Source organism: Streptomyces yaizuensis (genome assembly GCF_034961445.1).
In the GTDB taxonomy this organism is placed as follows: Bacteria; Actinomycetota; Actinomycetes; order Streptomycetales; family Streptomycetaceae; genus Streptomyces; species Streptomyces yaizuensis.
Genome location: NZ_LC735414.1, coordinates 1 through 52,845, shown reverse-complemented (window position 1 = coordinate 52,845; position 52,845 = coordinate 1). Strand labels below are relative to the sequence as shown.

Annotated in this window: 67 protein-coding genes and 1 tRNA gene (1 of these 68 only partly in view); 13 read left to right on the top strand and 55 right to left on the bottom strand. The window is 70.5% G+C overall.

All coding sequences use genetic code 11. The features are described from left to right. The 5 genes from SYYSPA8_RS37410 to SYYSPA8_RS37390 all read right to left on the bottom strand — a co-directional run. Window positions 1-400: the 5' portion of a hypothetical protein gene (locus SYYSPA8_RS37410; protein ID WP_323451885.1), read on the bottom strand. 431 nt of this gene lie to the left of the window's left edge; only the first 400 of its 831 coding nucleotides appear in the window; the start codon lies at window positions 398-400; its stop codon lies beyond the left edge, outside the window. Further along, window positions 397-555, bottom strand: coding sequence for a hypothetical protein (locus SYYSPA8_RS37405; RefSeq protein WP_323451884.1), 159 nt, complete (start codon window positions 553-555; stop codon window positions 397-399). Before SYYSPA8_RS37405 ends, SYYSPA8_RS37410 begins: the two co-directional genes overlap by 4 nt. Window positions 556-594: 39 nt before the next feature. Next, window positions 595-1,848, bottom strand: a complete 1,254-nt coding sequence (locus tag SYYSPA8_RS37400) for a hypothetical protein (RefSeq protein ID WP_323452007.1) — start codon at window positions 1,846-1,848, stop codon at window positions 595-597. A gap of 14 nt (window positions 1,849-1,862) precedes the next feature. Next, complete coding sequence (locus SYYSPA8_RS37395) at window positions 1,863-2,723, bottom strand: hypothetical protein (protein WP_323452006.1); 861 nt, start codon at window positions 2,721-2,723, stop codon at window positions 1,863-1,865. A 63-nt stretch (window positions 2,724-2,786) separates the two neighbouring features. Then, window positions 2,787-5,000 carry a major capsid protein gene (locus tag SYYSPA8_RS37390; protein ID WP_323452005.1) on the bottom strand — a complete coding sequence of 738 codons (2,214 nt, stop codon included), beginning with the start codon at window positions 4,998-5,000 and terminating at the stop codon, window positions 2,787-2,789. A 130-nt stretch (window positions 5,001-5,130) separates the two neighbouring features. On the opposite strand from SYYSPA8_RS37390, the gene SYYSPA8_RS37385 reads away from it, so the two are divergent. Continuing rightward, window positions 5,131-5,589: a hypothetical protein gene (locus tag SYYSPA8_RS37385; RefSeq protein ID WP_323452004.1), complete on the top strand. Its 459-nt coding sequence runs from the start codon at window positions 5,131-5,133 to the stop codon at window positions 5,587-5,589. A 71-nt stretch (window positions 5,590-5,660) separates the two neighbouring features. On the opposite strand, the gene SYYSPA8_RS37380 is transcribed toward SYYSPA8_RS37385, so the two are convergent. From SYYSPA8_RS37380 to SYYSPA8_RS37365, 4 genes are read right to left on the bottom strand one after another with little or no spacing between them, the layout of a single operon-like run. After that, window positions 5,661-5,843, bottom strand: a complete 183-nt coding sequence (locus SYYSPA8_RS37380; RefSeq protein ID WP_323452003.1) for a hypothetical protein — start codon at window positions 5,841-5,843, stop codon at window positions 5,661-5,663. Window positions 5,844-5,880: 37 nt separating this feature from the next. Then, entirely contained in the window at window positions 5,881-8,721 is a 2,841-nt protein-coding gene (locus SYYSPA8_RS37375; RefSeq protein WP_323452002.1) for a phage minor head protein, read from the bottom strand. Continuing rightward, a complete protein-coding gene (locus SYYSPA8_RS37370) occupies window positions 8,711-10,828 on the bottom strand; it encodes a hypothetical protein (RefSeq protein ID WP_323452001.1) in 2,118 nt (705 codons plus the stop codon). The genes SYYSPA8_RS37375 and SYYSPA8_RS37370 overlap by 11 nt, the downstream gene beginning before the upstream one ends. Window positions 10,829-10,843: 15 nt before the next feature. Next, a complete protein-coding gene (locus SYYSPA8_RS37365; RefSeq protein WP_323452000.1) occupies window positions 10,844-11,260 on the bottom strand; it encodes a DUF1360 domain-containing protein in 417 nt (138 codons plus the stop codon). An 81-nt stretch (window positions 11,261-11,341) separates the two neighbouring features. Here SYYSPA8_RS37365 and SYYSPA8_RS37360 point away from each other — a divergent pair, with 81 nt between their 5' ends. Further along, window positions 11,342-11,677, top strand: a complete 336-nt coding sequence (locus tag SYYSPA8_RS37360; protein ID WP_323451999.1) for a hypothetical protein — start codon at window positions 11,342-11,344, stop codon at window positions 11,675-11,677. Between the two features lie 61 nt (window positions 11,678-11,738). Here the strand turns inward: SYYSPA8_RS37360 and SYYSPA8_RS37355 are convergent, their stop codons facing one another. From SYYSPA8_RS37355 to SYYSPA8_RS37230, 26 genes are all read right to left on the bottom strand, one after another. Then, entirely contained in the window at window positions 11,739-12,227 is a 489-nt protein-coding gene (locus tag SYYSPA8_RS37355) for a MarR family transcriptional regulator (protein WP_323451998.1), read from the bottom strand. Next, window positions 12,224-12,796, bottom strand: coding sequence for a hypothetical protein (locus SYYSPA8_RS37350; protein WP_323451997.1), 573 nt, complete (start codon window positions 12,794-12,796; stop codon window positions 12,224-12,226). The genes SYYSPA8_RS37355 and SYYSPA8_RS37350 overlap by 4 nt, the downstream gene beginning before the upstream one ends. A gap of 902 nt (window positions 12,797-13,698) precedes the next feature. Next, complete coding sequence (locus SYYSPA8_RS37345; RefSeq protein ID WP_323451996.1) at window positions 13,699-15,297, bottom strand: terminase large subunit domain-containing protein; 1,599 nt, start codon at window positions 15,295-15,297, stop codon at window positions 13,699-13,701. Window positions 15,298-15,558: 261 nt separating this feature from the next. Then, window positions 15,559-16,149: a hypothetical protein gene (locus tag SYYSPA8_RS37340; protein WP_323451995.1), complete on the bottom strand. Its 591-nt coding sequence runs from the start codon at window positions 16,147-16,149 to the stop codon at window positions 15,559-15,561. Between the two features lie 97 nt (window positions 16,150-16,246). Next, complete coding sequence (locus SYYSPA8_RS37335; protein WP_323451994.1) at window positions 16,247-16,663, bottom strand: hypothetical protein; 417 nt, start codon at window positions 16,661-16,663, stop codon at window positions 16,247-16,249. 170 nt (window positions 16,664-16,833) lie between these two features. After that, window positions 16,834-17,262, bottom strand: coding sequence for a hypothetical protein (locus SYYSPA8_RS37330; RefSeq protein WP_323451993.1), 429 nt, complete (start codon window positions 17,260-17,262; stop codon window positions 16,834-16,836). A 357-nt stretch (window positions 17,263-17,619) separates the two neighbouring features. Next, complete coding sequence (locus SYYSPA8_RS37325) at window positions 17,620-18,186, bottom strand: hypothetical protein (protein ID WP_323451992.1); 567 nt, start codon at window positions 18,184-18,186, stop codon at window positions 17,620-17,622. After that, window positions 18,183-18,350 carry a hypothetical protein gene (locus SYYSPA8_RS37320; protein WP_323451991.1) on the bottom strand — a complete coding sequence of 56 codons (168 nt, stop codon included), beginning with the start codon at window positions 18,348-18,350 and terminating at the stop codon, window positions 18,183-18,185. Before SYYSPA8_RS37320 ends, SYYSPA8_RS37325 begins: the two co-directional genes overlap by 4 nt. Then, window positions 18,347-19,291: a ParB/RepB/Spo0J family partition protein gene (locus tag SYYSPA8_RS37315; RefSeq protein ID WP_323451990.1), complete on the bottom strand. Its 945-nt coding sequence runs from the start codon at window positions 19,289-19,291 to the stop codon at window positions 18,347-18,349. The genes SYYSPA8_RS37320 and SYYSPA8_RS37315 overlap by 4 nt, the downstream gene beginning before the upstream one ends. Window positions 19,292-19,317: 26 nt before the next feature. Further along, entirely contained in the window at window positions 19,318-19,602 is a 285-nt protein-coding gene (locus tag SYYSPA8_RS37310) for a hypothetical protein (RefSeq protein ID WP_323451989.1), read from the bottom strand. Between the two features lie 188 nt (window positions 19,603-19,790). Next, window positions 19,791-20,357 carry a hypothetical protein gene (locus SYYSPA8_RS37305; RefSeq protein WP_323451988.1) on the bottom strand — a complete coding sequence of 189 codons (567 nt, stop codon included), beginning with the start codon at window positions 20,355-20,357 and terminating at the stop codon, window positions 19,791-19,793. A 23-nt stretch (window positions 20,358-20,380) separates the two neighbouring features. Then, a complete protein-coding gene (locus SYYSPA8_RS37300) occupies window positions 20,381-21,343 on the bottom strand; it encodes a hypothetical protein (RefSeq protein WP_323451987.1) in 963 nt (320 codons plus the stop codon). Then, window positions 21,333-22,676 (bottom strand): putative antirestriction adenine methyltransferase, encoded by a 1,344-nt coding sequence (locus SYYSPA8_RS37295; protein WP_323451986.1) that lies wholly within the window; start codon window positions 22,674-22,676, stop codon window positions 21,333-21,335. The genes SYYSPA8_RS37300 and SYYSPA8_RS37295 overlap by 11 nt, the downstream gene beginning before the upstream one ends. Before the next feature lie 141 nt (window positions 22,677-22,817). Beyond that, a tRNA-Gly gene (locus SYYSPA8_RS37290) sits at window positions 22,818-22,887 on the bottom strand. A 194-nt stretch (window positions 22,888-23,081) separates the two neighbouring features. Next, a complete protein-coding gene (locus SYYSPA8_RS37285; protein ID WP_323451985.1) occupies window positions 23,082-23,516 on the bottom strand; it encodes a hypothetical protein in 435 nt (144 codons plus the stop codon). Continuing rightward, window positions 23,516-24,535, bottom strand: coding sequence for a DUF3560 domain-containing protein (locus tag SYYSPA8_RS37280; RefSeq protein ID WP_323451984.1), 1,020 nt, complete (start codon window positions 24,533-24,535; stop codon window positions 23,516-23,518). The genes SYYSPA8_RS37285 and SYYSPA8_RS37280 overlap by 1 nt, the downstream gene beginning before the upstream one ends. Then, a complete protein-coding gene (locus SYYSPA8_RS37275; RefSeq protein ID WP_323451983.1) occupies window positions 24,532-24,819 on the bottom strand; it encodes a hypothetical protein in 288 nt (95 codons plus the stop codon). Before SYYSPA8_RS37275 ends, SYYSPA8_RS37280 begins: the two co-directional genes overlap by 4 nt. Further along, window positions 24,810-25,340, bottom strand: coding sequence for a hypothetical protein (locus SYYSPA8_RS37270; RefSeq protein ID WP_323451982.1), 531 nt, complete (start codon window positions 25,338-25,340; stop codon window positions 24,810-24,812). The genes SYYSPA8_RS37275 and SYYSPA8_RS37270 overlap by 10 nt, the downstream gene beginning before the upstream one ends. After that, entirely contained in the window at window positions 25,337-26,026 is a 690-nt protein-coding gene (locus SYYSPA8_RS37265) for a hypothetical protein (protein ID WP_323451981.1), read from the bottom strand. The genes SYYSPA8_RS37270 and SYYSPA8_RS37265 overlap by 4 nt, the downstream gene beginning before the upstream one ends. A gap of 148 nt (window positions 26,027-26,174) precedes the next feature. Continuing rightward, the gene (locus SYYSPA8_RS37260) at window positions 26,175-26,432 is read right to left on the bottom strand and encodes a hypothetical protein (protein ID WP_323451980.1); all 258 of its coding nucleotides are present in this window, start codon (window positions 26,430-26,432) and stop codon (window positions 26,175-26,177) included. Further along, a complete protein-coding gene (locus SYYSPA8_RS37255) occupies window positions 26,429-26,716 on the bottom strand; it encodes a hypothetical protein (protein ID WP_323451979.1) in 288 nt (95 codons plus the stop codon). The genes SYYSPA8_RS37260 and SYYSPA8_RS37255 overlap by 4 nt, the downstream gene beginning before the upstream one ends. Further along, window positions 26,670-27,035, bottom strand: a complete 366-nt coding sequence (locus SYYSPA8_RS37250) for a hypothetical protein (protein WP_323451978.1) — start codon at window positions 27,033-27,035, stop codon at window positions 26,670-26,672. Before SYYSPA8_RS37250 ends, SYYSPA8_RS37255 begins: the two co-directional genes overlap by 47 nt. A 66-nt stretch (window positions 27,036-27,101) precedes the next feature. Further along, complete coding sequence (locus SYYSPA8_RS37245) at window positions 27,102-27,644, bottom strand: hypothetical protein (RefSeq protein ID WP_323451977.1); 543 nt, start codon at window positions 27,642-27,644, stop codon at window positions 27,102-27,104. Continuing rightward, the gene (locus SYYSPA8_RS37240) at window positions 27,644-28,222 is read right to left on the bottom strand and encodes a hypothetical protein (RefSeq protein WP_323451976.1); all 579 of its coding nucleotides are present in this window, start codon (window positions 28,220-28,222) and stop codon (window positions 27,644-27,646) included. The genes SYYSPA8_RS37245 and SYYSPA8_RS37240 overlap by 1 nt, the downstream gene beginning before the upstream one ends. A 187-nt stretch (window positions 28,223-28,409) precedes the next feature. Then, window positions 28,410-28,859: a DUF488 family protein gene (locus tag SYYSPA8_RS37235; protein ID WP_323451975.1), complete on the bottom strand. Its 450-nt coding sequence runs from the start codon at window positions 28,857-28,859 to the stop codon at window positions 28,410-28,412. A 459-nt stretch (window positions 28,860-29,318) separates the two neighbouring features. Further along, entirely contained in the window at window positions 29,319-29,870 is a 552-nt protein-coding gene (locus SYYSPA8_RS37230) for a hypothetical protein (protein ID WP_323451974.1), read from the bottom strand. 667 nt (window positions 29,871-30,537) lie between these two features. Between SYYSPA8_RS37230 and SYYSPA8_RS37225 the strand changes: the two genes are divergently transcribed. Continuing rightward, window positions 30,538-30,921 (top strand): SH3 domain-containing protein, encoded by a 384-nt coding sequence (locus tag SYYSPA8_RS37225; RefSeq protein WP_323451973.1) that lies wholly within the window; start codon window positions 30,538-30,540, stop codon window positions 30,919-30,921. Window positions 30,922-31,033: 112 nt separating this feature from the next. On the opposite strand, the gene SYYSPA8_RS37220 is transcribed toward SYYSPA8_RS37225, so the two are convergent. From SYYSPA8_RS37220 to SYYSPA8_RS37200, 5 genes are all read right to left on the bottom strand, one after another. After that, window positions 31,034-32,113, bottom strand: coding sequence for a tyrosine-type recombinase/integrase (locus SYYSPA8_RS37220; protein ID WP_323451972.1), 1,080 nt, complete (start codon window positions 32,111-32,113; stop codon window positions 31,034-31,036). Further along, window positions 32,110-32,382 (bottom strand): hypothetical protein, encoded by a 273-nt coding sequence (locus SYYSPA8_RS37215; protein ID WP_323451971.1) that lies wholly within the window; start codon window positions 32,380-32,382, stop codon window positions 32,110-32,112. Before SYYSPA8_RS37215 ends, SYYSPA8_RS37220 begins: the two co-directional genes overlap by 4 nt. Further along, complete coding sequence (locus SYYSPA8_RS37210; RefSeq protein ID WP_323451970.1) at window positions 32,361-32,582, bottom strand: hypothetical protein; 222 nt, start codon at window positions 32,580-32,582, stop codon at window positions 32,361-32,363. Before SYYSPA8_RS37210 ends, SYYSPA8_RS37215 begins: the two co-directional genes overlap by 22 nt. 5 nt (window positions 32,583-32,587) lie before the next feature. Beyond that, window positions 32,588-32,926 carry a hypothetical protein gene (locus tag SYYSPA8_RS37205; RefSeq protein ID WP_323451969.1) on the bottom strand — a complete coding sequence of 113 codons (339 nt, stop codon included), beginning with the start codon at window positions 32,924-32,926 and terminating at the stop codon, window positions 32,588-32,590. 135 nt (window positions 32,927-33,061) lie between these two features. After that, entirely contained in the window at window positions 33,062-33,508 is a 447-nt protein-coding gene (locus SYYSPA8_RS37200) for a hypothetical protein (RefSeq protein WP_323451968.1), read from the bottom strand. Window positions 33,509-33,800: 292 nt separating this feature from the next. On the opposite strand from SYYSPA8_RS37200, the gene SYYSPA8_RS37195 reads away from it, so the two are divergent. The 3 genes from SYYSPA8_RS37195 (at window position 33,801) to SYYSPA8_RS37185 (ending at window position 35,274) form a co-directional block, all read left to right on the top strand. After that, entirely contained in the window at window positions 33,801-34,175 is a 375-nt protein-coding gene (locus SYYSPA8_RS37195; protein WP_323451967.1) for a hypothetical protein, read from the top strand. Between the two features lie 371 nt (window positions 34,176-34,546). Next, window positions 34,547-34,897: a hypothetical protein gene (locus SYYSPA8_RS37190; RefSeq protein WP_323451966.1), complete on the top strand. Its 351-nt coding sequence runs from the start codon at window positions 34,547-34,549 to the stop codon at window positions 34,895-34,897. A 2-nt stretch (window positions 34,898-34,899) separates the two neighbouring features. Beyond that, window positions 34,900-35,274: a DUF6233 domain-containing protein gene (locus SYYSPA8_RS37185; RefSeq protein WP_323451965.1), complete on the top strand. Its 375-nt coding sequence runs from the start codon at window positions 34,900-34,902 to the stop codon at window positions 35,272-35,274. A gap of 335 nt (window positions 35,275-35,609) precedes the next feature. On the opposite strand, the gene SYYSPA8_RS37180 is transcribed toward SYYSPA8_RS37185, so the two are convergent. The 5 genes from SYYSPA8_RS37180 to SYYSPA8_RS37160 all read right to left on the bottom strand — a co-directional run bounded on the left by SYYSPA8_RS37180 (window position 35,610) and on the right by SYYSPA8_RS37160 (window position 41,697). Continuing rightward, window positions 35,610-36,284 (bottom strand): helix-turn-helix transcriptional regulator, encoded by a 675-nt coding sequence (locus tag SYYSPA8_RS37180; protein WP_323451964.1) that lies wholly within the window; start codon window positions 36,282-36,284, stop codon window positions 35,610-35,612. 316 nt (window positions 36,285-36,600) lie between these two features. Further along, window positions 36,601-37,302 (bottom strand): zinc finger domain-containing protein, encoded by a 702-nt coding sequence (locus SYYSPA8_RS37175; RefSeq protein WP_323451963.1) that lies wholly within the window; start codon window positions 37,300-37,302, stop codon window positions 36,601-36,603. Further along, the gene (locus SYYSPA8_RS37170; protein WP_323451962.1) at window positions 37,299-38,090 is read right to left on the bottom strand and encodes a helix-turn-helix transcriptional regulator; all 792 of its coding nucleotides are present in this window, start codon (window positions 38,088-38,090) and stop codon (window positions 37,299-37,301) included. The genes SYYSPA8_RS37175 and SYYSPA8_RS37170 overlap by 4 nt, the downstream gene beginning before the upstream one ends. 104 nt (window positions 38,091-38,194) lie before the next feature. Next, a complete protein-coding gene (locus SYYSPA8_RS37165; protein WP_323451961.1) occupies window positions 38,195-39,607 on the bottom strand; it encodes a hypothetical protein in 1,413 nt (470 codons plus the stop codon). An 875-nt stretch (window positions 39,608-40,482) separates the two neighbouring features. Next, a complete protein-coding gene (locus SYYSPA8_RS37160; protein ID WP_323451960.1) occupies window positions 40,483-41,697 on the bottom strand; it encodes an IS110 family RNA-guided transposase in 1,215 nt (404 codons plus the stop codon). Window positions 41,698-41,859: 162 nt separating this feature from the next. Between SYYSPA8_RS37160 and SYYSPA8_RS37155 the strand changes: the two genes are divergently transcribed. Then, window positions 41,860-42,480: a helix-turn-helix transcriptional regulator gene (locus SYYSPA8_RS37155; RefSeq protein WP_323451959.1), complete on the top strand. Its 621-nt coding sequence runs from the start codon at window positions 41,860-41,862 to the stop codon at window positions 42,478-42,480. A 47-nt stretch (window positions 42,481-42,527) separates the two neighbouring features. Here the strand turns inward: SYYSPA8_RS37155 and SYYSPA8_RS37150 are convergent, their stop codons facing one another. Beyond that, window positions 42,528-43,070, bottom strand: a complete 543-nt coding sequence (locus tag SYYSPA8_RS37150; RefSeq protein ID WP_323451958.1) for a hypothetical protein — start codon at window positions 43,068-43,070, stop codon at window positions 42,528-42,530. Between the two features lie 59 nt (window positions 43,071-43,129). Here SYYSPA8_RS37150 and SYYSPA8_RS37145 point away from each other — a divergent pair, with 59 nt between their 5' ends. Further along, window positions 43,130-43,477: a WhiB family transcriptional regulator gene (locus tag SYYSPA8_RS37145; protein WP_323451957.1), complete on the top strand. Its 348-nt coding sequence runs from the start codon at window positions 43,130-43,132 to the stop codon at window positions 43,475-43,477. Between the two features lie 171 nt (window positions 43,478-43,648). Further along, window positions 43,649-44,086, top strand: a complete 438-nt coding sequence (locus SYYSPA8_RS37140; RefSeq protein ID WP_323451956.1) for a hypothetical protein — start codon at window positions 43,649-43,651, stop codon at window positions 44,084-44,086. A 235-nt stretch (window positions 44,087-44,321) separates the two neighbouring features. On the opposite strand, the gene SYYSPA8_RS37135 is transcribed toward SYYSPA8_RS37140, so the two are convergent. Together SYYSPA8_RS37135 and SYYSPA8_RS37130 are read right to left on the bottom strand one after the other, a co-directional pair. Next, entirely contained in the window at window positions 44,322-44,489 is a 168-nt protein-coding gene (locus tag SYYSPA8_RS37135; RefSeq protein WP_323451955.1) for a hypothetical protein, read from the bottom strand. Between the two features lie 104 nt (window positions 44,490-44,593). Next, window positions 44,594-45,496 (bottom strand): plasmid pRiA4b ORF-3 family protein, encoded by a 903-nt coding sequence (locus SYYSPA8_RS37130; protein ID WP_323451954.1) that lies wholly within the window; start codon window positions 45,494-45,496, stop codon window positions 44,594-44,596. 110 nt (window positions 45,497-45,606) lie between these two features. Here SYYSPA8_RS37130 and SYYSPA8_RS37125 point away from each other — a divergent pair, with 110 nt between their 5' ends. After that, window positions 45,607-46,161: a hypothetical protein gene (locus tag SYYSPA8_RS37125; protein WP_323451953.1), complete on the top strand. Its 555-nt coding sequence runs from the start codon at window positions 45,607-45,609 to the stop codon at window positions 46,159-46,161. On the opposite strand, the gene SYYSPA8_RS37120 is transcribed toward SYYSPA8_RS37125, so the two are convergent. After that, the gene (locus SYYSPA8_RS37120; RefSeq protein WP_323451952.1) at window positions 46,047-47,213 is read right to left on the bottom strand and encodes a hypothetical protein; all 1,167 of its coding nucleotides are present in this window, start codon (window positions 47,211-47,213) and stop codon (window positions 46,047-46,049) included. The two genes, SYYSPA8_RS37125 and SYYSPA8_RS37120, sit on opposite strands and share 115 nt — an antisense overlap. A gap of 306 nt (window positions 47,214-47,519) precedes the next feature. Here SYYSPA8_RS37120 and SYYSPA8_RS37115 point away from each other — a divergent pair, with 306 nt between their 5' ends. From SYYSPA8_RS37115 to SYYSPA8_RS37105, 3 genes are all read left to right on the top strand, one after another. Then, entirely contained in the window at window positions 47,520-48,179 is a 660-nt protein-coding gene (locus tag SYYSPA8_RS37115; RefSeq protein WP_323451951.1) for a hypothetical protein, read from the top strand. A gap of 86 nt (window positions 48,180-48,265) precedes the next feature. Then, complete coding sequence (locus SYYSPA8_RS37110) at window positions 48,266-49,102, top strand: hypothetical protein (RefSeq protein WP_323451950.1); 837 nt, start codon at window positions 48,266-48,268, stop codon at window positions 49,100-49,102. 89 nt (window positions 49,103-49,191) lie between these two features. After that, window positions 49,192-49,392, top strand: a complete 201-nt coding sequence (locus SYYSPA8_RS37105; protein WP_323451949.1) for a P-loop NTPase family protein — start codon at window positions 49,192-49,194, stop codon at window positions 49,390-49,392. Window positions 49,393-49,515: 123 nt separating this feature from the next. Here SYYSPA8_RS37105 and SYYSPA8_RS37100 read toward each other — a convergent pair whose 3' ends face one another. From SYYSPA8_RS37100 to SYYSPA8_RS37075, 6 genes are all read right to left on the bottom strand, one after another. Further along, a complete protein-coding gene (locus SYYSPA8_RS37100; RefSeq protein WP_323451948.1) occupies window positions 49,516-49,710 on the bottom strand; it encodes a hypothetical protein in 195 nt (64 codons plus the stop codon). Continuing rightward, entirely contained in the window at window positions 49,703-49,867 is a 165-nt protein-coding gene (locus SYYSPA8_RS37095) for a hypothetical protein (RefSeq protein ID WP_323451947.1), read from the bottom strand. The genes SYYSPA8_RS37100 and SYYSPA8_RS37095 overlap by 8 nt, the downstream gene beginning before the upstream one ends. Further along, entirely contained in the window at window positions 49,860-50,129 is a 270-nt protein-coding gene (locus SYYSPA8_RS37090; RefSeq protein WP_323451946.1) for a hypothetical protein, read from the bottom strand. The genes SYYSPA8_RS37095 and SYYSPA8_RS37090 overlap by 8 nt, the downstream gene beginning before the upstream one ends. 58 nt (window positions 50,130-50,187) lie before the next feature. Next, window positions 50,188-50,511: a hypothetical protein gene (locus tag SYYSPA8_RS37085; RefSeq protein WP_323451945.1), complete on the bottom strand. Its 324-nt coding sequence runs from the start codon at window positions 50,509-50,511 to the stop codon at window positions 50,188-50,190. A 304-nt stretch (window positions 50,512-50,815) separates the two neighbouring features. Then, window positions 50,816-51,901, bottom strand: a complete 1,086-nt coding sequence (locus SYYSPA8_RS37080; RefSeq protein ID WP_323451944.1) for a hypothetical protein — start codon at window positions 51,899-51,901, stop codon at window positions 50,816-50,818. Between the two features lie 5 nt (window positions 51,902-51,906). Beyond that, the gene (locus SYYSPA8_RS37075) at window positions 51,907-52,824 is read right to left on the bottom strand and encodes a ParA family protein (protein WP_323451943.1); all 918 of its coding nucleotides are present in this window, start codon (window positions 52,822-52,824) and stop codon (window positions 51,907-51,909) included. Window positions 52,825-52,845 lie beyond the last annotated feature (21 nt).

The following is a 52,845-nucleotide window of genomic DNA, read 5'->3' as shown; positions in this document are numbered from 1 at the left end:
TGATCCCGTCGACCTTCACCGCCAGCACCTCGGCGACCGGACCCGGAAGCGTCGTGCGGCACACCGGGCCGCACGAGCATTCCTCCGCGCAGCCGCACATCCGGTTCCGCACCTGGCCCTGCCACACGAACGGATCCAGCGGCCCCGAGCTGTTGCCGTACAACCCCCGGGCCTCCCAGGGCACGTACGGCTCGTACGGGGAGCACGGCGTCCGGCACGGCCGCACCACCACCTCGCACAGCCCCCAGGCGCTGGCGGTGAGCTTCCGCAGCCGCTCCGACGCGATCACCAGCGCCTTCTCCGCCTTCTTCCGCTGCTCCTCGGGGGCGTCCGGGCCGGGCCAGTCCGTACAGCACTCGGTGTCCACGGGCCACGGCCGGCAGCAGTTCGGCCTGCTCACTGCTTCACCTGCGCCCGGTCGGAGATGGTGCCGTCTGCGGCGTGCTTCCGGACGCGGACCGGCCCGGCGGGCCGGTCGGTCCGGCACGAGAGCGTGCTCTTCACGAACGGGACGGCCTGGGCGTCCTTACTGCCGTCGTCGTACTGGATGGCCACGGCTTCAGTCCTCCTGCGGTAGGCGGATCGCGGTGGCCTTCAGGCTTTTGGGGCTGCGGGCTTGTTCTCCGTCGTCATGGGGACAGTGATGACCTCCCGGTCCCGGTAGGCGGACTTGTCGGCGCGCTTGACGGTGACGGTGTACCGGCCCGGGTTGCGGTAGTCGTGCACGGTGGACACGGTGCCGTCCTCGCCGACGGTGACTTCCTGCTCCGGTGTGCCGTCGCCCCAGTTGACCAGGGCCTTGCCGGTCGACTGGCCAGGCAGGGTGACCTTCGCGGAGACCCGGTTCGGGAACTCGGTCGTCCCGGCGCCGGTCACTTCCACCTTCGGGTTGTCGCTGGGGAGCGGGATGGTGACCTTCTTCTCCGTGCACACGGCGGTGTCCTGCTTGTCGCACACCTTGATGGTCTTCTCGCCCGGGGTCGTGTACTTGTGCTCGACGGTGCGCAGGTCGGCGACTTCCTGCACGGGGGTTTCGTCGCCCCAGTCGACGGTGACCGGCCCGAGGCCGTGGTTGTCGGGGCGCAGGCGGACGGTGTTGCGGGGTTCCTCCGTGGTCAGGCCCTCCACGACCAGGTCGGCGGGGTCGGGAACCGGGCGGGGGACGTCCTGGCACTGGCAGTCCATCTCCGGCGGGGCGAGCGTGGTGACGATGTAGCCGAAGGGCTCCTCGGGGTCCAGGGCCTCGCCGAGCGGGGAGGGGCGGCCGTCGATCAGCTCGACGTCGTACGGTCCCCTGCCCCACTTGGCGCCGTTGCGGGTCCGGCCGGTGGTGGTGAAGGTGACGGAGTCCTCACCGCCGATAGCGATCGGGCCGGGGGTGCCCCCGGCGATCCAGGGCACGGGGAAGTACACCCACTGACCCTGGGCCTCCTCGCCGGTGCAGGCGTCCCCGGCGCCGTCGACCTGGGCCCAGATCTCGACCGCGTAGCCGGTTGAGCAGTCGACCTTGTTCGAGACGTAGACGCCGATGGGGTCGCCTTCATCGTTGCGGCGGATCCGGTAGGTGGGGTTGATCATGCCGAACGCGGCGAAGTTGATGCTGCACCAGACGATCTCGACGGTCCACCACTTCACCGTGTCGCAGCCCGCGCGGGCGAGGCACTGACGGCCGGCGAAGTTGCGGAGGTTGCGCTCCTGGCCCTCTTCGACCTCGGGGGTGAGGGTGATCGACACGATGCCGTCGGTGATGACGCTGTTGCACGGCCCGTACACGGGCCGGCCGCAGCCGTCGACGCGGGTGAGTCTGATCCGGTCGCCTTCCACGACCGTGGGGCAGATCGCAGCCATCCGCCTACTCCTCTCTATCCGGCGGCTTGGCCGCTCGGGGTGGTGGGGGTGCAGCCGCACGGGTCGACCTGGACGGCGAGGGCGATGCAGTCGGCGGAGATGACGTAGGTCCGCTCGGCGATGGCGCCGCGCCGGTTGGTCGACGGGTCGAAGGCTTCGTGCGCGAACACCGGGGTGCGGCGCAGGATCGGCTGGCCGGTGGCCAGGACCCACCAGCCGGCTGCCGGGGGCGGCCTGTCGCCGGGGCCGCGCTGGTCGACGTAGCCGGAGCCGGGGATGACGACGGACCCGTACGGTGTCCGCCACACGGGCCCGTCGCGTTCGGCGATCTCCAGTTCCCGCATGTAGGTGAGGGCCTGGACGGGGACGTGTAGGTAGATCAGCCCCGCGTACCGCTGGGAGGCGACGGCCTCCAGGAGGGCTACGGCGTCGTCCAGGCCGACGGTCTCACCGGCCTTGAGTTCGACCAGGTCGGGGCGGGTGATCTGCTGGTCCCAGAAACGGCGCTCGACCTGGAGGTCTTCGCCGCGGGTGAGGGCCTCGATCGCCTTCGTCTCGCTGGGGAACACCGGGGTGCGGCAGTCGATACCGGAGACGATGGTGAACGGGGCGGCTTCGACGCGTACGGGCTCGAACGGCTCGATGGGCTTGTCCCAGTCAGTGGGCTGGCCGTCCTCGCCGATGGGCGGGCACCAGCCGTCGACGTAGCCGGTCTTGAGGTTGCACGCCTCCGACCAGTACTCGATGCCTCTCTCCCAGCGGCCTTCGGGGTCGCCGGGGACTTCGGGGATGGCGCCGATCAGGGTGTAGCGGCGCGGCGCGACGACAGGCGGGGGCACCTGGTGGCGCGGCACGTACGGCGCAGGTGTGGTCATGGGCGCGGCCTCCACAGCCGGTAGGCGCCGCCCACCCCGCGCGGGGTGGGCGGCGGGAGGCCGTTACTTGCTGGTCCTCTTGGCGGTGTCGCCGCTGGCGAGGAGCCCGCTGGCGGCGGCGGTGGTGGCGTTCGCGGTGACGGGGGTCGCCGACCCTCCGGCGCCGACGGCGGTGACCCGGAACTCGTACGGCGTCTCGGCCTGGAGGCCGCTGACCGCCTTGGTGTAGGGGCTGGTGCCGGCGGGGACGGTCTCGGCGGTGGACCACTGGCCGCTGCCGGTCCGGTACTGGACTTCGAAGCCGGTGGCGGCGCCGCCGCTGCCCTTGGCCCACTCCCACTTCAGGGTGACCGTGTCGGCGGTGGGGGCCGGGTTGTCGGCGGTCAGCGTGGTCACGGCCACGGGGGGCGGGACGACCGGCGGGGTTTCCTTGCACTCGATCTTTTCGTGGCTGCCGGACTGGCCGTTGGGGCAGAGCGGGAACTCGAACAGGTACTTCAGCCCGCAGCGGGAGATGAGGCACCACATGTCCTCCAGGAACATGCGGACCCTCTTGTTCTTCTGGAGGTTCTCCCGGTCGTAGACGGCGTCGAGCTGCACGGACGGGCCCTGGATGGCCTGGAAGGCGCCGGACTGGTAGAGCAGGATCTGGACCGTGTTGGGCCACTGCTTCGGGTTGAGGTTGCCGCCGATGGGGTGGGTGGGGTCGACTCCGGCGTCCTGCCACTCCCACACGTACTGGAGGCGGATGCCGCGGGAGGCGAAGAGGCGGTCGACGTCGGCGTCGGTGACGGACCAGCGGTTCTGGATGCCGAGCTTCTTCGACAGGTCGACGCGCAGGACGTCGCGCAGCCACATCGGGGCGATGCCCTCGAAGGTGGTGGTCGTGGACAGGCGCTTCTTCGCCCGCAGGTGCTGGACCTGGAGGGAGAGGTACGACAGCAGGGCCTCAAGGAGGCCGGGGCCGTGGAGGTCGAAGTCGTCCTTGCTGACGTTGATGAAGCCGCCGGACTCGCCCTTGGTGATGTCCACGACGCGCTTGATCCGCTTCGCGTTCAGGCCGCGCCGGTAGATGTTGAGGCCCTGGGCGATACCGCGCTGGATCTGGGAGTCATCGACGCGGGACAGGAGGATGTTGTCGATGATGCAGAACGAGCAGGCTTCCAGGACGCACTGGTCCCAGCCCTCGCGGCACGGGATCTCCACGCAGGGCTTGACGAAGTCCGCCTTGTTCATGTCCTCGTGGGAGAAGCAGAACGGGGTGTCGGCGAACACGTCCGCGTAGTCCGCGGTCGCCGGCCACATCACGCCGCCCTTGGTGGTCGTGATCGTCGGCAGGTCGAGCATGCCGTCGAGGGTCGCTTCCAGCGGACAGAGCTGGTTGATGATCTCCATCGGCGAGCACCAGGCGTAGCCGTGGGCGGCTGCGGCGAGGGACGCGGTCTGGCCGAGGCCGTTGGCGTTGCCGGCCGCGACGAGCGAGGTGTGCTTGTTCTCCAGCGCGGCGATCAGGGATCCGCCGGGGAGCAGCCGTTCGTTCGCGGCCTCTTCCAGCTTGTGGAAGTCCCGCATCTGCTCCTCGATGAGGAGGGTGGGGTCGACGTGCCGGTTGAAGGTCGCGATCCCGGAGCGGCCGGTGGCGTTGCCGAGGCGCTGGAGGGACTGGACCTTGCTGGCGGCGACGGACGCGAGGACGGCCATGGAGGGGATCTCCTGGCCGGAGAACACGCCGGGCCCGTCGGAGGAGGCGACCATGGTGTAGCGTTCGGCGGCGCGCTCGACGCGGGTGGGCTGGATCGGTTCGGTGGCGTGCCGGGACGCGCGGCGGAGTCCGCCGAGGGGGGTGGCGCGCTTCCCGCCGGCGGTGACGACGGCTGTGCTGCTGTCGCCGGGGTCGCCCGGGTCGCCGGTCTGGGCCGGGACGGTCGCGGGGGCCGGTTCGGGGGTGACGGTGCGGGTGCCGCTGATCTTCTCGGCGAGGGCGGTGGCGGTCGCCTTGCGGGCCTCGGCGGCGCGCTCGGCCTCAATCTGCTGCACCTCGGTGTTGATGCCTTCGGAGACCTCGGCGAGGGTCGACAGGAACGCGACCTGCTCATCCGTGATCTCTTCGTCGTCATCAATGGTGACCGCGCTGGACTTCTCGCGGACCTGGTCGGCGAGCTGGGCGAGGTCGATGTCTTCGGCGGTGACCGCTGCGGAGATCAGGGCCTGCCGCTGGGTGGGTGCGTCGTCTCCGGTGATCTCACGGAGCCGGGCAAGCAGTTCTTCCAGGTTCACGGCTCTGGTGGCCTTTCGGGGGGCAGGAGGAACCAGGGCTCCAGGCCCACCAGCCATCAGAGGTACAAAAATCGTATAACAGAGATTTCGGGAGTTCGGGGGCGATGCGGTACGGGGCTACGCTGCCCGCGTGACCGTCACGATCTACGCGTACCGGTGCCCCTACTGCGACGACGGCGACATGGGCGATTCCGTCGGCCGCTGCCTGCACTGCGCAGGCGCCGGGCGGATCACCCGCGACGATGCCGCGGGGATCCCTGAGCAAGACCTCGTCCGGCTGCCCGTCCCGCCCGGCGTGGCGAAACGCGCCTGCGGCGGCTGCGCCACCCGACCCGGCAGCCCCGAACGCGAGGACGGCCGCGACCCTGGCGAGGACATGCCCTTCTGGTGCCACGTCGGCATGGGTCACGCCTACGGCGGCGAGTACCGCCCGGCCGGCTTCGTCACCGGCCCAGGCGGCGAGGAATTCCCCCTCGGCGCGCTGGTCTGCGCCGGCTGGTGGGCCAAGGCCACCGGGTCGCCCATGCCCCGCGAGGAGTTCCGCGACGACAGCCCGCAGAAGAACCCCCGGGCGCTAGGGTCGCCGTAGCGTGTCCCTCCCAGTCGTAAGCCGGGAGGGACACAGCGTCCGCGCCGACAGCTCGAAGACAATTTGTCTTCCTACTCCAGGACGCGCCCCGTCTCGGTGTCGACCTTCCGGTACGACCCGCCTTCGACCTGCACGGCGCTCTGCGCTTCCTCAGGTGTCAGGTACGGCACCGCCGAGCCGTTGTCGTTCGTGTGGACGTACCGCACGGCATCCCGCCCGGTCGTGTAGGACCGGCCGTCCGAGGTCACCGTCACCCGTCCTCCGCGACCGCCGCCGTTGCAACCGCACATCTCACACCACCTCCACCGTCTCGTCCCGGTCCTGCTCCTGACTCTGTGCCGGGACCGTTCCTTCCGTGTCTCCTGCATCCCCTTCCGGGGTGCCTGCCGGCTCGTCCTCCGCGCCAGCAGGCGCGATACCGCCGCTGCCGGGGGCGTCCTCGGCCGCTGCGGCGCTCGCGCGGACCGCGAGGCTGCCGATCGTGGCGACGGCCGCGCACGCTTCTGCCCGGCTCCGGGCGTTGATGGTCTGCTTCCCGGGCAGGGTGCTGTCCCCGCTCGCGCAGATCTTCTTCACGGCCACCCAGGCGGCGGCGATCGACCGCGACTTGTCGAACCCGGCCCGCTCCTTGATGTGCCGGGCGGTGCGCTCCACGTAGTCCGGCAGGCCGATGCCCTTCCCGGACGCGGTCAGCGCGGCCGCAGCCTGGATGTCCCGCTCGTCCAGGTCGTCGCCGATGCCGTCCACGATGGCCATCACCAGCGCCACCGTGTCCTCGTCAAGCGGCGGCAGGTCGCGCCAGCCGCCGTTGTCGGGGCCCGCGTCTGCCGTGAGGGTGTCCCCGGCCCGCTCATCACCGCCGGGGACACCCTCACATCCGCAGTCGCCCCCGGCCGGCTCGGGACCGGCGGGGGTGACTGCGGACTCCGCGCTCGCGGCGCTGGCAGGCACCAGGGCACCCGCCGCGATCAGCGCGAAGTCGTTCCGGGACGGGTGCGGGAACCCCGGCGTGTTGACCGCCAGGGCGGCGACCAGCTCCAGGGATCCGCTTCTCGTCCTCCAGTCGCCGGAGAACCTGGCCAGCGACAGGCGCCGGCGCTCGTCCTCGTCCAGGTCGGGGAGGACGGCCCCGGCGACCCAGATGCCGTGCTCGTCCTCGCCGGCGCGCACCACGGCGGCCATGGTGCCGGTGTTGTCGTAGTGGGCGACCGCTGGTGCGGCGGCGAGGGAGGGAGCGGCGTGTCCTGTGTCCATCGTGATCAGGCCGACGTCCAGCTCCCCGTCGGGCAGGTCCATCGTCGTCTGGTGGAAGTACCGGTAGCCGGTGGGGCTGGTGGGCGGGGTGACGCATTCGCCTTCGTAGCCGACGTGGCAGTTCGGCATGCCGTCGTGGGACCAGGCGGCGAGGTGCCCGCGGATCCGGCCGTCCGCCGTGACGCGGACCGCGCGGGGTCCGTCCAGCTCGGGCGGGTCGAACCATGCCCGTGGCGGCGGCCACGGCACCGGGCTGGTCGCGCTCGCGACGAGGATGCGCCAGCGTCGCTCCCGTGGTGGGCTGGCGGCCGCGGTGAGCGGCGCGGTGTCCGGGCGGCGCTGGCACGGGCATTCCGGCGCCGGCGTGTCTGCGGGGATCACCACGGCGGCGGCGGTAGTGTCCGCGTCGGGCCCGGCTTCCTCCTCGGGCCCCTCGGTGTCTGCCTCGGGCTCTGCGGGGTTCTCCGCGCTCGCGGTCACTTTCTTGGTCTTCTCCCACGGCGACTGGATCGACGCGTCCTGAAATGCCTTCGCCGCGCTGTGGTACAGGCTGGTCAGGCGGGTCTTGACCGCCGTCTCCTGCTCGGGGGTGAGGCCCTTCGTGCCGCCCCTGCCGCCGTTCATGACCGCGGCCGCCGCCGTGATCCCGTTCCACACGGCGCGCAGCTCGCCGTCGATGACGGTCGCGACCGGCATCTTGTAGCTGGAGGGCGGGGCGTCGGGGTCGTGCCACAGGAACGCGCGCCCGTACTTGGCCAGGTCGAGTTTCCCGGTGTCGTCGGTCGCCCACTTGCGGACCGCTGTACGGGCGGCGTCGCCGTCCCAGGGTGTCTCGCGGGGCGCGAAGGGCAGGTTGGCAGCGGCGCTGACGGCCGCCGTCACGGTCGTGGTGCTCATGGATTTCTCCTCTACGGCGGCCGTCACCGCGATGGCGGGGACGACCTTGACGCTGCACCGGCAGTTGATGACGTTCCCGGCGGACCCGTTGGGGTCTCCGGGGTAGCGGAGTCGTTCACCGCCGACGGTGAACGGTTCATCGAGGGCGACTTCCTGGCCGTCCGCTTCGCGGTGGGCGTCGCGGGTGCGGTCGTCCAGGACGGCCACCCACTTCTTGAGCGCGGCCGCGCGGCCCGTTTCCTGTTCCGAGGTCTGTCCGGCGTCGTAGGCGCCGGACGACTCGGCGTTCGTGGTCTCGGTGACCGCCGTGGTGGTGGCCTCCGCCCGCCAGGGCCGCCCTTGTTCCTCGACGGTGGCGGCGCGGGCCCGCGCGAGGGCTTCGAGTGCGCGCTGCACGTCCGGCGGTAGGGACGGCTGCTCGCGGGGGGCCGTGCCGTGTTCGGCGCGGTCCAGCTCGCGCATGGCGGCCGCGCGGACCCGCGTGGGCAGGTCGGCGGTGGCGACGATGCGCCGGTACTCGGCGAACCGGTCCCGGGAGGCGCGGCCGGCGGCGTCGATGGTGAGGATGTCGCCGACGGCGGCGCGTTGAAGGGCCTCGGCGTCCTGGTGGGCGTAGACGCTGGTGAGGGCCTGCTGTGCGGCGGCCCATACTCTCCGGAGCCAGCCGCCGGAGGTGATGCGGGTCGTGGCGGCGTCCCCGGCGCGCTGGATGTCGGCGGGGGCGGGGTCGTGTCCGGCGGTGTCCCGGTAGGAGCGGCGGTAGATCCGTTCGATGACGGGCCTCACGAGCCGGTCGACGGTGGCCCGCCACAGGCCCTCGCCGGGCCAGGCCCTCATGTCCGGCGGGCCGGCGGCGGTGAGGATGCCGTCGGGGGGCGGGGTGCGGCCGTCGAGGACCGCGCGGCGGGCGGCGTCGAGGTAGACCGTCATCGCCTTGACGATGGCGGTCTCCATGTCGTGCTCGTCGCGGCTACGCGGCATGGGCCGCCGCCTCGGCTGTTTGTTCGAGCGCCATGAGCAGGTAGTCGCGGTGGTGGGGGACGCCTTCGGCGAGGAGTGCGCGGACGTACCGGTCGACGGTGTCGATCATCCAGGGCTGGTCCGTGGCGAGGGCGGTGAGTTCCCGGTAGGCGCCCGCGAGCATGGTGTTGTGCCAGTTCGGCTGGGCCTTGAGGTGGGTGTGGATCTGCGCGAGCGGGACTTCTTGCAGGGCGCCCCGGTAGCCGCGCCCGTAGGAGTTGAGGAGCCACTGCCCGGAGCGTTCCAGGGCGCGGACGGTGGCGAACTCCATGAACCGCATCTGCCACTCGTCGTCTCGGGCGGCGGTGGCGGCCGCGGTGACCGGCGCGGCGGGGACAAGTTCACCCACGGGCTCGCTGGTCGTGGGGCTCGCGGTGGCCTGCCCGGGAAGGCGTACCGCCTCCGGGGCAACCTCGTCGTCCCCGTGGTGGCTGGGCGGGAGCCCAGCTGCGGAGGTGAGGCCGGGCCGGGGCCCGGGAAGCGAGGGTTCCTCGGGGGGCACCGGGCGGGCGGTGGCCGGGTCCTGCTGCGGGTTGTCGGCGGCGCCTTCGGCCGGCTCGTTCTGCCCGGGGGGAAGCGCCGGGGCGTCGCCGGGGCCGACGGGCTCCAGTGCACGCGGCCCCGGGACCTCCGGGGCGGCGGGGTCTTCGACGTCGATGCCGAGCTGACGGAGCATCTGCGGCGCGAGGGCGGGGTTCGCCAGGGCGATCTTCTCCCGCAGGCGGCGCTTCCTCTCCTCCTCCTTGGGCATGTCCTCCTCATCGAAGCCCAGCTCACGCAGCAGGGCGGCGTCCGACAGGACGCCGGAGGTGTGGGCCTTCTCCGCCTCGGGGGCCCGGTCGGGGCGCTGGGACAGGGCGGTGATGTCGTAGCCGATGCCCCACTCTTCGGGCTGGCCGACGCCGAGCTGCTGGAGCATGGGCCGGTAGAAGTGGTGGGTGAGCGCTTCGCACAGCAGCTCGACCCGGGGTGCCACGGCGACCTGGATGGCCTCGTCCTTGATCAGGAAGCTGTTCCAGTAGGTGCCGTTGCCCAGGCCGAGCAGGATCTCGGCTGGGATGCTGAGGCCGGTGGCGAGCCGGCGGATCGCTTTCTCCAGCAGCTCGCCTACCCGTTCATCGAACGGGGTGGCGAAGGTGAGGTGCTTCAGCGCGGCGATGCTCTCGGCGGATCCCGTGAGCATCAGGGGGACGACGGCCCCGGCGAGTCCCCGGTCCTTGATCGGGGCGATCATGCTCTCCATCAGGGCGCGCACGAGCGGCGACGACGAGAGCGGGTTGGGGCCGTCGCTGGTGTCCGTGCCGCCGACCACGGTCAGGTCGTCGGGGATCCCGAGGAGGCCGGCGCCAGCGAGGCGGGAGTCAGCGGAGGCGTTGATGTGCGCGGACAGGGCGAGGATCTGCCGCAGGACGCCGCGCAGGGCGATGATCGAGCTGTCCGGATCGATCGCGCGGCGGGCGTGCGGCTGCCACAGGCGGATGAGGGCGGAGGCGTCGCCCTTGTCCTGAGGGGAGCCGATGTTCAGCGGCACCCACTCGATCGTCTCGGGGAGCTGGATCTCGGGGCGGCCGTCGATCCCGGTGCGGAGTTCGTCGCCGGATGCGGCGAGCCATCTGCGGGCCTTGAGGTGGGGATCGGTGAACCCGGCCAGAAACGATTCGCCGGGGATCTCCAGGTGGGTGACCCAGCGGCGGATCATCTCCGCCTGCCCGGCGCCCGCGTTGAACAGTTCGTCCAAGGGCTGGAGAAGCCGTTCGGCGTCCGGGTCGCCTTCGGTGACGGGCTCGGGGACGGTGGAACCGTCGGCATCGATACGGCCGGCGTAGAAGCGGACACGGGAGCAGGCGTTCGCGAGCCAGTCGGTGCCGGAGCGCAGCTCGGGGACTTCGTCGTAGCGGTCCCAGGCTTCGGGCTGCCAGGGTGCGCGCCGGGTGGTGACGGCGTGGACCTGGTCCTGTGTCACGAGGGCGGCTGAGGCCAGGATGCGGGTGCGGCCGGTGTCGACCACGGCGCCGGACTCCTCGTCCAGCTCCGGCTGCGGGCGCTCGTGCCGCAGGAACGGCGGCATCCTCACCATCGCCGGTCAGCTCGCCGTCTGGCCCGGTACGTCCGCGAGGTGGCTGATGACCCGCACGGAGGCGGTGTCGGGGGTGTGGTGGACGACGTGCCGTACGGGGGGTGGGCTGTCGAGCCAGGAGGCGATGATGCCGGTGAACCACGACAGGGTGAGCACGAGGGCGGGGTAGCGGAACCAGGGGCTGTCGCCTGCCCAGTAGGCGGCCGCGGTGACGCCGATGGAGATCCAGATACTGACGCACCAGGTACACGCGGTGAGGCGGGCGACGAAGGTGGCGGTGCGGTGGCCGGGGGCGGCGATGTAGTGCACGCGGCGGTGCAGGGCCTCCCGGGCCGGCGCGGTGAGGTCGTCGTCCACGACCAGACGGGACAGGCGGAGGATCGCGCCGAGCGCGAGAGCGTACGTGATCACATGAGCGTCCACCCCACGAGCATATGTCCGCTTTAAAGCTTATTGCCCTATTAGGGGTGCTGTGGGTGGTCCAACCGTGATCTCCTTCCGCCCATGACGACCACGATCCTCGACCACGTCGAAGCCGCCCTCGCGAAGGTCCGGGACGAGCACCGCGTCCTGTACACCGTCGGCTTCGCGGACTCCGTCTACCGGGAGGCGATGCGCCAGGCCCTCGCCGTTCTCTACGGCTGGACCCCCGACAAGGCCACCAACGACCACGTCACCCAGTGGCTGCGGCACCGGCACTGCACGATCGCGTGGCACCAGCCGCACAGCACCGGCGCCCTCGTCGTCTCCGGCGACGCCCCGGTGACCTCGCCCCCGAACATGTGGCTCGCGCTCTTCCCCGCATCCGACCAGGACGGCGCCCTTGCCTTCCCGTGCTGAACCCTGCCGGAAGCGGCGACCGCCCGAAGACAATTTGTCTTCGGGCGGTGAGGAGGGGTCTTCAGCCGGCCAGCCGCAGGTTCGGCCGGGCCTCGGGCGCGGGAGCGCCCTCGCCACCGTCCGGGTCCGGGTCGGAACCGGTGCCGGTCCTCGCGTCGGCGGCGCGACGGGGCCGCTGCATGTCCCCGACGGGGAACCGCAGAGCCCACACCTCCGTCGCCGGGTCGTCAAGGTGGTTCACCATGTGCGCCACGGACTCGTACCCCGCGAACAGCGGGTGGATCAGGACGTAGCCCTGCTTGGTCCTCGGATGAATGAGCCCCAGATCCCTCAGATCACTCATCGCCCGCGACACCGCGCCCTTGGTGATGTTCAGGCGCTCCGCGATGTCCCCCTGGTAGATACGGACGTGGCCTCCGGGCTCCTGGCGGGCGGTCAGCACGTCGAACACATCCCGGGCGGTGCCCCTCAGGCGCGCGTTCGGAAGCTGCTCCCAGATCGCCGGGTTGTGGACGACGGCGACGCCCACCGTGTTCTCGGGAAGAGTCATCGTGTCCTCGTCTCTGGCTTCGGGATGGCGATGGTCCGCGTCTTGAGCGTCGTACCCATCCGCTCGATGAGCGCCCGGTGCTTCCGGCTGCCCCAGCGGTAGGCGTACTGCGGGTTGATCTGGTACCGGCCCTGACGCTCCTTCCAGGCGAAATTGTGCCGGTCCAGCAGCTTGAACGCACGGTTGATTCGCGTGTGATGACACTCGAAGTGCTGCGCCAGCGCGCTCTGCGTCGTCACGAGCACGCCGTCCTTGTCGTGCCCTGCGGCCATGTGCCCCAGCAGCGCCGACGCGATCGGCGTCAGCCCGAAGCGCCACAGGTTGTCGTGGATGTCGGCGTCGAAGGTGATGTGCCGCTTCGACGGGAACGCGTATGCCCTTGGTACCGGGTCGGCCTGGATGATCCCGCCGCGCTCGGCGATCTTCTCCAGGGACTTCAGCAGGAACGCGGTCTGCCGAGCCGGATCGGGAGCCGCAGGTGCGGTGGACGGCGGCAGGGGAACCAGTCTGGGCCGCTGCCGCACCAAGTTGTGCGCGGGACCGGCAGAGCTGCGCCGTGCTTGTGCCACCTGACCTGCTCCTTTAGCTTGCCGTGCTGCTCACAATATACCAAACGAGTGAACTTTTGACTGGTTCTGGAAGGGCGCGACCATGATCAACTTGTTCTGGTCGTGTTGTGCGGCTACGCGCACAACTTCCAGGGGTCCAGGGCCCCTCAGTTGTGCGCACCAGGCGCACAACACTCACGCATTTCCGCAGGTCACAGCGCTGCCCCTATCTTCCTAAGAGGAACTGCCCCACACTCGCCATACCGGCCCAGCTGCCAGTGGGCTCCGCGCGCCCAGGGTCCGCACAAGATGTGCGCCGCCATCGGGGCTGAGGGGATGTCACCGAATTGGCGTGGCCGATATCCGTGGGCGGCTGAGGTACCTCCGTACCCCGTATACCGCCTGCGCGCATCGCTTCGGCTGACTTTCTGTGGCTGAGCACCACGAGTCCCACCGTTCGTACCCACCGTGTCCCCGAGTTGTGCGCGCAGGCCGCACAACTTCCCCCCGCAGCACACCTGATGCGGTCTCGCGGACCACCAGGACCGCAGTTCCCCCGGAGCATGGACCGGAGGGGACGGGCACCGCTGGGTCAGTGAACCGGATCAGCCCGCCCTCGCACCTATCAGGCCGCTGCGGCTGCTCTCACACACCACGCACACCAGCTGCCTTCCTGCCGGAGCGCAAGATCCTCCTTCGGATGGTTCAGTACCAGAGCCCGCTTGTGGACCGTGCAGAACATCGCGGTCGCGCTCACATCACGGTGCCGCAGGTAGACGTATCCGTACCGCTTGTGCACGGAGTCGTCGTAAAGCACCTCCCACCCAGGAAGCTCTGGACAGGGACGGAGCGACGGGCGGCTGCGGCCAAGTCCCGGCGTGATCGGAAAAGTCATAGCGTCATGCTAGAAACACCAACCGGCCCTAGTCGATGCGCTGAGCCGCCCACCCGGACGGCCGCACATCCTCCACCCGCACCGGCCGCCGCTTCACCCGCGACATCACCTCGTCCATCCCCGGCACCGGCAACAGCTCGTACGCCAGGTACACCGCCGCATCCAGCTCACCGGGCGAATCCGGATCGGCCGGCTGCCACGTCGTCCACCGGCCCTCCAGATTCGTCAGCACCGCACCGAACCGCGCCCGGTCCTCAGCGACCTGCTGCGCGATCGGGTCCGCCCGCAGGAGCTTCCCCACCTTCGCCCGCACCAGCTCGATCCGCGGGGGCAGCCGGTCGTACGGATTCCGCTCCGCCTCCGGAGTGCCGGCGTGCTCCTCCTCCCACTCCTGCAAGAGCGCCACCCACGCCGTCCGCACCAGCGTCTTGGTCATGTCGCCGCCGAAGTTCGCCTCCATCACGACCCGGTCCGCGCCGATCTCCGCCGCCAGACGGCACACCTCGCGCGGCCACTGCGTCGACGGCATCACCGCCGTACGGTCGTGCGTCCAGTACAGCCGCCGGTCCGTCCCCAGGAACCCGCCGACGATGCCCACGGTGTCGCGGCCGCCGCCGCCCGGGTCGACCGCGACGGCCGCCTTCATCACCTCGGGCAGCCCGGTCAGATGCGTACGTTGCCGCACCATCTCGTCCGTCAGCAGCGCACCCTCGACTGGCTTCGGATCACCCTGGTAGAGCGCCCCCCAGCCCCGGGCCCTGGCCGTCACCTTCCGGTCCGCCCAGTGCCGCTCCAAGGCCTCGCGGTCGTCCACCGGGATCCGAGGGTGCGGCAGCGGATCGCCATGGCTGCGGCCGAGCGGGTCCGGACCGTGCTGGATCGTCAGATCGCAGACCGCCGGCAGATGGATGACGGTCCACTCCCCGCCGTCCTCCGCCCGCCCCTCCCGCTCCAGGAGCCGGCCGGCGACATCGTCCTCATGCCAGCGGGTCATGATCAGCACCGTCACGCCGTCCGGTGCGAGACGGGACGCCAGATCGTCCCGGTACGCGCTGTCCGTGGCATCCCGGAACGTCACGCTGTCGGCCTCCGCCCGGGACTTCACCGGGTCATCGATGATCAACAGGTCCGCGCTGTGGCCGGTGATCGACCCGCCGATCCCGACGGTCCGCATCCCGCCGCCGCTCTCCAGCGACCAGTCATGGGCCGCCGTGGAGCCGGCATCCAGCCTCAGCCCGAACTCGGCGCCGTGCTCCAGGACCAGCTTCCGCACCGCCCGGCCGCGCTGGATCGCGAGCAGCGACCCGTACGAGGAGACGATCACCTTCGTCGCCGGCTCGTTGGCCATCCACCAGAACGGCGTCCACACCGCCGCCGTGACGGACTTCCCGACCTGGGGCGGCGTCGTGATCAGGATCTTCCGGACCTCGCGCCGCCGGGCCCGCACCATCGTCCGCGAGATCAGATCGAGGTGCGGCCGCCGGACGTACGCCGGGTCGAGGCCGTACGCCATCGTCGCCGGATCCCGCTTCAGCGCCTCGGCGCTCTCCGCCAAGGCCCGGTGGTACTCGGTGAACAGCTCGCCGTCACTCAACCCGTCGGCCAGCTGGTCGGGCACCGTGGTCATCCCGGCACCCCCGGAAAACTTGTGACGATATGTCCAGCCTGCTCATGCTACGGCGGCCCGGTCCGGCCCGCCGCTGACCAGGGAGCGTGCAGGCCGTGCAGGAGGCCCGTGGGCGGCCGAACAGACCCCACGGGAGGGGAAGTATGCGGGGGCCACCGAACGCCCCGGAGTCGGGCATGTGACCGTTCGGGGGGGACGTCGGTACGCCAAAGGGTCCACCACCCGATACGGGTGACGGACCCTTGCCCGAGGACCATACGGTCAGGCGCCGCCGGCCAGGAGCCGGTCCAGCCCCGTGTGGTCGTAGACCACCTTGCTGACCGCCGCCTTGCCGTCCTTCACCTGTATGGCCAGGCCGATCCCCGAGCCGGGGTTCCGGCCGGCCGGGGCATCCCCCGTGGGGGTGTACCACGCCCACCACAGGCCATCGCCATCCTGGGCGAGAGCCTGGTACTCGCCGTGGTTCCGGCCGCCACCCGCCTCCGATTCGACGTACACCCGCGCGGCCTCCACCGCCGCCGTCCGCTCTGCCTGGAACAGCCCCACCGCCTTCCGCAGCGTCTGCCCGTTGGTGCGGTCGCTCAGGGGCAGGACCATGCCGCACTTTCCGAGCGGGAACCACTGGGGCTGCGACCGCCCATAGGTCTGCACCCCGACGCAGGTCTTGCCACGGTGGCGCTTCACCCCGTGGAGAGACGCGCCGATCAGGGTGGACCCGCTGGCGGTGTCGATCGTGATGGCGACATCCCGGCCGTTGAGGGCACGGACGACGCATGCCATCTCCGCACCCTGCCAGGTCGCGTTGGTACTGCCGTACAGCCGGAAGTCGCTGGGGTGGATCACCAGGGTCATGAGGGTTCTCGCCTTCGTCGTCTTGGTCGGGGTCCGATTGGGCCTCCTACCGCCTCGGGGCCCGCCCCCGTGTCGGGGGCGGGCTGGTGGAGTCGTTTCAGGATTCGCCGGCCGCCTCCCGCTCGAACGCGTCGGCCAGATCCTGGAGCTGCCGGTGGGTGGCGCGCTGCATGTTCCGCCGGTGCCGGTTGGTCTCGGAGGTGAGGGGATCGCCGTGAGTAGCCTCGGGCTGGCGCAGGAGGCTGTGGGTGATGTCCTTGAGCCGCCCGGAGACGGCCTCCCTGTATGCGGCGGTCTCGTCCATGCTGGTCTGGTTCTTCCTGGCGGCGGCCTCGACCTCCGCCCAGATGCCGTGCAGCGCCAGTGCCTCCATGTGCGCGGAAGTGAGGTTGGGGGTGACTCGCCGGTAGGCCGCGAGGGCGCTGATCATGTCCTGGGTGACCTCGGTGAGATTCTGGTCGGCCTCCTGGATGAGTTCCTTGACGCGGGTCAGAGCGTTGATGCGTTTGGTCATTATCGACTCATTCCTTTACGGTTTGCTTGTGGATGTTTTGTTCTGTATTCAGTCTAACTTTTAAAGGTCTTTGAAAACTATTTTGAGCGTTCGTTTTTTCGTGGTGTTGGCCACATGATGAGGTGCCTGGTGGGCCGGAAGGGAAACCTTCCGGCCCACCACTGTTCGGTTCACTTCCTGCACGGGCAGTAGCCGAGCGACGAGCAATTTCCGTCGAAGGCCCGACCAAAGAACTCCCGGTGGAACCGGGAGATGAACGACTCCCGGTCCTCCCTCATGAACTGGGAGACAATTCCCTTCGGCTCCAAGTCGGCCAGCAGGGACCGGAGGCCGTAGACGAGGCTGTTCCGGTCCTTCTTCTCCTGGCCTTCCAGACCCTTCAGTCCTTCCTCTTCCTCGGTCGCCAGGTCGCTGAGGCAGTGCCAGCGGTCCAGCTCCGAAGTCAGGCCCTCAATCGAGCCCTGAGCCCCGGCCCAGATTTCCTTCCGCCGGCCGTCCAGGTTGTCCACAGCGAACTGAAGACATCCCGTGATCCCGGTCTTCTGAAGCTCCCAGTCGGCCCTCTCGTCCAGAGAAGCAGCAGCCCTGATGAATTCCATATCTGGATTCCCCTCTCGAATTATCAATGTTTGCCAGCCCTTTGAATGATTCTTGTGGGTTGGTGACTTCAAACTTTCATTCAGCGCCCTACCTGTCCAGTCGAAATTCCGTGATGTAAGCCACGCGATGGAAAGAAGGTAAACAGGTACGGGGAGTGAGTGGGTAATTCCCGGAAAGTGCCATAACGGGGGCGGTGTGAGCCTGTGAGGAGCCATGAGAGGGCCGGTCGGGGTGGAAGTAGGAGACCGCCCTGAAAGGGACGGAGGCGAGCGTGTGTACCCGTCGAGGGAAGGCCCCGGTGGGCCCCGGCCCTGCCGGACCGAAGGCCCCCCGGGGGCCGCCAGCGGGTCAGCACGTCACGAGCACCCGCACAGCGCCTCCGCGTTCGGAACCGTCCCGCATGCCTCGCAGGCGGGACGCGGGACCTCCTGCACCACCACCGCCGTCCCGCGCCTGTCCAGCCGTACGGACCGCACCGTCGACATCAGCGCCTCCGCCGGGGGAGTTCCGGCCGGTTTCCGGCGCGGCCGCCAGTGCGGAGCCACCTCCACCGTGCCCCTCCTGCGCTGCCGCACCGGAGCCGGCCGGAACACCTCAGGCGTGAACCTCTCCCACCGCTCCCGCACCACCGCACCCAGTGCCGACAACGACCACACCTCGTCCGGCTGCTCACCTGCCCCGGGCACCGGCTCCGACGCCCGCCGCCGCCACACCACCATGAACGCCGACAGGTCCGCCTCAGGGAACTCCGCCTCCGGCTGCTCCCCGAACGGCCGGCGCCCGTCGTAGTAGGTGTGGCTCGCCTGCTGCCGCGCCCGCGCCTGCAACAGCAGCTGCGGGACCTCCAGGTTCGCCGCGAACTCCATCCGCACCGGCGTCCGCCCCTGCGTCCCCGTCGGCACGAACGCGAAGTACACCGTCACCGCCCCTCCACCCCGCCCTCCTGGTCCTCGTCCCCGGCGTCCAGGCTGAACAGGTCGATCGTGCCCATCCCGTCGCCCCGGGGATCCGCGAAGAGCCCCATCTGATCGCCCCGCGTCCAGAACGCGCCCGCGTCCATGTCCGTCCACACCGGCTGCTCGCTCATCCCGGCACCGCCTCCTCGCGCACCGCGTACGTACGGGCCTCGCTGATGCCCTTCGCCTTCTTCAAAGTCCGCCGCAGCCCCGTCAGGGCCCGGTGGACCGTCTCGATCCGCTCCAGCTGCGCCCCGACCTCGCCGGCGAACAGGCCAGCCAGCTCGTCGGGGCTCTTCAGCTTCAGCGCGGCGAGGGCGACCACCGCGCGTTCCACCGCGTCGACCTCGTCCTTCGCCTTCCGCATCGCGGCCTGCCGCGTCTGCCGCTGCTCCTCCGTGGCCTGCTGGATCTCGAAGAACCCCGGCCCCAGGTCTTCGGCGTTCTTCAGCCCCTCGGCGAATGCGCGCGCCGCGTGCTGGTCGGCGAACTCACCCCGCACGTACCGGGCGAGTGCGACCCGCTGGTTCCCCGGCTGGAGCCGGGCGACGTAGAAGGCGAAGTCCTTCCCGATCAGGCCCTTGTCCAGGGCGTCCACGGCCTCCGGGCACAGCTGCATGAACGCGAGCCGCAGTTCGATGTGCAGCACGCTCTTCCCGTACAGCCGAGCTATCCGGTCCACCTCGTATCCGAACTCCTTCCGGATCCGGTGGTAGGCCCGCGCCTCCTCCATCAGCGTCATGTCCGCGCGGTTGACGTTCTCCGCGACGGCCGCGAGGAACACCCGCTCCTCGGCGTCGTCGCCGTCGAACCGGCGGACGATCGCCGGGATCCGCTCCAGACCGGCCAGCTGGCACGCGCGCCACCGCCGCTCACCCATGACGATCTCGAACCGGTTGCGGCCCGTCTCGCGCACGGTGATCGGCTGCTGAAGTCCGAACTCGCGGATCGACTCGGCCAGCTCCCTCAGCTTCACCGCATCGAACTCCTCGCGGGGCTGGCCCTCGTTGCGCTCGATCCGGTCGATCGGGATGTCCCGCACGACCGTCCGGGGCGCCTTCACGGTGCTCACGCCTGCGTCCTTTCTCTCGCGGGTTTTCAGGCCGTGGTGTACGCGGCGGCCTCGTCGGCCGTGATCTCGGCGAGCCGGCCGGCTCCGACCCGCACGACGCCGTCGGCGTTTGCGACGACCAGCTCGATGACGCCGAAGCGGCCCCGGCCTATCAGGCGCACCTCGTGGTCGATGACGCGGCCGACGACCATGCGGAGGTTGTTCTTCTTCACCGTCCCGGCCCGCACCTTGACGATCTCGCCGACGTCGGGCAGCTCGATCGCGAGGCGCCGGCCGTCGATGCCGTCGCCGAGGTAGGTGGTGGTGCCCATGTCCGGACTCCTTCGGGGTGGTGGGTTGTTGGCAGGTCGTTCTACATTCAGTCTAACTTTCAAAGTATTGAAAACCCTTATGAACGTTCATTTTATTCTGTGGTGCGCACCACACAGAAACAGGCCCGAAGACAAACTGTCTTCGAACCCGGAGCACCCACCCCACGGTCGCCCCACACCCCGCCAACTCACCCATCCCCACCCGACGCAGCCTCCTGCCGCCGCCGCAACCGCTCCGCCAAGTCGATCAGCTGCGCCCGCCGGTTCTCCGGCGACAACTTCGCAAACGTCTGCGCCACCACCGACCCCACATCCTGACCCGGCTGCGATTCACCCGCCAACGAGATGATCTCCGTCGGATCCCCATACAGAACTCGCCGGTGCCGCATCGTGATGTCCAGCAGCCTCAAGAACTGGTCCGGCGACAACGGCCCCAGCCGCTGAAGCTCCGCCGCGAGCTTCCCCGTCGCCGCCCGCAGGATCTTCGCGTCGTCCGCCAGCGCCTGCCGCCGCTCCGCCCGCCACTCCGCCTCTGCCTCACGGAATCCCTGCGCGTCGTACGCCGACGCCCGCGACTCCCACAGATACCGCGACGCCAGATTCCGCACCTGCCCGTACGAAAGTGTCAGCATTTCCGCAGCTTTTGTCAGGCTCCGCCCGCCATGAAGCCCCAGCTCCAGGAACTTCAGGAACTTTCCGTACGCCTTCTCCGTCTCACCCGGCTGCTGCGCCCACGGCTCCCGGTCGTCCGCCAACGACAGCCTGGTCGGCGCCGTACTCACGCCGCCCGGACCCGCTCAACGTAGTCGGCAGCCAGACGCTCCAGGATCTGCCACCCCGACCCCTTGTCCACGTCTCCGACCCGCTGCGCCTCCTGTACGGCCGCGGTGAGCACGGCGGCGCTCTTCGCCGGGATCACCCGTGTCCCGGTAACCGCCGCCCACCCGACCCGGCCGGCGTGCAGGGCCTCCCCGTCTGGGCCGAGGAACCCTTCGGCCAGGTCTTCGAGATGGCTCTCGAAGACGGAGAGGACCACACCGAGGGCGGTCGCGAGGTTGCCCACGTTGTGGGCGCCGGAGACGTCGTTGAGGGCGTCGATCAGCCGGTCGTACTCCTTGTACGCCGCCACCCACCGTTCGTCGGCCGGCGCCTTCGCCTCGGCGAACGCCTCCTTCGCCGCCGCCAGCTCCGGCGGCAGGAACACCAACTGCACCGTCTGGAAGTCGAGATTCGCCTCCGAGATGCCCTCCAGGTTCACGTCCGCCATCAGCGCGAGGGTCTTGTCGTCCAGCCCGGAGTACTCCCGCCAGTCCAGGTCATCGATCGCCTCGTACAGCTGCGCCAGCGTCGCCATGTCGTCCTCGCCCGTGATGGCGTTGTGCGAGATCTGGAGCCCGATCCGCCGCGCCTGCGAGATCGGGCCGACGATCAGCATGCAGTCGATCTCCTCCAGCCCGGCATCCACCGCCCCGTCCGCCCGGTGGTTCCCGGACAGGATCAGCTCCTGGCCCTCGTCCGCCCCGTCCTCGCTCCAGATCAGCGGCAGCGACGTCAGACAGCCGTCCCGCCGGATGTTGCTGACCAGCCGGTCGTACTGCTCCTTCCGCATGAACCGTGCGTTGACCTCCAGCCGGCGCAGGGTCCGCGGGTCCCGCCGGACGATGACCGGCGTCGGCAGCGGCGCCTGCTCCTCGCCGGGCTCGGGGCCGCGCTGGTCGGGGACGCTCTTCCTACTGTTCACGGATGTCTCCTGCGTGCCTGGCCCGCCACAGCTCCAGGGCCTCGGCGAGCGTCCTTTCTCCGTATGGTCCCTCGTACTGGAGCTGGTACCGGTGCACCCCGTCGGCCGCTGGCTCCGTGCGGCCGGTCAGCTTGAACCCGGGGATGCCGCGCCCGTACTTCGCACTGTTCGGGCGGTCGCTGAACGCCGTGGTGCAGATGCTCGTCATCCGGTGGGCGAGCGACCGCTCTGCGAGCTGCCGCGACTCCTTCGACAGCCCGGCCAGGACGATCAGCTTCGACAGCCGCCGGTACCGCGACCACGACACGGGGAAGTCGGACATGAGGTAGACGCACGCCGGGTCGAACTTCGGGGGGAGCAGCGCGAACGCCCCCACCAGCAGCCCGCCCACGGACACGCCGCACGCGATCAACGGCTGTCCCGGCTTGATCGACTTGCTCATGAACTGGGACCGGAGCGTCGAGAACTGGCCTCCGGTCAGCGGGTGGATCTTCATCTCCCCCGACATCAGGTCGGAGTCCGGCCTGATCTTCGGCATCCGGACCTGCTCGATCGGCTGCCTCGGCACGACGATCCGGCGCGGCCCGTCGGAGGCGTACAGGAAGATCGGTGTGCCGCGGTTCGACGTCTGGACCTTGCCCCGTACGAACCGGTGCAGCTCCGGCCGCTCCACGTGCAGCCCAAGGAGCCAGTGGTCCCGGTCCATGACGCCCCGCAGCAACGCGTCCTTGCCGTCCTCGGTGAGGTCGGGCCACTCCGGCGCCGGCCAGTCGAAGAACCGGTCAATGCCGTCGAACATGCTCTCGTAGTCCCCGGAGAAGAACGGCGGGAACGCCACCACGGCGGCGCCCGGTGGCGCCTGATCCACGAACTCGCGCACATCCCCCGGGTAGAACGTGGCGAGGCGCAGCGTCGCGGCCTCCAGCTTCGCCATGGTCTTGGCGTGCATGTGGGGCCACTGCTCCCGGGTCGCGGCGACCATGCGCCGGTGGTAGCGGCCGGTCTTGCCGACGAACTGGAGGAACCGCGTGCCGAGCATCAGAGTGGCCATCGTGCCCGCGCCGTCGTCCAGGGAGGGCTCCAGCCACTCCAGCTCCTCGCGGGCGTCGTCCTTGAGCCGGTACGGGACCGGCTGCCCGGCGAAGAACCAGCCCAGGGCGCAGCTGTAGGGGTTGACGTCGTTGCTGTGGAGTCGGTGTCCGAGCGGGGCGAGGGTGCGCTCGATGGTCAGGTTCCCGGAGCAGCCGACGTGCACTTCGGAGCCGGTGGGCCACTGTCGGGCGTGTTCCAGGACGATGCTCCGCATGTCCCCGGGGATCGTGCCATTGAACATCCCGAACGCCCCTTTACGTCCCGTTTCGGTGGTTTCGAGTGTAGGGAGGGCGGCGCCCGGCGGCCACGGCAGTGAAACCCGGTGACCAGCACAAAGCCCTCGCGTTCCCGGGAGGTGCACTCGGAGGAACGCGAGGGCGGGAGCGCTGGGCAGGTCTCGCACCTGCATCTCCGCACCGGAGGTGCGGCGCCCTTCTTTGGACCACCAACGCAGCAAAGGCACCACCGCTGTATGTAGCGGGGTGCCTGAGAAGAACGATACGCGCGGGGCGCGCTCCCGCGAAGGAAGCGCGCCCGCGTGTCGAAGACAAATTGTCTTCCGGTCTTCGGTCTCTTTAGGTGGTCACGCCGTTCGTGCTGGCGTCCACCGTCATGTCAGCGATCTCCATGTCTCCTTCTCTCTCGCTCATCTGGTGGCGAACCGGTCTTCCGGCCGCCATGTTCTGTCCACCACGCCCCGGCCGGTCCGGTACACCGCCCGCATCACCGCGTCAGTGCCGCACAGGCCGCCCAGGTGGAACAGGCCGAAGGCCATGCGGTGCCCGAGGTCGGGGAGCAGTGCGGCCCGCAGGTCGAGCTGGCGGACCTGCGCCCACCGTTCACGGTCGACCTCGACCCGCCAGTCGAGCCGGTACCGGAGCCGGCCGTCCAGCTCCCACGGCATTGGCGCGGTCGGGAGACCGTAGGCGTAGCCCTCGGCCTCCGCCAGCTCGGGCACGTCGCACACCGCCGAGGTGATGTACCAGCCGCAGTCGCGGTCCGCGTCGGCCGGGTCGATGCCGTTGTCCTCGGCGTACGACTCGGCCGACACGGACCACCACGTCCTCAGGACGAGGTCCACTACGCCTTCTGCGGGCGGGCCTCGGCCTCCGCCTGGTCAGCGGCCCTGCCCCTGACCGCATCGTACGGGAGGAGCCAGGTCCAATCCGGATCCCGGTTGGACTCCTTTGTCACCACCGGCTCCATGTTGTGGATGTGCGGGATCGTCACCGACTTCGCGTTGACCCGCAGCACCTCGTACCACGTGCCGTACCGGCCCAGGACGAAGTTCCCCTTCTGGAAGTCGTCCTTCGTCCATACCTTGAAGCCCTCGGCCTCGGCGTCGGCGATCACCTGCCGCCAGTAGGCGATCTCCTCGGTCAGCTCCTCGTGCCGTAGCCGCAGCTCCTCCACCGTGTCCGGTGTCAGGGACCGCTTGTAGCCGTGCGCGGATTCGCCGCGCTGCCACCGCTCGACCGCGCGGAGATCGGCGTTCAGCTTGTCGATCCGGCGCAGCGTCCGCCGGGGATCCTTCCGGAACGCCTCGTAGCCGGCCGCCGCCTCGGCCCGGCCGGACCAGTAGCCGGCCTTCCTGCCCTCCTCGATGGACGACCGCATGTGGGAATCCAACCGGTCCCGATCGCGCTCCGCGCGCCGCTGGGAGTGATGCCCGACCAGAATCGGCTGGCCCATCGGGATGCCGTCGGCGATGTCGTGCGCGGCCCGGTAGCGGCCTTTCGAGCGGGCCGTCGCGTTGTCGGCGTAGCCGCCGAACCGGTCGGCGCGGTCCTCCGCGCGCTCCACCCGATCGGCCTCCGCCTCGGCGAACGACCGGCGCTCGGTGTTATCGATCGTCAGCTCCACCGTGAAGCCGGCGGCGCGCAGCTCGTCCGCGAGCTGTTCCAGATTCGGCCGGTAGGCGGCGTTGTCCCGGGAGTGCGGCAGGTACCAGCACTCCAGCTCCCGGCCCCAGCGGAAGCCCTGGCGCAGGGTGCGGCCCCACGCCTTGCGCTTGAGGATCGGACCGGCGGCGTCGCCCCGGTCGGTGCCGTGCACGAGCGTCCCGTCCGCGTGGGTGTGCTCTATCAGCAGGTTGGTCATGATGCGTTGTCCTCCTGGGCGGTCACCAGGACCGTCCGTTCGATGTCGTACTCGGTGGGGTCGATCTCCGGGACGGACGGGTCGCTGTCCAGGAGGGTGAAGACGCTGTGGGCGACCGCCCGGGGCGTGCGCGTCGGGGGGACGGTGACGTACCGGACGTGCGCGCGCTCGGCGTCGCCGGTCTTCCGCTCGCCGTCCTCGCCGACCTCGTAGAAGGTGACCTTCCACTCCTGCCGCAGCCCGGCGGCCACGGCCGCCATCTGCTCGTCGCGGGTCACAGCCATCGGCCTTCCCTGTCGCGGTGCCGGTACATCGCCTGCTGGCTGTGCTCGTACCAGAGCGTCAGCCGGGCCAGCGCTCCGATGTGGACGGCGTGCACGACCGCCAGCGGCCCATGCCGCCAGTCATCGGGCCGCCACACCAGCTGGCCGGTGCTCTCCCGGTACCGGCCCGTGTGAATGAGCCACACCCGGCGCAGCCCGGGATCTATGGCCGTCACCTCGAAGGTGTCCGCCCAGCCGTCCTCGTCACGCGGCCACGCCTGCGCGGTGCCGATCGGGCGCCCCCGGCGGGCGCGGTCCTGGATCTCGACCGTGGTGACCGGATGCGCGGGGCGCCGGTGCCGCCACTCCTGCCCGGAGAGGAGTTCGGTCACGAGGACCGGCCAGCCATCGCGGTCGAGCGCGAACGGGCGGCCGGCCACGTCGTTGAAGCCGGTGAACTCCCAGTGGGCGCCGTCTCGGGACACGAACGTGTCGCCGGTGCGGATGCCCTCCGGGCCCGGAGCCATGGACCAGCTGCTCATGGCTTCACCCCGGCAACGCTGGTGAGGATTACGGCGCCGTCCTGGGTGCGCCTCACCACGGCGTGTTCCTGGGCGTGCGCCGCGCGCATGGCCCGCTGCTTCCCGGCTTCCTCGCACAGCCCGGACAGAATCCGGAAGGTGGTGCACTTCTCGCCGTGCCAGCGGGCTCTGAGCAGCAGATCGGTGCCCCGGTGGTTGCAGATGAGCAGCTCGTAGCAGGCGTCATGGTCACGGTGCCGGTCGACTCCGTCACCGTTGCGGACGAGCGGGTGGTCACACCGGGAGGTGTGCAGCGACGATGGGCTCGCGTCGGTTCGGTGGTGGACGCTCGCCCTCCGTAGCTGGGAGAGGGGCAGCCAGAACCGATACGGGTAGATGCCGTTCATCCTCCGCTCGGCGGCGCGGGCCACGTATCCGTTCAACGCGCTCTCCGAGGGCTCGTACACCGCGTCCGGCTCCACCCACAGGCGCCGGTGGATCACGTCGAAGCCGTAGACGAGGTACGAGCCGTAGCTGAGCGGCTTGCCGCTGGAGTCGGGGCCGTCGTACGCGGATCCGATCGGCTGTGTGTCCTGCATGACGCCGTCGGGGTCGGCGGGCCAGGCGTCGAAGTGGCACTCGGGTTGCTCGGGGAGTGGTGGCCGGGCGGGCCGGCTCCCGGGGAACACGGCTTGTGTGTCGGTCATTTGTCCCTCTCGTCTGTAACGGGGTCCGCCTCCGTCCCGGTGGGGGAGAGGGGCGGATCAACCTGTTCTTGCACTTTCAGTCTAGCTTTCATGGCACTTGAAAACTATTATGAACGTTCATTTATGCCGTGGTGTGGACCACACGGCATCAGCCGCGCCACACCCGTTCGCCACCGATCTCCAGCACCACCGGCAGGACACCACCCGGACTCATCCCGGCCATCCCCATGCCGACGCGCGACCGGTCGACCTTCACCACCAGGCACGGCCTGCCCGCCCCGTCGGACTCCATCTCCACCTCAACCCGCGCGTCACCCAGGCACACCAGCGGCCTGTCCCCGCCCTCGGGGTACATCGCCGGGAACACCTCGGCGTCCCGGTGCATCTCGTCCCACATCCCGCTCACGCCGCACGCCCCTTCAGCGTCTTCGAGGACAACTCCAGCGCCGCAGCCGCCGCCGAATCCACCGCCGGCGCCATCGTCGCCCCCATGAACCCCACCGGACGCCCGACCGGATCGACCAGGTACCAGCCCGTCACCTTCACCCCGTGCGACGTCCGGGACAGGCGCAGCAGCTCCCACATGCGTGCCTTCACCCGGGCCGTGTACCGGCCCGGCTCCTGATACACCCACTCCAGGCCCTCAGCCTTCCAGGCGTGCTGCCGTGCGACCGTCGTCTTCTGCGCCATCGCGCTTCTCCTTCTCCCACACGGCCCGCCGGGCCGCGCACTCCTCAGGGCTCCAGCCCTCCACATACACACCGCTCCGCGTGATCCGGTACCGGCTGGACGGGTACAACGGATACAGCCCGAAGGGGAAGTCCCGCTCCCGCATCATGATCTCGCTCCGGTCCCACGAAGTACCGCCCGGCCACCGACCGCACCACAGAACGTCCACGGTGCGCCCGTGCTGCCCCCGGTGAAGCACCACGAAGTCACCGGGCTCCACCTCGTCACCACGCACCTCGAACCACTTCAGCTTCGGGACGAAATACGGTTCGCCCTGCATGATCCTCCTCAGAAAGACACGCCCGGGGGCCCGGCCAGCGGGCCGGGCCCCCGGGAGACGGTCCGGCTACAGGCCGCCCGGAAGTTCCAGCCCGAGCCTCAGCTGTTCGGTGATCTTGTCGAACCGGTCCTGCAACTCCTCGGCCGCCGACTGAAGTGCCAGCCACAGGTCCCACTCGGCCCCCGACTTGGTGTCGAAGTCGACGTCCGGGGCGACCTGATCCCGGGCCGCGTACAGCACGGAAACGAACTGGTCGGCCACGCCGGAGTCCGCTGCCACCTCGTACGCCAGAACCTCCATGGCCGCCCCCATGCGCGGCGCCTCCTCGATCCGCTCGCGGATCGCGCTCAGCGCCCCGGCCGCGACCTTGTCGCCGTTCGAGGAGGCCGGCGTCTTCAGGTCCGCCGCCAGGGCGGCCCAGGGGGAATCAGCGATGGTTTCGTTCACCGCTTCCTCGGCGTCCGAGAGGGTGTGGAACAGCTCGTACCCGGGATCGCCGGTGTCCAGCGACATCTTCGTGCCGGCGAGCCGGGTGATCGCCGCCCGGATCGTCTTCTCGGTCTCGACCGCGATCCGGGCGCACGCCTCGGCGCGCATCTGCTCGTTCATCAGCGCTCTCCTCCCATGTCGATCCGGCCGAGGACGTTTCCCCGGATAGCCCAGGACTCGCCCGGCAGCAGGTTGACCCTGTCGGTGTCGAACGGGCGGCCGCACGTCTCGCACCGCCACCGTGCGCCTTCGACGCTCCATGGCAGATCCCGCGCGAGGTCGGGGGCCACATCGTCGCGGTAGGTGGCGGCGGGGCAGCACCGGAACGGCACGAACGAAGGATGCTGCCCCGCCGCCCGGTGCGCCTCGTCCAGCTGGCGGTACGCGATGGTGCTCAGCTCACGTCGGATGCTCTCGCCGCGCCCCCGTACGCCGGGTTCGCTGCTCTGCCCGAAGGCGTAGAGGATGCCCACGGCGGCGGCCCGGGACAGCTCGACGCCTTCCAACCCGCGCCGGGCCGCCATCACGTAGCCGAAGTGGTACGCGGACTCGGTCTCGGTCCCCCAGCTCGCGAGGAGCTGGTCAGGGCGCAGCCCGGCCTTCTCGGCCTGCGGGGTCAGGTCGGTGAAGAGGGCCGACACGGCTCGCTCCATCACCTCTTCGGTGATTCCGGTCTTTTCGAGTTGCGTGTGATCCATTTGCCCCTCCATGTGATGTCGAATAGCTTGATGTTGCGATTTCGATCGCCTTGAAAATTAGTTTGAGCGTTCATTATTTGGGGGATTGTGAGTGGTGAGCCGGTCCGGTGGCGCTGCCGGGGTGGATGCCGCGGTGCCTTCCGGCCCGGCCGGCGGCCCGCCGGAAGCCGGCGGGCCGCCGCCCACCTCAGAACAGCTCCATCTCCTCGAACGGCGGAGGCTCCGCCCCTGCCGACGGGTCGTCGGGGCTGAGGGTCCCCAGCTCCGGCACCTCCTGGCCGGTCTGCTCGCGCAACCACTCCGCGAGCATCGCCCGGTGGCACCAGCCCTTACGGTTCAGCCCGTTCTCGAAGCACAGGAAGACCACCCGGCCGTCCGGCTGTCCGGCGCGGCTGGCGATGGCCTCGGCCACGGACGTGAACTGCTCGACCCCGATCTTGTCCAGCTTCGCCCGCAGGGACTCCCTGAACGGTCCGTACTCCTGCTGCATGAACCACCGCTCGGGCGCGGCTTCGGGCATCGCGCCGCCGAGCAGGTACGGCAGCCGGTAGCGGGGCGCCCCGACCGTCGCGCGTATGGGGACGCCCATTCTGGGCGTGAACTCCGGATAGGAGCACGTGGCGAACTCAACCGCCATATGCCGCCTCCTTTATAGGTGTTACAGGAAATGCTGCCCTTTCACTCTAATCTATAAAGCCAGTAAAAACTATTCTGGAAGTTCATTACTGATGGTTTTGGTGGGGCTACTATATGTGCCATGCACCTACGGATCGCGCTCTACTTCCTCGCCGCCACCTGCGCCCTGCTGACCCTCGCGAACCTCCTCCTCGCCCGCCAGTACCGCCGCCAGCGCCAGGGCCTCGACGACTGGACGCGCACCGCCCACCTCGCCTACGCGAGCCTGGAACAGCTCCCCCCCCGCTGGAGACCCATCCCCAGCTCGTCGCCGCAACCCGCGCCGTCCAGCGCATCCGCCCGTGCATCAGGTTCCTGCGCATCTACGCCGTGGTGTGCGCCCTCTGGGCCGTCGTCGCCTGGTTCATCCGCTGACCCGCCTCACGAGCTGGCGGGCACGACCTGCTCCACTGAAGCAGCGCTACGTGAGTTCCCACTTCCTCCGCAGCTCCACCACGGCCTCGCTCAGCTTGTCGGCCGCCGCAGCAGCCTCGTCGGTCAGCCGGCGAGCCTTCTCCCTGCCCTCCTCGGGCGCGCTCTGGCCTGGCTCGTTGAGAGCCGCCGCAGCCAGCACCGCCCGCCACATCACGCTGCCGCCCAGCGTCCCGAGGAGCAGCTGTTCCTGCGCCCTGGGTGCCTCCCTCATCCCTGCTGCGATGAACCCCTGGTCCCAGCGCGCCCGGTCGGCGATCTGGCCGAGCATCGCCCACGCCTGACCCTGGTAGGCGGACACATAGCCCTGGTTCATGAGGTCGTGCAGATGGCCGCCTCGTAGCGGCAGCTGGATCTGCTCCACGACCCCGGCCAGCAGGCCGAGAAGCCGTGCCGCCTGCTCCCGCTCCCCAGGGCCTGCGTCCTGGAGCAGGGCCGCCTCCGTGAACCGGCCTCCCGCGATGGCCTCGATCGCCTTGGCCAGCTCAGCGCTGTGCGGCAGATCCCTCGCCATCCCACCCCGTACGAATCCCTCGCTCACCACAGATCCCTCCGATCGGTTCTCCCCACCAAGCCGAGGGCCACGGCCTGGCGCAGTCCGAACCGACCAGGAGCCGCCCTCTGAGCGCCTGGGCGTACGCGGCGAGCGTACCGACCCGCAGCGAGTCCGGCGGCTGGGAATCCACCGCCCTCACGTTCTTCCTCGGACACGCCCGGTTTCGCCGCGACAACGCCCCGCCGTAGCAGGGGGACCGGCGCGATCCGCCGTCGTAGGGCATGCGGGCGGCCCAACGAGAACAAACCGGCGGCCCGACGCGCGTCGGGCCGCCGGTCTGCATTGCTGCATTTCAATCTCGTTGAGGAGTAAATCGCTGAAATAAGTAGGAATCCACCCCTGTGCGGCACCACTGCCGTAGATCCAACTCGCGTGCGACCTCCGCCCGTTGTCCCTCCAACGTGAAAAACTCGAACGCCGGTCCAGGCGGAAGACAATTTGTCTTCCGCACGTGGCTGCCACTCCGCATGGCGCTAAGCCCTGCCAATCAGCGACACGAGACCGCGATCAAGTGGCGTGACTTCGGGAGAAGAAGGCCAGGTACTCCTTCACGTCAAGGTCACCTCAATATGTCCGGTTCGGCCCCACGAGGTGACACGAGACCGCCGGTACCGTCACACACACTCCCGTCAAACACCGCGAGAGGACACCCATGAGGAAACTCGCCTCCTGCGCCGCAGCCGCCGTACTCACCGCCTCGGCCCTCACCGTCGCAGTACCTGCGGCCGGCGCCGCCCAGCCCGGCACCACCGGCACCGCCGTCTGTACCAACCCCGCTCCGGACTTCGGCGACCCCGGCTACGGCTACACCGTCAGCGGCCGGACGTCCCCCCTGCGCACCGGCCCCAATGCTGGCTGCGGCGTACGCAAGACCCTCTCCGCGAACACCTACTTCGAGATCGAATGTAGCCACCACAACGGCTCCAACTGGTGGTACTACGGCGTCGCCCACGGCCAGGGCGGCCCCTGGTACGGCTGGCTCTACTCCGGCAACATCGGCGACCTCTACGACTACGAACGCAACATCATCTGCTGAGCCCCCCGCCTGGCGGACCCGTCTCCAACCGACGCGCGCGCAACGGCCGGGCCCCACCGGACAGCAAACCGTCCAACACCATTCAGGCGCCAGCAGTGCCGGGCGTCTGGGTTCAGCCCGGCCGGTCTGCGCCGGGGGAGCGGCTGCGGCTGGCCCGGGACCGGGCTCCGGGGAGTCCTCGGGGTCGTGCGGCCACCGGCCGCTTGCGGACGGTCTGACGGCGCCGCTGGGCGTCCCGCTGGTCGACCAGCCGCATGTGCCGGCTTACGGCCGCCGACGACGGTCGGGTGTACCGCCGGTGCAGAGTCCGCGGGTCCTTGTGCCCGCTGATCTGCTGGAGCATCGGTGTGTCCGTACCGTCTTCCGCCAGGTGCGTCAGCCGGGAGTGCCGGAGCTGGTGCAGGGTCAGGAAGTCGAACGTCACGCCGTCGCCGGACAGGCCGAGCGCGCGGGTCCACTCCTTGAAGATCTCCTCGGCACGGTTGTAGGAGAGTCGGAAGCAGCCCTCGGGGCCCATGTCATCCAAGCTCCGGGACGCCCAGTTCCACGGCCGCCGCAGGGTGAGGAACACCGGACCCTTGGTGCGGTCGCCGATCAGTTCACCCAGCCACCGGGCGCCCAGCTCCCCGAAATGGATCCACACGACCCGGCCGCCCTTGAGCCGGACCCGCGCCCGCCGGCGCTTCAGGTCTACGTCTGGCACGTTCAGCTTGAGGACCGGCTTGGCCCGGGAGCTGGACTCGTACATCACCCGCCACAGCGCCCGTTCCCGCAGAGGAACAGCATCCTCGTCCCACAGATCATCGAGGTCTTCGCGGTCGACGGCCTTCGTGTCGTCCTGGACAACAGTCCGGGAGGTGCAGCGCGGCGGTAGCTTCACCTCGGCGTACTCGGCGAAGTCGCGCACCCACCTGAGGAACGACGACACAGCGGCCCGGTTCGCGTTCCACGTTGCCGGCATCCGCTGTCCCCACAGTGCCTTCAGCGCCGCGAAGTATTCGTGGCCGGTGACCGTGGCCACGTCCCGGGTGCCTTCCGGGTCCAGGTGCGCAGTGACCCGCCGCAGCGTCAGCTCGTACCGGCCGTACGTCCCCGGCCGGTCCCCGAAGACCTCGTCCAGCCACTCCCGCCAGGCCGCGCCCAGCGTCACCCCGCACGGCTCTGCCGGAGCCACTGTGGCCGCCGCGCTCACGGCAGCTCCCGGGAACCCGGCTTCTGGGCCCAGTAGCCGTTGTCACCGTGCCCTTGCACGAAACGGGTAGCATGCTGGATCATCGCGCCCGGGTTGAGGGCGGCGTGCAGGATCCTGCTGAACTCCTGGTAGGCGGCAGCGTCATCGGCGGTCATGCCGCGCGCGACCTTGCGGTCCCAGTAGGCGCCCTCCTTCTCGATCCGATCCAGGAGTTCGGCGCGGGTCAGCCGGTCCAGGTCGGCGGCGGTCAGGCGTTTGAACGCGGGCACAGCCCCTCCTCCACCACGGGGTCGACGTGGCTCAGCGCGATGCCCCCGGCGTGGCCGTGGACCAGGACGACCGGCGTACCGCTGAGGGTCCACGCTGTGCTGCGGGTCCACGTCTCCACGCCGGGGTCCTGCCGGGTGCCCGGGTAGGCGGTGACCTGAGTGCTGACCGGGAACAGGGCGTTCCACGCCGCAGCGTCCATGCCGGTCACCCGCCGGTGGCGAGGTAGGCGCGGGCGATCAGGAGGGCGCTGCGGGCCGGGCTGGGGAACTGGCCGGGCTGGTCGACGGTGTCGTCATCGAGGCGCATCCCGTCCGCGCGCTGCGGGGTGCCGCCGGCGCGTTCGAGCATCGTGGCCTGGACGGTGAGGAAGTCCGCGACCGCCTTCTCCGCCGTAGTGCCGGCCGCGAGCCGGGCAGCGGCGGCCCGGATCTCGGCAACCTCCCGGCGGATCCGGATGGCGGTCCCCTCCGCCCGGTTCACCTCCATGGCGCTGGCCTCGCGTTCGTTGCCGTGCGAGTCGACGCGCGTGGGCAGGCTCGTCACCGTCTTCCCTCCCTCAAGTGCGGGGCCGGCAGGTCCGGCGCCACGGCCCGCACCCTACCCGAAGTACCGGAGTAAATTAGCTATTTACTCCGGTGCCGCTCGTAGCGGCAACGAGACAACCTTCGCGCGCACCCCCTAGTACTTGCGGCTGGTGAGAGCCGGTCCCACACCCTGCCACCGAGGGATGCCGGGAAGCGTTGGCCGCCCGGTCATCTCAGTAGCCGTGCGAATGAGGCCCCGCAGGTACTCGCGCCGGTCTTCCAGGCAGCGGACACCGGACTGGACGTCCCCGAACACCGGGCGCAGCGCGTATGCCCTGATTTCAACCCGGCCACGGCGGCTGATTCGCTCGTGCCGGGAGGTGACGTCCAGCCAGTCCGCAGCATCAAGCCCGGAGGCCAGGGCCATCCTGTCAACCTGGTCCCCGAGCTGGTGCCCTCCATCGGTCCAGGCATGCCAGATCCGTACTCCGCCCTCGGGTGGGCGGAAGATGATCCACAGAAATGTCTCGGGCGGGTAGTCGCCCACGACGCCGTCAGCGACGGCCTTCTCGACCGGCGCCGGATCGTCGGTCGGGGCCAAGACCAAATGGTCCGCAGGTCGTTGCGGGGCAGTGACCTTCATGTACTTCCTCCAAAGGTCTGAGGGCCGTTCTGAGCGTACGCGGAGGTGCAGGGGCGGGCGACTGTCCTGATTCATTTCCGGCTGACGACCTCCAGCTTGAACCGCACGTCCAAGAGGAGCTGCTGCCCTCGGGCCTGCTGCCCGCGTTCTCCCCGACACCAGTGGTAGATGTCCGGTGCACGCGAAAGTTTTTCGGCCCGAGGTCCCGATCTCGCCCTCCGAGTCGGGCGGGATCCCATACGGTGCCCGGGTGGCCGACACCCAACCGATCAACCATCGGGCCCGTGCCCGTGATGTCCGGAAGCGCCTGGCTGTCGCGGCTGGCGACTCCCGCCTCGGGCTCTGGCCGCTGACCGGAGAGGAGGCGGTGACGCTCGTCGAGGCCGGGGTGTTCGCCCGCGCGGCGAACCTGGCACGCGACGCCGGCGCTCTACCGGCCGGGCTAGCTGGGGACGCCGCTCTGGGATGGCGGGCCGCCCATGAAGTGATCGTCGCCGCCCTGAGGCAGGCCGCCGACCACCAGGGCTCCCGGGTGTCGCAGGATCCGCACCCACCGCAGCCGTTTCCTCTTCTCGGCCAACCGCAGGGCATCGACTGGTCGGCGAGGCGCACAACACCGCTCTAACTGAGTTAGCTGATCAGGGAATTGGCGATCATAGATCCGGTAGCGCTACGATCATCGAACCCGCCACCCCCGCCGGAACCGTCACAGGGGGCCGCGCAGTTCGTTGCAGCCGGTATCCGTCCTACGGCTCCACTGCGGCGTGGGTCGGGGCCCGGCCCGACCCACCACCACAGCCTCACCGCGTCCGGTCGCTCTCGTGCCAGACCGAGCAGGGCCTCACGGGGCATCGGCGCACAAGACCTTAAGCAGGGCGGGAATCCACAGGTCAGACCCGTGATCGCCTGGCCTCATCAAGAAGAGCGCAGGCCCGCCACGCGGAGGCGGCGGGGGTCAGCTCAAGATCGGAAATCGAACACACGTATCATTCAGTCATGGCTGACGACTACACCTTCCCGGGCGATCTCCGTGACGCGCAGGCGCGGCTCCACGAGGTGCGGGCCGAGTACGGCGCGCTGTGCCGGGAGCTGCCGTGGTCGGCCGCGCCGCTGCCCGGGTGGGAGGACGACCGCCGCCACCCCGGCTACCGCAGCAGCCGGCCGGACAGCCCCGGCTACACCCCGGACCAGGCCGCGGAGGTGGACCGGCTCCACGCTCAGATGCTGGACCTGGCGCAGCTGATCGTCACGCACAAGCACTGGAAGGGCCTGTCCGGGCCGACCCTGGTGAAGGCGCGTACGGCCCTCAAGCACGGTGCGGCGATTCCGGCCGGGGACGGCGGCTGACCGTGCCCCGGCCAGGCGCTGGCTCCGATGCCGACTGGCTTGAGCAGCTGCGCTTCCTCCGCCGGGTCCAGGCCGCGGATCTGGCGCGTACCGACCGCTGGATCGCCTCCATTGAGGCCCGCCTCGCCCGCACCCGGCCGGGGGCGGGCGAGGGGCAGTCCGGGCCGGGTGGCCGCAGCAGCACCCCGCCGCCCCCGTCAGGGTTCGTCCTTGCGTATCCGGTCGCCGGACCGGCGCTCCACACCAGCGAGTGCTGGATCCCCCTGGCCGGCAGTGACCGGCTCACCGCCGCACAGGCCCGGCAGGCAGTCGCCGACGGGGCCGAGGTGTGCGACGTGTGCCAGCCGGATCCGGCCGCCGGCACCGCCTCCGGCTGACCGGGGCGGGGCCGAGGGATTCATTGCGCTCCGTGGCACTGGGGAAGGGTCCGGCCCTTTGCGGCGGGCCAGGTGAGCCTGAGGAAGTCCATGCGGCCTCCGTAGCCGCTGATTTCGACGTGGGCGTCGGTCACCTCGTACGGCGTGCTGCCGGGCTGTTCGATCCGGGCGGAGGCGGTGGGCCAGGGGATGCCGGGCCGGTCGGGCTCGATGTGGCCGAAGAACTCCTCGTAGCTTATCTAGGGCCGCTGGTGCCCGAGAGGCATGTGAGGCAACGAGTGGGTCTGAGTACATGCCTCACGGATATCCAGGGGTTTTCAGGCACGTGCACCCTGTCAGGGACGGCGGAGGGCGGCGGCGGCCTGCTTGATGTCTGCGGCCAACTCAGGATTGTCCCGCTCCCAACGGGCCGTACGCTGTGCCCATTCGACCCGCCAGAAGGCGCGGGTGCGGTCGAGGGCCTGCGACAGCCGTTCGGCGGGGACGCCGAAGAGCGCCTGGTGCTCGGGGTTGCCGTATTCGCACGGCCCGAGCCGGGCCGGATGCCATCCGTCCCCGGTCATCCGGCCCGGCTCGATCACGGGGCGGGTGAAAAACGGGGTGTTGACCATCCAGCCCCACCCCGGTCGCTGCGGATCTGGCTCCCATCGGTCCCGGGGGCCCCGCATCTTCCCCTCGGCCTCCCCGGTGGTCTCCCACTCCCGGTACGTCTCGGGATGCCAGCCCAGCTCGCCGGAGAGCTGGGCCCGGCTCTTACCCGCTCTGACCCGCAGGTGGACGATCCGCTCGCCGTCGCCGATGTCGCACAGGTCCAGCGGATCGTCCAGACCCACGGCTCGTGCCAGGCGCGGAAGGATCTCTGCCCGGGGATGCCGGGTACCGGCCAGATAGAAGCTCACCGCCCGGTCGCTGAGGCCGGCCGCTGCCGCGATCTCCGCGACGGAGAGCCGCCGACTCTCCCGCGCGGCCCGGAGCCGCTGGCAGTCGAACCCGTAAGGGACCTCGGACACAGGGGGCCTCCCAAGACGGTCGCAGGGATGAACAAACACCCGAAGACCAGGGTATTCCTCTGTTCGTTCAGAGGGTGAACAAACACCCGGTTCGGTCGAAACAGGGTTGGCCCCAGCGTGCCTCACATGTCTTACCCTCTCGGAGGGTCCTGACCTGCGCTTTCACGCCCTCGACCCGAGATAACAGCCGCCTCGCCGCCGCTGGACGGCAGTGCCGGGCGGTGCAATTCGGGTCCGTACACGGTGATCGCCGGGCCTCCGGTGAAGGTCACGGTGGCGGTGGGCCGGGTGTCCTTGAGCTGTGGTGTCATCCGTGTCACCGCAGGGAGGCGGGGATCGCGACCGGCATGGTGCCGAGGGCGCCGAGGCGGGCGTCGACTGTGGCCTCTGCCTCCCTCTGGCGGGGGGCGTGCGGCTGCTCGGTGACCCGCCCGGACTTCGTACGGCACTCCTCCCCGGGCCCGGCCTGGCAGCTGGTGCAACTGGTCTGCCGGGCCTCGCGGACGACGGCGGCGTCCCGCTCGCGCCGGCGCCGCGCGGTGGCCGCCTTGGACTCCCAGCCGATCCCGATCCCGGTCATGTGCTCGGGGTAGGTGGTCGTCTCCTCGGCCCAGCCGCGTTCGGCCCGCTGGGCGAGGTGGACGAGCTGGGCCGCGGTGGGCACGATCGCGGGCCCCCCGTACGCCTGCCGGTCGGTGCCGCGCGCGGCCGGGCCCCACGGATCGCCCTGCTGGAACGTCGTCGCGAGCGGGACGTCGCCGGCGGTGACCCGGCCGAGGTAGCGCATCTCCTCGCCGAGCTGGCGCAGGAAGGAGGCGTGGCGGCGCAGGGCGTCGATCGCCTCCGTGAGTTCGACCGGCGTCTCGGGGACTTCGGCGGCGCGGGCGAGCTGCCGCAGCCGCAGGTCCATCGCGGCCAGCTCGGTGCCCAGTTCGTCCAGGGTGATCCTGGGGCCGGCCGCCACGGCCGACAGGTCGGTCTCCGTGCCGGTCTCGTACGTCTCGTCGTCGGCCCTCATGCGCTTCCCTCTTCGGTGTCGTAGTTCCGGAACTTCAGGCTGGTGGTGAGAAGGTGGGCGGCGGCCCGCTCCCGGTCGCCGCCGAAGACGTGGAACCAGCAGCTGGCGGCCAGCCACCCCCCGGAGAGCAGCAGGTCGACGCGGTCCTCCGCCTCGTACCCGGGGCGGATCCAGCTGGTGACGCGGCGCCAGATCCGGCCGTGCGGGATCCGGGGGTCATCGCCGTCGCGTACGGCCTCGTCGTTCGTGATGGACGCCGCCGCGAGGACGACCAGGTCCCCGAGGTGCTGCTCCGGGTCGGCGTGCTCCTCGACCGCGAGGGTCTGGATCCTGAGCCAGTCGGCCACGCCGTCGGCGCCCCTGAGGGTGGTGAGCGCGGCGACGGCCTGCTCACCGACCCCCATGAGGACCGGGACCACGGAGGTGCTGACGTCCGCGATGGTGGCGAAGTTCCGGAGGAGGTCGAGCTGGGCGCGCTCCGTGCCGGTGAGCCCGGCCACGTGGGTCTCCAGTACCTGGTTGGTCGCGAAGTCGTTGCCGACCATGAGGGAGGCGAGCTGGAGGGCGGCCATCCTGCCGCCGGCCGTGTCCCGGGGCGTGGGCTGCACCGGGATCTTGCCGTGGGAGTGGAGCCAGCCGGTGACGGCGTCCTCCGGGAACCGGGGGCTGTGGCCCGTGTCGCCCGAGGGAGCAGGGAAGTCGGGGTAGTGGCGGCGCCAGTTGGCGACGGCCGCGCGGCCGACACCGGCGCGGCGGGCGATCTCGTGCAGGGACAGGGTGGTGGACATGCGGGTCTCCCCCTCGTAGTGGGTGATGGGTGCCGGGCGGCCGCAAGGGCCGCTCCGGCGCCCGGGGCCGCACGCAAGGCGCGGCCCCGGGCGCTGGGCAGGCGTCAGCCGGTGATGGTCATCCGGGCGCCGAACAGCAGCCCCGCGCGGCCGACGGCGGCTAGGGGGGACAGGTCCCCGGTGCCGGCGGCGAGCCGGGCGGTGGGGACGGAGCCGGCCGGAGCGGTGAGGAAGATCGCGCTGCCGTGGCGGCGGGCGGCGGCCAGCCAGGCCGGGCCGGGCTTCCACGGGCTGGGCGGCTGGTACCAGCGGCCCGTGCCCCGGCGGGCGATCCACCGCAGCCGGTCACGGTTCGACGCGATCGTCCACTCCGGCAGCGCGCGGGCCTGCTCCCGGGTCAGGTCGAGCGGCGGGAGCCCGGCCGAGAGATGATCCGCGCGCCACCCCGACCATTCGTGCTCGGGCGGAGTCCCGGGCTGGAGGTAGAACACCGGAGGGCTGCCGGGCGGCTCGGTGAACACGTAGAAGTCCCCCTCCCTCGGTTCCGCCGGGACGGTGCGCTGTGCGGGGAGGTCCGCGGGGGAGACGGGCAGGCCCCGCCGGTGCCGCTCCTCGGTCAGCTGGGACCAGGACCACACACGGGTGTGCCCGCACCGTTCGTGCGTCCATACCGGCATCAGCGTCTCCTCCTCGCCCTGCGGCTGGAGCAGCACGAGCCCGAGGTGGACTTCGACCTCCCGCTCGATGTCGACCGGCCCGTCGCACAGGTGGCAGATGAGCGGGTCGGGCGCCCCCGGACCGCCGGACTTCTCCGCGTGCCGGACCAGGGCGGCGATCTCGCCGGTGCTCAGCAGCTCCCGGGCCCCCCAGGCGACGGGGAAGGCGATGAGACCCCCGCCGACAGGCCGGTACGCCTCCCCCTGAGCGACCCGGGGGCCCTCCGGCGCCTCTTTGCGGCCGCCGGACTTCTCCGTCCCGGGCGCGGGCTCCTCTTCCGGCGGGAGAACGGCCCGGACGAGGGCGGCGATCTCGTCCGCGCTCGCCCCGGCGGCCGCCCAGTGGTCGAGGACGTCGTCCAGCAGGGCGGCGGCGTCCTCGTCGGACAGTGCCTCGACGGCGGCCAGGGCCACCGCGCCGTCGCCGGATTCCCGGGCCGCCTGCGCGAGCGGGACCCAGGACCGCGTCGCCCCGGACACACGCGGGGACTGGACCGCGCCCGCGTTGAGGGACAGACCGTAGACCGCGCCCGCGAGGGCGGCCAGCGTCGGCCGGTCCGCGACGACCTGGAGCGGGACGGTCTCCTGGCAGCGCTCGCAGCCGGCCCGGCACGCGGCCACCATCCGTTCCGCGAGCCCCACGTTCACCGGCCGGCCGGCCGCGTACGGCAGCCCGGCCAGGACCGACAGGTCGAACATCGGATGCTGGTGGACCGTGCCGGTCGCGGCCGTCACCCGGGCCACCCCGGTGTTCTCGGCACGCCGCCGGTCCCGGCTCTTCTTGCGCTGACGCTTCACCACAGCAGATCACTCCTCTGGGGCGCGCGCGGTTACCCATGACCCGTGCACGCACGCGGAGTTCAGGCTGCGTGGGCAAACGGAAGATGATGCTGCGCTGCGCACTGATGCGCCCGGACCCCTTTCGGGACCCCGCGTACCTTCGCCCCACCCCCAGTCATGGGCTGGAGCGGCTTGCGGCTTGGGCCCGTGCGCGGGCCCGATGGCGTACCACCATACCCGCTCGGGAAGGCCGGGTCCCGGGAACGCCGCTGTCTTCAGCCATAAGGAGCGGGATGGCGAGAGTTACCGAAGTTGACCAAAACTGTGGCTGCTGGGGCCCGTGGGGGATAGGCGGGCGCGGTCCGGCTTGCGGGGAGAGCGCACTGCGGGGCCGGACCGCCTCCAGGGGTGGTCCGGCCCCGCAGTGGGACCTCATCCCCGCGCACGCGGGGAGCAGTTCCCCGAGCCCTGGCCGATGAGCCGGATCTCCGGGTCATCCCCGCGTGTGCGGGGAGCACGGCGCACCCCTGCCCCACCTAGGGGCCATCCCCGGACGGGCGGGGACGGGAGCCCGTGTCGAAGACCCCCACAACGGTGGGGAGGGATCCCGTGGATCTGGGCGGCCGGGCCTGCGGAGGCGGGGGTTCGGTGTGAGCCCCACCCCCGCCTCCGGTAGAGAACACTACCAGAATGATGTATGTGACGTGCGGTTGGCGGGAGTTGGGGGGTGCGGACGGACGGCCGGGTGCCGATTCCCACGGTGGGGCTCAGGGCCCAGGGGATAGATACGGGCGTGTCCCGCCCGTCCGTCCGCGAACCGGCCGCCCAGGACCCGGGGCACCCGGTGCGGGCGCGCGGCCCGCACCACCCCGGGGCCCCTGCGGCGGCCGGCGGTCTCAACGGCCCGCCGGGCCCCAGGCGGCCTCCTCGTCGTACGCCTCACCGTGCGTCAGGCAGTGGTGCAGGCACCGGGCCATCCGCGCGCCCACCGCGCGCAGGCTGGTGAAGTGCGCGCAGCCGCGTTCCCGGCGTGCCCGGTAGTACGCGGCGGCCCCCGGCGAATGCAGCAGCGAGGTCATCGCCGCCTGGGTCAGCGCCCTGCGCAGATGCCCGTTCACCGCCCGCCGCAGGGAATCACGCCGCATCGTCCCCGACGACCAGGTCACCGGGGTCACCCCCGCGTACGCGCACAGCCCGCGCACCGTGAACCGGCCGATGTCGCCGATCTCACCGAGGATCCGGGCTCCCATCGTGTCCCCCACCCCGGGAAACGACACGAGGACCGGGTAGTACGGGTGCCGGCCGAACAACACCGACACCCGCTCCGCGAGACCGTCCGCCCGGACGCACGCCTGGGTCAGCTCGTCCAGGACACTCAGCATCTCCACCTCCCGCGCCGCCTCCACCACCGGGTGAACCCGCAGCCCCCGGGACCGCAGAAACAGCAGACACAGACGTTCGGCCTCGTCAACCACGGTCCGCCACCGGCCCCCGGCCCGCAGCGCGGCCGCGAACTGCGCGCGGCTCAGTGCGGCGGCCGCGCCCGGTGACGAGGCGACCGCCAGCACGGCCCGCGCCTCACGGTGCCGGAGCCCGCGCTTGCCCCACGCGGTCACCGCAGCGGGGTGGTAGGCCGTCAGCACGGTCCGCAGCCGGTTCAGGGTCCGCGAGCGGGTCGCCACGGCCGCCGCCTGGGCGTGGGCCAGGACCCGGATCGCCCGCACCTCCGGCGACGCGAGCGCCAGCGGCCGGAACGCCCCGCCGCGCAGCATCCCCGCCAGGAGGTAGGCGTCCTCCACATCGTTCTTCCGCTCGCCGCCGGGGCTCTGCGCCTTGCGGGTACGGGCCGCGAGCGTCGCGTCCACGTGCACCACGGTCATGCCCCGGGCGAGCATGTCTTCCACGATCAGCAGCGACGGGTCCTCGATCGCGGTCGGCACGCCGCGCCACAGTCTGCTGTGGCGCTGGAGGAACGCCAGGTACTCGCCGACCGGGTCGGTGTTGCCGGCGCGGGTGATGCGGCAGTGCCCGAGGCGGGTCCCGTCGCGGTGGACCACGGCGCAGTCCAGCCAGCCGTCCGACCAGTCGATCCCCGCGTACACCGTCGCCATGGCCGTGCCCCTCCAGGGGGTTCAGTCGGTCGGATCCGGGCGCGACCCGGTCCCGGACGAACACCGAAGGGTCAGCGCCTACTCTTTTATGGTCGTGAACCCTACCAGTGGTGGGGCGGTGCCGTACGCGGCCCAACGAGCCGAGAGAATCAGGGAGTACAGATGGCCGTGCTGACAGTGACCCGGGGATGGGACGTGCGCGAGGCACCGGATGACACACCCGCGCAGTACGTCGCGAGAGGGACGTGGCCCGACGCCGTCCTCAGCGAGACGGCCCCGCCCAGCGCCCACATCGCCCAGGCCGTCGCCCGCCGCCTGCGCGACGTCCTGCACGCCGAGGCCATGAGCGGCCGGGAGGCCGCACGCGCGGTCGGGATCAGCCACGTCACCATCGGCCGCATCCTCAAAGGCGACGGCCTGCCCGACGCCCGGACCGTCTTCCTCCTCGAAGTCGCACTCAGGCACTCCGTGTGGCCCGTCGACTTCCACCAGGACTACCGGCTCCGCGTGCTGGACGAGAACGGCCCGCAGCCCGGCGCCTACCCGGCCGGCGCGCAGCCCGACCTCCCCGACCGGCCCGTCACCACCCCCGCCACCCGCGTCATCCTGCGCGGCATGGCCGCCGGCCAGACCCACGCCGAGATCGGCGCCGAGATCGGCATCAACCCCCGCACCGTCGGAAAACGCCTCGCGAACGTGTACGACGCCCTGGACATCCCCCCGGGCGACACCTTCCGCCTCGGACTCTGGTGGGCCTCCAGCGCGGAACGCCTCAAAGACTGAAAGCCTTTGCGGTTTTGCTCCCGGAAAATGTAGGGGGTGCCCCGGCTTCAGGCGGGAGGGGCGAGCGTCGTCACGCCGACGGTGAAGAACATGTGGGGTTCGATCTGCATCGGGTACACCCGCCCCGTCGACTCGTCCACGAACACTGGCGGCGCGTCCGCCGGCCACGGCCGCGACGGCGACCGCACCGTGCCGCACAGCACCTGCACCGCGCCGTCGTCCCTCCTGGGCTGGGTGTCCACCTCGGCGAGCCACGGCACCCCGACGTGCACCCAGCGGCCCGGCCCGTCGCACACCCACGATTCGAGCGCCCACCCGTCCGCCCCGGCCCCGAGCTCCACTGCCTCCATCCCGCGCCACAGCGCGGCCAGGGCCCGGCGCGCGGCCACGTCTGCGGTACGGACGCTCAGCGCGGCCGCGAACCCGTGACCCGACTGCTCCCGGGTCACGGTGCAGTGCCACGCCGGGCCCTGATCCACCACCAGGGCGGCATCAGCGTCCGGCCGGCCGCCGGTCAGGGGGGTGAGGCGGGAGACCGCCGGGGACACATCCAGGTGATCGGCGGCCGCTGGGGCGTGCGCGAGCGTCATGACGGCACGGTACCGGCACCGCAGGGCGGGATGCTCAATCCGTACGTACGCTCGGATATATGATCAATGACTCCATCACGGACATTCTGTGCGACGGGAGGGTCAGCACCGAACGCCAGGCCCTCCACCACGCCATCAGCGCGCTGCCCCGCTCCTACCGCCTGCCCTGCTGGATCGAACCCGACCGCTGGTTCTCCACCGTCGGCGCAGTCCGCCTCTCCGCCATCCGCGACTGCCAGGACTGCCCCGTCCGCGAACACTGCCTTGCAACCGCCCTCGCCGAAGGCGAGACCTGGGGCGTTTGGGGCGGCCGCGCCTTTCCCATCACCCAGCCGAAGCCAAAACGGAAACCGCCAGCGCAGCGAACGCGCTACCGAGCGAAAGCGCACACGTTGTCGAAGGCATGACCCCACTCGATCAATCGCGTCCGCAAACGTCCCCCTCACAGGGGATGGTTCGTAACCGATGCGCAACCAGCCGCATCCTGCGGCACCCGCCCATGGTTGTATACCCGAGAGGACACCGCGCCTCGGTCTGGCGGGCCGACTGCCTGCTCCACCCCTCTATCCCCCCGGGTGATGAGCACTGCCAAAGGGCGTCGGCCCGCCACCGCCCTCCCTTGGCTGGAGGCCACGATGACTCAGCACCGCGCCGACTGGCTCGCATCCGCCGCCGGCCTCGAATGCCCGTGCACCTCCCCCGACGAAGACGACTGCGGGGTGTGCGGGGAGAACTGCTCCTGCCACTGGGTCCGCTTGCGCGCGCTACCGGGCGTCGTCCTCACTTACGAGAACCAGTACCGACCCGGGTCCTCTCCCGGCGTCTGGCTGACCTCCGGCCGGGCCTGGACCATCACCACCCTCGCCACCATGGGAGACCTCGCCACCCGGGTGCTGCGGGACACCCTGGCTCAGGTCGACTCCGACGACGCCTACGAGTGGCGCGTCCTCGTCTGGGACGGCCGGCACCGCTTCGGCGACGCGGTCGTCCGCACCGAAGAGGAGCTGACCCCGTGAGTACCGCCCCCGCGCTCCGCAAACAGGGCAACGTCCTCTGATCCCGTCCGTTGACCGTCACGTTCAAACGGAAGTACCAGAAGGTGTTTCGGGCGAAACACCTTCCTGGCTCATGAACAAGCCGTCCTTGCCTAACATGCCTGCACTCATGATCAGTGTCCTGAGCTGCGCAAAGAAGCTCCGCCGCTCTAGGTAGCACGCGTGGCGGCTTTTGGGCTCACCTTGGCTGGATGCCTCACAGTTCCGCAGTGCCGCCGCCCAGCAGGTACACCGTCACCGGACAGTTGCAGTCGCCCATGTAGTCCCCGCACCCCGGACAGGCCGCGCAGTATCGGTTCCCGCACCCGCAGTACGGCGCGCACGCAACCGCCTCGCCGTCCCCGGCGTCATCCTCGTCGTCCATACCCCGACGATCGGCCCCGACCGGCGCACGCGCCTCCCGGCCAGCGCCATTCCAGGCCCCCCCGTCCCCGACCGTCGGCCTGCACAGGACACGCCCCGGGCGGGTCAGTCGCTGCGCCGAAGAGCCTTCAGCACCAAGGGACGGGACATCGCGCCACGGACACGTTCGGCGAGTTCGTTGGCGCTGGCGCCGGTCCTCGCCTGCTCGGCCCGCAACGAGGCGCCCAGCAGGGCGCGGGCCTTCTCGACCTGATCGAGCGCGTCCAGGACGGAGTCGACGGCGTCCGTGACGCCGGGGGGCGACTCGGGCGTGGTCAACGTCTTGACCACTTCAGCGGCGGGCCCGGGGAGGTCCGGCTTCACCGCTGCCCCGGCCTGGGGGTGGTCAACGTCTTGACCGGCCGTCGCGGATTCGCCCGGATACCGGTAGCCGGAGAGATCGACAACTGCCCGCTGCCACGGAGCGGGCTCGGGGTAGCCGATGGACCCCGGGTCGGACAGGCCGCGGTTGACCTCGTCGCGGTCGAAGCGTGCCGGGTCGTACCTGTGCAGCCCCCACTCGCGCAGCTCGCGATAGCGGGGACCCTTGCGCGCCCGGATCGCCCGCAGCGTGCGTTCGTACCCGAGCGGACCGCCGCAGTCCTCGGGCGGGCAGGCCCGGCGGCCGGCACTGCACCTGGGGTAGCAGGTGCTCGGGGCGGGCCGGTGAATTTTCTCCACGATGATGTGGTGGGTCCAGTGGTCACCGAAGTCGTACACGTACCCCGCGCCGCTGCCTACTTCGGGCAGCACCTCGGCCACCGTGTGGGCGGAGGGCTCGTGGCCGTTGTGCCCGTACGTCTCCCACTGGGCGCCGAACTCGTACAGATGGGCGTCGTCCCACCCCATGGCGACCTGGATGACGGCATGCAGCCCGGACAGCGGAGTGCGCGAGTGGACGTGGATACGCCGCCACACCACCGGCTCGATATCCGGCATCGACACTCGAAGTTGGTGCACCGTCTCCACGGGGCCAACCGTATCGGCAGGGGCCAACACACCGCCATCTGCGGCTCCTGGCAGACTTCTTCCCAGCATCCCCCCGTACGGCCCGACCGGACCACCGAGAGGACAGCCCGATGACCGGACCCGACTGCACCGAGGCGTACGCCGCCGTGGAGAAGGCGTCGGCCTCCCGCCGCTCGCTGTACGCGCCGAGCATCCTGGAGCACGCGGCACGGCTGCTCACGACCCTGTGGTCTGCCGGCGAGCAGCACGGCATCACCCCGGACGACTGGAAGCGGACGACCGACCTGGCGGGCGGCACGCTCGACGTCGTCGCCCGCCCGTACGAGTACGAGAGCACCCTCACGCCCGAGCGCACCGTCGAACAGATCATCTCCCTACAGGGCCACCTCGTAGCAGCTCTGAAGGAACTCGGGATCACCGCCCGCCTCGGTGACGCGGGCGTCATCGTCGGGCGCGGCCCCGACACCCCGCCCGGCGGCTACCACGGCGACGCCGACATCGACGTCCGCATCCACAGCGACGGCGGCTGGGCGTTCGCGGCCGCCGCCCCCTACGCGTCCGTCATGCCGATCGTCGCCCCGGCCTCCGAGGCCGGGGCATCGGAAGTCGCCGGGATAGTCGCGGCCTTCGTGCGCGGCGAACTCGGCAACGTCCTGCGCCGCTGATCACCCGGCGGTCCCACCGGCGCCCTTCCCGGCTCGCCGCTGCTCGCCGCGCCCCGGCCGCCGGGCCGTGCCGGTTGCTCCAGGTCGTCGTCGGCGAAAGGGCTGGGGGAGAGGCTGACGCCGTCGGCGGTGAGCCGGGGGGCGAGGTGGGCGAGCCCGGGGTGGAGTTCGGCGACTGAGCGTACGACCCGGCGGGGTTCGGTGTCCGCGGTGAGGGGTTTGCCGTAGCGGGAGGTGAGCAGCGGTCCGGTGCCGGGTCCGCTGTGGGGCTGGCGGTGGGCGCGGTGGGGTCGGTAGCTGTTCAGGGCTTCGACGGCTTCGGGGGGCCATTCCCAGGGGGTGCGGTCGAACCAGCCGCCTTTGACCGGGACGCGGGAGACGGTGCGGTGCTGCTCCGGGTAGGTGCGGTCGATGTGGAGGCCGCAGACCTGCCCGGGGCGGAGCCGGGCGAGGAGGAGGTAGAGGAGGAGGCGGTCGCGGGGGGTGGCCCAAAGGTCGGCGGCGGAGCGCAGCATGCCGGCTTCGCGGAGGGTGAGGGTGATCCGGCGGGGGAGGTCGCTGGTGGCGGGTGGCCGGATCGCGGTGACGGGGTTGCCGGGGACGATGCGCCAGGTCCGGGCGTGCTCGTAGAAGGCGTAGAGGGCGGCTCGGCGCCGCGCCCGGGACCGGGCGGCGCCCGTCTTCCACTGGTTGAGCCAGGTGTCGACGTGCAGGGGGGTGGCCTCCCAGATCAGCGGCCCGGCGAAGGGGATCCAGCCGAGCGGCGGCGGGGGCCGGTCGAACGGTACGGCGGCGCGGGCGGCGGTGTCGCGGGCGAGCCGCCAGTCGGCGAGCTTGATGAGGTCGAGGGAGTAGCCGTCGGGGGTGAGCTGGCCGAGGTCGCGCCGATAGTTCTCGGCGGACTCGGGGCCGTAGGTCCGGTCGGCGCCGTATATCTTGCCGGTGGCGAGCCAGTCCTCACGCACGGCGTACGGGTCGGGGCCCGGTGCGCCGTGCTGCTCGACCGCGTGCTGCCGGACGGGCCCTCCGTGCCGGTCCGGGCCGTCGGCCATGGTCTTTCACCCCTGCATCTCTATGTCGGATAACGGGCGGCACACCACCCACTGACCTGCTGGGTGGTCACGGTACCGGGAAATGTGCGGGAGGGGGCCGCGCGTGTGCGGGCCGGGAAGGGGTGTGCCGCCCGTTATCCGACATAGAACAGGTAGCTGGCCGGGCCTCATGAAACTGCCGTACCCGCGACCCTTGATCGCCTCCCAGACACGCCGGAAGAGGCGTCGCCAAGGTGAGCCCGAAAGCCGCCGCCGGGGAGGCCGAAACCTGCCCGCCCGGCCTGCGGCGGGCGGCATAGTGCACAGGTGACCGTGACACCGAACCGCTCGGACCTGCCCGCCCGCCGGCGCCGCCACGCGCGGCTGATCGCCGCCCTCACCGAACTGATCGGCGCGTGTGCCGAAGCGGCGCGCGCGGTGTACTGGCCACTCGCCACCGCCCCGCCCGGCCAGGATGCCGTGACGGTCGACCTCATGCCGCTCAAGAAGCTCTCCCGCAGCGCGCCCCTCCTGCTGGACCACGCCCGCGGTGAGGACCGGGCCCGGTGGCCCACCGCCGTCGCACGGGAGCAGGAAGCCGCCGCGCGCACCGACGCCGCGCGGCACGTCGTGGCGCGGGCACAGGACTTCCTGAAGGGGCCTCCCGGGCCGCCCGGTGCCGTGCCGCTGCCGACGGCGGAGCACGCTGCCGCAGCGGAACTGATCAGTGCGGGCGACGAGGTCGCCGCGTCATGGCGGCGCGACCCCGAGCAGGCCGTCGCCCTGGTGCGCGAACTGGCGGCCGCCGGCGAACTCTCCGTGGACGAAATCCTCGACGCGGCGGTCGAGTCCACCATGCTGACCGGGCTGGTGGCGCTCAACGACGCCCCCGACGCGCCCGACCCGAGTGCTGCGGCGGAACGGTGCGTGAGAGCCACCCCCTACCTGGCCCTGGCCGTGACCCTGGCATCCGTCGACCTGGACTGACCGGCACGGGAGCCTGCCCACCCCCTTCCGGGACGTACGGCACCCCGGGTTGGCCCCGCCAGCGGGGGCAGCCAGAATCACTGTCCATGAACGAAACCCACTGGACGGCGATATCCGCCGTGGCGACGGCGTGCGCGTTCGGCGTCGTCGCCTGGCAGTCCGCCCTCACCCGCCGGGCCCTGAAGGTCTCGCAAGCCGCCCTGCGCATCTCCCAATCGGCCCTCCAGACCTCCCAGACCGTCGCCCTGGACACAGCCCGCTCCCGCCTCGACGCCGGCGCCCCCCAGGTCACCGTCCGCCTCATTCCTCCCGTGTGGCCGCCGCTCGCGGCCTCGGTGACCGGCGGCATGCCGGTCGACCCCTGGCCCTCTGGGCACTCCTGGCACTTCCCCCAAGACCAGCACCACAGCATCGTCCTCCAGGCCGCAGTCGTGGTGGAGAACCATTCCGGCTGGCCCGTCCAGGCCGCTTTCGACGGGGATCTGATCGTCTCCACGGGCACGGACCTGCGCATCACCCCAGCACCGACACCGGTCATCGTGCCCGGCCGCGACTCCTCCGGCACCCCGGGCACCATCCGGGTCTACCTCCAGAAGACGTTCACCATCCTCCAGCTCTCCGAGAACCACGACGCCCACGAGAACGACCGGCAGCTCCCGCACCGCGTCACCGGCACCGTCACCGTCCACGACGACCGCGACAACGGCACCGAGGACACCTGGAACCTCCTGCTGACCGGACACCCCGTCACACCCAACCCGGACCGGGGCAGTGTGTGGTTCGTCGTCCCGGAAGACATCAACGGGCGCTCGGGGCTGCGGAGCCTCACCTACGATCTCCTCCCGCCCCGCGAACGCGCCTACTGGGTCTCCCGCCGACGCCGAACCGCCCTGGACGAGGCCCCTCCCAGGCAGGTCGGGTAGCCCGGCATGCCGACATTCCAGGATCGGCACCGCACTGCCGGTACCCACACGTACCCTGTCGAGGCAACCACTTCCGAGAGGGTATTGACATGAGCGCTCAGGAACACGGCCTCGTTCCGTCAGTCGCGGGAGGTCTGGACAAGACCGTCGTAGAGGTTGAGCTGGAGCCGTTGCTGGCCCCCACCCACGAGCGTGTGCAGCTACTCGACCTGGACTCTCAGCCGTCTCTTTCGAGTATCCCGGAGATGAACACGTACAAGCCGATCATCATCGACACCCCGGGGTTCTAGGCGAACCCGGACCGCCGCGTCCTGACGCCCCCACCTGGGCGGTGCCCGGCCTCAGCTCGGCGGCGATGCCGCGGTACGCCCTCCATCTCCGCCCACGCGAAGACCATGGTCCGCAGGACGGGGTCAGCGGAGGGCGGGGGTCAGGACATGCGCTACGAGGATGGACGCCCAGCCGAGGACGATGCACACCGACAGGGTGACGGCGCTCATCAGTGCCATCGTCCGGCGCAGAGGGGTCCGCGGGGTCAGGGCGTAGGCGCCCCTGAGGGAGGGGTGGGAGGGACGGCGGCCCTGGTGCGGGATGAAGTCGTCAGCCATGGCCTCCCCCGGTAAGCAGGGTTGCTGCGGCCACGGCCAGGATGGTGCCGGACGTGCACGCGGCGAGTACGTACGCCGTGGTGACGGCGGTGGTCTCCAGGATGGTGCCGTACCGGTCCCACCAGGCGAGGAAGGGCAGGGGGGCGCGTTCACGCATGTGGTGTCTCCGCCGGGGCGGGCTGGTGCGGGGCGCGGGGGCGGACCATCGTCGGGTCGGCGCCGTACTCATCCGCGTAGAACGGTTCGCGGGGGCGGGCGCGGGGCGCCGGCGGGGTGGGCCGGGTCATGCAGCGTTCGGCGCGCTCGATCCGGCGGGAGATGCGTACGGCGGCGGCGAGCCCGAGGCCCAGTCCGCACGCGAAGATGACGCCGAGTCCGAAGGCCAGCGCGGCGGTCAGTGCATATGCGGAAGCGTCCATAGCGCAAGGGTCACCCCGGCGCACGAGGGGCGCAGCCGTACGGGGTCCGAACGTGTCGTCAGGGGGACGTGGGCGTGTCGCTGCTGGTCAGGGCATGCGCGAGGCGTGTCGTCAGGTGGCAGGCGTTGCCGCGCAGGACGGTCGCGACGCCCGCGACGGTGGTGTGGTCGGTGTCCCGGTTGAGGGCGGCGTGGAGAAGGACGGCCGCGGTTTCGGCGGCGAGGCCGGCGTAGCGGATGTCGTCGGCGGCTTCGGGCGGACGCTGCCGGGTGGTGGAGAGTTTGATGACGGCGTCGCGCATGGATTCGAGGCTCTGGATGAGCAGGGCGAGATCGGCGTTGAGGGGGACCGCGACACCGGTCAGGGATGTGGGGGTGTTCATGGAAGGGGTGCCGTCCGGAAGAGGCTGTGGAGGGCCAGGGACAGGGCACGGAGGGGGCCGAACTCGGCGTGCGCGAGGGCGGCCGTCACCTTCGGATCCGGGAGCGGGGCAGGGGGGATCAAGACATGCCTGTGGCTGCCCGGGATCAGGGCGGTAGGGGTTTGGGTGCTCATGAGCCGATTGTGCCCTGTGGCGGGCTGTGAGGGCCCGTGCCGTGCCGGGAGGGCGAGGCCCAGCGGCATGGGGGTGCCCCCGGCGCCGGGGTGGCGGCCGGGGGCACCCGGAAGACAATTTGTCTTCGGACCTACTTCTTCTTGCGGGCGGCGCCCTGGCGTTCCTTGAGCTGGGCCTCGTAGCGGTCGAGCAGGGTCCGGGACTCCTTGATCATTGTCGCGAGCTGCTTAGGCTCGGCGGTGGCGAGCTGGTCGCCGAGCGGCTTGAGCCAGAGGGCTGCCCACTCCTTCGGCGTCGGGTCCGGCTTCGGGTCCTTCGCCAGTTCTGCGGTCTCCTTGGTGCCGGCCTTGAGGTAGCTCAGCTGGACCGCCGCCTGCACCAGGGCGCGGGCGCTGGTCGAGCCCGCCTTCTCGGCCCTTTCCCAGGTCGCCAGGACGGCTTCCGCTCCGGCCTGATGCCCAGCCTCGACCTCTTCGGGTGTGTGCTTCTTCGGGTCGAGGCCGCCGCCCAGGGCCTTGTAGACGCGCTCCAGGGCGCGCACCGGCCCTTCGCGCAGTTCCTTCGCGGTGACATCTCTCAGGATGTCGATGATCGGCAGAGCTCGGATGCACTTGTTGACGTAGTCCGCGCCGTACCCGAGCTGCTTTTTGCAGTAGTCATCGAAGGACTCGAACTTGCGCTCCGGGTCCTTGTTCCACAGCTCCTCCTCCCGGATCGGGAGGGCCGCCCAGCCGATGTAGCGGACCTTCTCCCGGTAGGTGAGTTCCTGGAGCAGCGCGAGGTTGCGGTCCGCGCCCGAGATGATGGTCTCGTAATGCTCCAGCTGCTCGGCCGGAGTCGCCTCCGCCGGAGGGTGGACCATCTCGGGCAGCCTGGGAAGCAGCCGCACGCGCTGGGCGGCCAGGACCTCCCTGGAGCCAGCGAAGACGAGTTCGGTCGACGCGGGAGCAGACGGCGGTTCTGCGGCCGCCTCGTCGGGCTCCTGGTGCACGGTCTCGGAGATTACCTCGCCCTCGATCATCTCCGGCGGGGCATCCGGGGCCCGCTGGTCGGGCACGGCGGCCTCGGGGGCCACGTCGTCGACCGGCTCGGCGGGCGGCCACGACGCATCGACCGGTTCGATCGGCGGTGCCTCTTCGACCACCGGGGCCTCGACCACTGGGGCCTTGTTCCGGAGGTTGCTAACGATGCTGGAGAGACCCTGCTGACGGCCCATGCGTGTCACGACTTACCTGCCTTCATGTTGCGGGGCCGGCGCTGCTGCACGCGGTTCGCGAGTACCTGTTCCATCTCCTGGACGCGAGGGCCCAGGAGGCTGATGCCGAGTTCCAGACCGAGCCGGTAGAAGTCCAGCGCGGCGTTGAGTTCCATTCGGTTCTGCTTGTACTGGGTGCACAGGATCCCGTACATGGAAGCGTTGCTGTGCACCTTGAAATGCCGGATCGTGCTGTTGGCCCGGGGCCAGCCGTTGTCATCGATGAACGTGATCGCGGCATCTCGGTCGGGGTGCTTCTCGTGCGAACCGTCGCGGGGCTCCCAGTTGTTCACCACCACGATGAACTTGGCGCCAAGGGGCTTGAGGACGTACTCGATCGTCTCGAACGTCGGCTCCCATGACATGGGCTCACTCTCCATCGGCACGATGACGGTGTGAGCCTGCTTGAACAGCGCCCGCATGAGAACCGCTGTCCAGCTGTCCTTTCTGAGCGCCTTGTCGTTCGTCAGCTCCATCCAGCCGGGCGTGTCCACGAACACGTGCTGGTAGGGCAGTTCGCGCAGGTAGTTTATGTCGTCCAGCGTCTTGACGAAGTTTGCCGGGGCGCTGCCCGGAACCGGTACGGGTTCCTGATCGAGGCCAAGGAGCACTGTCGGGCCCAGGTCGAGGCTAGGGCTCGGGATCAGGTGGCGGGGCATCCCTGGGACAGGGGAAGCCGAGTGCCCGTCGAGTTCGAGCTGCATGTAGTCGAAGGGCTTCTTGTCAACCCGGTTCATCCAGAACCCGAGCGACCCCTGAGGGTCAGCGGAGAGGGCCGCGACGGAGGGTGCTCCGGTCTCGGGGTCGGCGCCGAGAGTCTCGGCGGTTACTGCGGACAGCTGGGCGACGACGGTGGATTTACCCACGCCACCCTTGCGGTTCACGATGAGATGAACTCTCGCCAT

Bases quoted from the DNA above. Each gene is read 5' to 3' on its own strand.
- SYYSPA8_RS37400 (WP_323452007.1), bottom strand. From the start codon at position 1,848: ATGGCTGCGATCTGCCCCACGGTCGTGGAAGGCGACCGGATCAGACTC.
- SYYSPA8_RS37395 (WP_323452006.1), bottom strand. From the start codon at position 2,723: ATGACCACACCTGCGCCGTACGTGCCGCGCCACCAGGTGCCCCCGCCT.
- SYYSPA8_RS37375 (WP_323452002.1), bottom strand. From the start codon at position 8,721: ATGCCGCGTAGCCGCGACGAGCACGACATGGAGACCGCCATCGTCAAG.
- SYYSPA8_RS37370 (WP_323452001.1), bottom strand. From the start codon at position 10,828: ATGCCGCCGTTCCTGCGGCACGAGCGCCCGCAGCCGGAGCTGGACGAG.
- SYYSPA8_RS37360 (WP_323451999.1), top strand. From the start codon at position 11,342: ATGACGACCACGATCCTCGACCACGTCGAAGCCGCCCTCGCGAAGGTC.
- SYYSPA8_RS37355 (WP_323451998.1), bottom strand. From the start codon at position 12,227: ATGACTCTTCCCGAGAACACGGTGGGCGTCGCCGTCGTCCACAACCCG.
- SYYSPA8_RS37345 (WP_323451996.1), bottom strand. From the start codon at position 15,297: ATGACCACGGTGCCCGACCAGCTGGCCGACGGGTTGAGTGACGGCGAG.
- SYYSPA8_RS37340 (WP_323451995.1), bottom strand. From the start codon at position 16,149: ATGACCCTGGTGATCCACCCCAGCGACTTCCGGCTGTACGGCAGTACC.
- SYYSPA8_RS37335 (WP_323451994.1), bottom strand. From the start codon at position 16,663: ATGACCAAACGCATCAACGCTCTGACCCGCGTCAAGGAACTCATCCAG.
- SYYSPA8_RS37330 (WP_323451993.1), bottom strand. From the start codon at position 17,262: ATGGAATTCATCAGGGCTGCTGCTTCTCTGGACGAGAGGGCCGACTGG.
- SYYSPA8_RS37320 (WP_323451991.1), bottom strand. From the start codon at position 18,350: ATGAGCGAGCAGCCGGTGTGGACGGACATGGACGCGGGCGCGTTCTGG.
- SYYSPA8_RS37310 (WP_323451989.1), bottom strand. From the start codon at position 19,602: ATGGGCACCACCACCTACCTCGGCGACGGCATCGACGGCCGGCGCCTC.
- SYYSPA8_RS37295 (WP_323451986.1), bottom strand. From the start codon at position 22,676: ATGTTCAATGGCACGATCCCCGGGGACATGCGGAGCATCGTCCTGGAA.
- SYYSPA8_RS37280 (WP_323451984.1), bottom strand. From the start codon at position 24,535: ATGACCAACCTGCTGATAGAGCACACCCACGCGGACGGGACGCTCGTG.
- SYYSPA8_RS37275 (WP_323451983.1), bottom strand. From the start codon at position 24,819: ATGGCTGTGACCCGCGACGAGCAGATGGCGGCCGTGGCCGCCGGGCTG.
- SYYSPA8_RS37270 (WP_323451982.1), bottom strand. From the start codon at position 25,340: ATGAGCAGCTGGTCCATGGCTCCGGGCCCGGAGGGCATCCGCACCGGC.
- SYYSPA8_RS37265 (WP_323451981.1), bottom strand. From the start codon at position 26,026: ATGACCGACACACAAGCCGTGTTCCCCGGGAGCCGGCCCGCCCGGCCA.
- SYYSPA8_RS37255 (WP_323451979.1), bottom strand. From the start codon at position 26,716: ATGGCGCAGAAGACGACGGTCGCACGGCAGCACGCCTGGAAGGCTGAG.
- SYYSPA8_RS37250 (WP_323451978.1), bottom strand. From the start codon at position 27,035: ATGCAGGGCGAACCGTATTTCGTCCCGAAGCTGAAGTGGTTCGAGGTG.
- SYYSPA8_RS37245 (WP_323451977.1), bottom strand. From the start codon at position 27,644: ATGAACGAGCAGATGCGCGCCGAGGCGTGCGCCCGGATCGCGGTCGAG.
- SYYSPA8_RS37240 (WP_323451976.1), bottom strand. From the start codon at position 28,222: ATGGATCACACGCAACTCGAAAAGACCGGAATCACCGAAGAGGTGATG.
- SYYSPA8_RS37235 (WP_323451975.1), bottom strand. From the start codon at position 28,859: ATGGCGGTTGAGTTCGCCACGTGCTCCTATCCGGAGTTCACGCCCAGA.
- SYYSPA8_RS37225 (WP_323451973.1), top strand. From the start codon at position 30,538: ATGAGGAAACTCGCCTCCTGCGCCGCAGCCGCCGTACTCACCGCCTCG.
- SYYSPA8_RS37210 (WP_323451970.1), bottom strand. From the start codon at position 32,582: ATGGACGCTGCGGCGTGGAACGCCCTGTTCCCGGTCAGCACTCAGGTC.
- SYYSPA8_RS37190 (WP_323451966.1), top strand. From the start codon at position 34,547: ATGGCTGACGACTACACCTTCCCGGGCGATCTCCGTGACGCGCAGGCG.
- SYYSPA8_RS37175 (WP_323451963.1), bottom strand. From the start codon at position 37,302: ATGAGGGCCGACGACGAGACGTACGAGACCGGCACGGAGACCGACCTG.
- SYYSPA8_RS37170 (WP_323451962.1), bottom strand. From the start codon at position 38,090: ATGTCCACCACCCTGTCCCTGCACGAGATCGCCCGCCGCGCCGGTGTC.
- SYYSPA8_RS37160 (WP_323451960.1), bottom strand. From the start codon at position 41,697: ATGGCGACGGTGTACGCGGGGATCGACTGGTCGGACGGCTGGCTGGAC.
- SYYSPA8_RS37155 (WP_323451959.1), top strand. From the start codon at position 41,860: ATGGCCGTGCTGACAGTGACCCGGGGATGGGACGTGCGCGAGGCACCG.
- SYYSPA8_RS37150 (WP_323451958.1), bottom strand. From the start codon at position 43,070: ATGACGCTCGCGCACGCCCCAGCGGCCGCCGATCACCTGGATGTGTCC.
- SYYSPA8_RS37145 (WP_323451957.1), top strand. From the start codon at position 43,130: ATGATCAATGACTCCATCACGGACATTCTGTGCGACGGGAGGGTCAGC.
- SYYSPA8_RS37140 (WP_323451956.1), top strand. From the start codon at position 43,649: ATGAGCACTGCCAAAGGGCGTCGGCCCGCCACCGCCCTCCCTTGGCTG.
- SYYSPA8_RS37135 (WP_323451955.1), bottom strand. From the start codon at position 44,489: ATGGACGACGAGGATGACGCCGGGGACGGCGAGGCGGTTGCGTGCGCG.
- SYYSPA8_RS37125 (WP_323451953.1), top strand. From the start codon at position 45,607: ATGACCGGACCCGACTGCACCGAGGCGTACGCCGCCGTGGAGAAGGCG.
- SYYSPA8_RS37120 (WP_323451952.1), bottom strand. From the start codon at position 47,213: ATGGCCGACGGCCCGGACCGGCACGGAGGGCCCGTCCGGCAGCACGCG.
- SYYSPA8_RS37110 (WP_323451950.1), top strand. From the start codon at position 48,266: ATGAACGAAACCCACTGGACGGCGATATCCGCCGTGGCGACGGCGTGC.
- SYYSPA8_RS37105 (WP_323451949.1), top strand. From the start codon at position 49,192: ATGAGCGCTCAGGAACACGGCCTCGTTCCGTCAGTCGCGGGAGGTCTG.
- SYYSPA8_RS37100 (WP_323451948.1), bottom strand. From the start codon at position 49,710: ATGGCTGACGACTTCATCCCGCACCAGGGCCGCCGTCCCTCCCACCCC.
- SYYSPA8_RS37095 (WP_323451947.1), bottom strand. From the start codon at position 49,867: ATGCGTGAACGCGCCCCCCTGCCCTTCCTCGCCTGGTGGGACCGGTAC.
- SYYSPA8_RS37090 (WP_323451946.1), bottom strand. From the start codon at position 50,129: ATGGACGCTTCCGCATATGCACTGACCGCCGCGCTGGCCTTCGGACTC.
- SYYSPA8_RS37085 (WP_323451945.1), bottom strand. From the start codon at position 50,511: ATGAACACCCCCACATCCCTGACCGGTGTCGCGGTCCCCCTCAACGCC.
- SYYSPA8_RS37080 (WP_323451944.1), bottom strand. From the start codon at position 51,901: ATGGGCCGTCAGCAGGGTCTCTCCAGCATCGTTAGCAACCTCCGGAAC.